This window comes from Nonomuraea sp. B12E4 (assembly GCF_039871825.1).
Taxonomy (GTDB): domain Bacteria; phylum Actinomycetota; class Actinomycetes; order Streptosporangiales; family Streptosporangiaceae; genus Nonomuraea.
The window spans coordinates 1-55,042 of record NZ_JBDPME010000035.1 but is presented as its reverse complement, the minus strand read 5'-3'; the positions used below and the strand labels follow the sequence as shown (position 1 = coordinate 55,042).

The following is a 55,042-nucleotide window of genomic DNA, read 5'->3' as shown; positions in this document are numbered from 1 at the left end:
TGACCAGGGCGTCCGCGTTGCTGGCGACGTGGGCGACGACGTGCCGGCGGCGCCAGCCCGGCAGCGCCGAGGGCGCGTCCAGGCCGGCGTCGTCGATCTTGCTCAGCGTCCGCTCGAACAGCGCTGTGCCCTCCTGGACCCAGGCCAGTGCGGGCACCGTCATGCCTTCTCCAACCGGCAGACGTTGCGGCACTCGCCGAGCCCCTCGATCTTGGTGGTGACCACCGTGCCCTCGGCCAGGTAGCGCGGGGGCTTGCGGGCGTGCCCGACGCCGCCGGGGGTGCCGGTGGCGATCACGTCGCCGGGTGCCAGCGTGATGATCTTCGAGATGTAGGAGACCAGCTCCACCGGGCCGAAGAGGATGTCGGACAGGTCGGTACGCTGCATCACCTCGCCGTCCACCTCACAGCTCATCTCGCCGCCGGTGGCCGGCACCTCGTCCGGCGTGACCAGCCAGGGGCCGAGCGGCGTGGTGGCCTCGAACGTCTTGCCCTGCAGCCACTGCAGGGTGCGGTACTGCCAGTCCCTGGCGGTCACGTCGTTGAGCACGGAGTAGCCGGCGATGGCGGCCCTGGCCTCGTCCTCGTCGGCGTTCCTGACCTCCGTGCCGATGACCAGGGCCAGCTCGGCCTCGTAGTCCATGGCCTCGGAGCCGGCGGGCAGCACGATCTCGTCGTACGCGCCGATCAGCGCGCGGCTGTACTTGGCGAAGAGCGTCGGGTAGGCGGGCGCCTCGCGGCCCATCTCCTCGATGTGCTTGCGGTAGTTGACCCCCACGCAGATGATCTTCTCGGGCGTGGTCACGAGGGGCGCGTAGTCCAGCCCGTCGAGCGGGTGGGCGGGGCCGTCGGCGGCGGCCGCGGTGGCCCGCCAGTCGGGCCGGCGCAGCACCTCCACCAGGTCGGCCGCGCCGAGCTCGACCGCGCGGTCGGCATCGACGCGCACCGCCCGGGTCTGGCCGGCGACGCGGATGGTGGCGAGTTTCATCGGTTCTCCTGCCTGCCGGTGGCCTGCCGCGCGAGGCGGGTGAAGCCGAGTGCGTCGTAAACGGGCTCGTCACTGAAGCGGAACAGGTCCACCTGCGTCTCCGCCGCCAGCGCGAACTCACACCAGGACGGTACGGCGAACAGGTCGCCCTTCCGCACCGAGAACCGCTCCTGGCCCAGCGAGACCGTGGCCTCGCCCTCGAAGACCTGCCACACCGCCGAGCCGACGATGCGGCTGGGCTCGGTACGGGCCCCGGCCCGCAGCCGGTGGAACTCGGTGCGGATGGTGACCAGCGCGTCCCCGCCGGTGGTCGGGTTGCTGTAGCGCACGCCGGCGTGGCCGGGGCCGAGCGCGGTCGGGTGTCCCTCATCGGCGAGTTCGAGCTGCGCCGTCAGCGCCGCGTCGGTGTGGGCCCAGCGGTAGGCCATCAGCGGCGAGCTGGGCTGGTCCGGCGCCCCGAGCGGGCGCAGCCCCGGGTGGCCCCACAGCCGCTCGTTGCGGGAGCGGTCCGGGGTCTCGGCGAGCGTGAGCTTGTCCGGGCCGAACTCGAAGAACCCGGCGTCGAGCTGGTGCACCAGCGGGATGTCCAGGCCGTCGATCCAGGCCATCGGGTTGTCGGTGACGTTCTGGTGCTCGTGGAAGGCCCAGCTCGGGGTGAGCAGCAGGTCGCCCCTGCGCATGGCCACCGGGTCGCCCTCGACGTTCGTCCAGACGCCCTCGCCGTCGATCACGAACCGGAACGCGGTCTGCGTGTGGTGGTGGGAGGGCGCGGTCTCGCGCGGGCCGAGGTACTGGATGGCGGCCCACAGGGTCGGGGTCGCGTACGGCAGGCCGGGCAGCCCCGGGTTGGCCAGCGCGATGGCCCGGCGCTCGCCGCCGCGGCCCACCGGCACCAGGTCGCCCGAGCGCCGCGCCAGCGGATAGAGGTCGGACCAGCGCCACACGTAGGGGACGGCGGCCGGCTGCGGTGTCAGCGGCATCAGGTCGTCCCTGGCGGTCCACAGAGGAATCAGATTGTGCTCGCCGAAGTCCTTGTAGAGCTGGTCGAGCGCGGCCTGATCCTGCTCGATCGTCGTCATGGAGTTCACTCCTTGCAGATGCGGAGCCGGTCGGGACCGGCATTCCGACCGTAATACAGGTGGTCGCTCTGCGGAACTTTGCCCTGCTAACATTCCAGAATGCAGAATCAGCCCACTTATCCGCTCAAGGCGGTGGAGAACGCGCTGGTTACGCTCAAGTTCCTTCAGGAGCGCGGGGACGTCAGGGTGGCCGACGTCGCCGAGCACCTCGGGGTGGCCCGCTCGACCGCGCACCGGGTGCTGGCGATGCTGGTCTTCCACGACTTCGCGATCCAGGACGCCCGGCGCGTCTACCGCCCCGGGCCCGCGTTGAGCCCGCTGCGCGAGACCGGCCTCGCCCCGCCCGACCTGGTCACCACGGCCCACCCGCACCTGCGCGAGCTCAACGTGGAGGTGGGGGAGACCGTCCACCTGATGGTGCTGCAGGGCAACGGTGTGCGGTTCGTGGACGGGGTCGAGGGGCCGCAGGCGCTGCACGTGGGCAGCCGGATCGGGATGCTGCTGCCCGCGCACGCCACGTCCGGCGGCAAGGCGCTGCTGGCCGAGCTGCGCGAGGAGGAGCTGCGCGCCCTCTACCCCAGGGGCATGTCCAGGGGCGCCGCCGCGATCGACGACCTGGCCGCGCTGCGCCGCGAGCTGGAGGGCGTGCGCCGCCGCGGTTACGCGGTCAACAGCGAGGAGAGCGAGCGCGGGGTGCGCGCGGTGGGTGCCTGCATACGTGACGGCGCGGGCCGGGCGGTCGCCGCGGCCGCCGTCGCGGTCCCCAGCGTCCGCTGCCCCAAGCGCCGCCTCGCCGAACTGGCCGTCCCCCTGGTCGCCGCGGTCACCCGGATCGGCGCGGCCCTGGCGAGCTAGCGGCTCCCACCCCGAGTCCGGCGGGCCGGCGGCCCTCGCCCCGAGCCAGGCGGGCTAGCGGCTCCCACCCCGAGTCCGGCGGCCTCGCCCGGCGGCCCGGGGGGCTAGCGGGAGGGTTCGGGCAGCCAGCGCACCCGGCCGCCGTGGAGCGCGGTGAACGCGACGGGCTCTCCATTGAGCGCCAGGACATAGCCGGCTTCGGCGGGCTCGTCCCGGAGCCGGGCGCTGACCTCGGGAAAGACGCCCGCCTCCTCCTGGGAGATCCACTGGCAGCCGAGCCGTCCGACCTGCTCCGCGAACGCGGCCCGGCCCTCCTCCGGCAGGTAGCCGAGCACGGCGGTGTGGTAGACCACGAGGGTGGCGCCGGGCGTGGCCTGGGCGGCCACCTCGCCGAGGCGGGCGTTGAGGTCGCCGCGCACGATGCGCGGCGGGTCCTGCCGGGCCAGCGCGATCGCGGCGTCGAGGCGCTCCAGCCGCTCCCGCTGCTCGGGCCAGACCAGCGTACGCAGCCAGCGCACATCGTCCGGATGGGTGACGTCGAGTGGGTTGAGGTCGATGCCGGCCCGCCAGACGACGCTGATCGCCCCCGGCCCGGCGAACCGCGAATCCCCCTCGGTGCGGCAGCGCAGTCGCAGCGGGCTGTCCACCGCCCCCGCCGGGGTGCCGTCGTAGTCGTAGCCGTAGCGATCGGGCAGCAGGCACAGCCCCGCGGACGCGCCGACCTCCAGCAGGGCCAGCGGCTGCGGCAGGGAGGCGAGCACGGGATACAGCGCGGCGCACCGGGCCGGCTCGTTGGTCTGCGTACGGTGGGACAGCATCGTGGCGGCCACCGCCTCGCGATGGTCGAGCACCGACCGCCGGAACTGCGGGTAGTCCGCCGGCGTCCCGGCGACCAGCCGGGTGGCGGCGAAGAGCAGGTTGGGCTGCCGCTTGGCCGGCGGCAGGCCGGACAGGAAGTCGATCAGCTCGCCGTCGCCGGCCACGCCCAGGGCCAGCCGCTCGTAGAGTGGCGACGAGCCGAGGGCCTCCCGGCCCGCCCAGCGCCGATACTCCTCTGCGGTCGTCAGCGGCATGACCTTGATCCTAGATCGGACCCCCGGCCCGTCGGGGACCGGGTGGCCATCGACGAACGCGTCTCCGCCCCTTGCGTGTGTTGTGGCGCCTATAGTCAGTCAGGTGACTGACTCGAAGGGGTCCAGGGCGGAGGCGGCCAGCGCCAAGCGGCAACGCCTGATGCTCGCCGCGGCCCAGGTGGTCCATCAGCAGGGCGTGGAACGCACCACCATCGCCGACATCGCGCGCGTCGCCGAGGTTCCGGTGGGCAACGTCTATTACTACTACAAGACCAAGGACGACCTGGTCGCCGCCGCGCTCACCGAGCACGCCCGCCAGTTGGGGCTGCTCACCGACCGGCTGGACCGCCTGCCCGATCCGCGGGAGCGGCTCAAGGGTCTGGTGGCGGCGTGGGTCGGTCAGCGCGACCTGGCCGCCAGGTACGGCTGCCCGACCGGCACCCTCACCGCCGAGCTGGACAAGCGCGCCGAGGGCGGGCTGGACGTGGTGGCGGCCAAGGTCATCCGGCTGCTCCTCGACTGGGTCGAACGCCAGTTCCGCGACCTCGGCCAGCCCGACCCCGACGGGCTCGCCCTGACCCTGGTGGGCGCGTACCAGGGCATGTCGCTGTTGACCAACGCCCTGCGCGACCCCACCGTCATGACGCGCCAGGGCGAGCGCCTGATGGCCTGGCTGGACTCGCTGCCCGCTCGCTGACGCCCGGAGGCGCTAGTCGAAGTCGCCGGGTCGGCCCACCTTCGCGCCCACGGTCGAGCTGTCCGGGCGGAGGCCGGGGACGCGCTCGGCGACGAGGTCGTCAAGGTTCATGAACGCGACCAGGTTGCTCACCGCGTGGGCGGGGTCGGCCTCGATCCGGTCGATCTCCTCCTGCCGCTGGGCGGGGGTCGCGTCCGGGCCCACGTGCCAGACGCCCCGCGTCCGGACGAGGTCGATCGCCGCGTCCCGCAGGGCGCGCGGGTCGGTCACGGACATGATCATCTTGATCTCGATGCGGACGTCCTGCGGCTCTTGTTGATCTGCCATGAGTGACAGCCTAGGAACCCGACGGCTTTGCCGGCTTCGGCCGGAGGGAGGGTGCCGGTCGTCCTTTCGGATGGTTCCAGGTCAGGGCTCTGTGAGTGATCCGCCCAAGATGTCCGGGAGGGTCGCCCCGCGCAGTTCCTTTCGCACCCGGTCGTGATACGCCCGGTGCCCGAGGCGTGGGCCGCCACCTTCGGCGCCCCCGGCAGCAGCGACTCCGGCGAGCAGATCGCCCTCGACCCCAAGGGCAAGCGGGTCTACACGCGCACGCGCCGGCCGTGGACTCGGCCTCGCGCCCCCGGCCTCCGCCTTTTCGGCGGGTGCCGGGGGCGTTCGTTTCCCCGCATTTCGGGCGTGGAACGTTCAACGGTCTCCGGTGCGGAACGCCCGGGTTTCAAGACCATTTCGGCGTCGGACGCCCGCGTTTCAAAGCCGGCCGGGCTGGGAAGGCCGACGTTAATTTTCTGAGCTACCTGATTTTCAGGAGCGCCAGATGTCCCTTATCACGCTGACGCCTGCCGCCCGTGCGGCCCTCCGTGACGAAGAAGTGATCTTCTTCGACTGGCATGTGACCGGCCTCTGCTGTGCGGACGCCGGGGAGTTCTCGATCAGGCCGCTGCGCCGCTCCCGGTTGCCCCGCCGGGCCCGTCGCCTGGGGACCGATCCGGTCTATGCCCATCCGGTCGCCTGGGTGCATCTCGTCGAGCTCCCCGTCACGATCGACTGCCGTCCGGTGTGGCGCTGGCGGCGCTTCACCACTGATCTGCCGCCGGACGCCGGACTGCGCTGCTGCCTGGGGCGCCCTGTATATGCCCGATATATGGGAGGTAACCGGTGAAGCTGCGTTCCATCATCATCTGGACGGCCGTCGCTGTCGTCGGTGCCGCCGGGTGGGCGGTGCTCGCCCTGTCCCGGGGGGAGAACGTCAACGCGGTCTGGCTGCTGGCCGCCGCGCTGGGCTCGTACGCCATCGCCTACCGGTTCTACGCCAGGTTCATCGTGCGCAAGGTGCTGCGGGCCGACGACCGCAGGGCGACCCCGGCCGAGCGGCTGGACAACGGGATCGACTACCAGCCGACCGACCGCCGCATCCTGTTCGGCCACCACTTCGCCGCCATCGCCGGGGCGGGGCCGCTGGTGGGCCCGGTGCTGGCGGCCCAGATGGGCTACCTGCCCGGCACCATCTGGATCATCGCCGGTGTGATCTTCGCGGGCGCCGTGCAGGACATGGTGATCCTGTTCTTCTCCATGCGCCGCAACGGCCGCAGCCTCGGGCAGATGGCGCGCGAGGAGATCGGCCCGATCGGCGGCGCAGCGGCGCTCATCGCGGTCTTCGCCATCATGATCATCCTGCTGGCCGTGCTGGCGCTGGTCGTGGTCAACGCCCTGGCGCAGTCCCCGTGGGGCGTCTTCTCCATCGCGATGACCATTCCCATCGCCCTGTTCATGGGCTTCTACCTGCGGGTGATCCGGCCCGGCAGAGTCGTCGAGACCACCGTCATCGGGGTCGCGCTGCTGATCCTGGCGATCGTGGCCGGTGGCTGGGTGCAGGAGTCGAGCTGGGCGCCGTTCTTCACGCTGAGCCCGTCGGCGCTGTCGCTGTGGCTCATCGCGTACGGGTTCGTGGCCGCCGTGCTGCCCGTGTGGATGCTGCTCGCGCCGCGCGACTACCTGTCGACCTTCATGAAGATCGGCACGATCGTGCTGATCGCGATCGGCATCGCCGTCACCGCGCCCCCGCTGCAGACCACGGCGTTCACCGACTTCGCCTTCAACGGCAAGGGGCCGGTCTTCGCGGGGTCGCTGTTCCCGTTCGTGTTCATCATCATCGCCTGCGGGGCGCTGTCGGGGTTCCACTCGTTGATCTCCTCCGGCACGACGCCCAAGATGATCCAGAAGGAGACCCAGGTCCGGATGATCGGCTACGGCTCCATGCTCATGGAGTCGTTCGTGGCCGTCATGGCCATCACCGCGGCCTGCGTGCTGACCCCCGGCCTCTACTTCGCCATGAACGCCCCGGCGGGCGTCGTCGGCGCCACCGTGCAGTCCGCCGCGGAGGCGGTCAGCAACATGGGCTTCGTGATCACGCCCGAGGAGTTGCAGGCCGCGGCCGCCGCCGTACAGGAGGAGACGCTGATCGCCCGGACGGGCGGCGCGCCCACGCTGGCGGTGGGCATCTCGCAGATCTTCTCCGGGTTCCTCGGGGGAGCGGGGCTGCAGGCGTTCTGGTACCACTTCGCGATCATGTTCGAGGCGCTGTTCATCCTCACCACCGTGGACGCGGGGACCCGGGTGGGGCGGTTCATGCTCCAGGACACGCTGGGCAACCTGTGGAAGCCGATCTCCCGGGTGAGCTGGTGGCCGGGGCTGGTGGTGACCAGCGGCGTCGTCGTGGCGGCCTGGGGCTACTTCCTCTACCAGGGCGTCAACGACCCGCTCGGCGGCATCAACCAGCTCTTCCCGCTCTTCGGCATCGCCAACCAACTGCTCGCCGCGGTGGCGCTCACCGTGGCCACGACGTTGCTGATCAAGAGCGGGCGGCTCAAGTGGGCCTGGGTGACGGGCGTGCCGCTGGCCTGGGACGCGGCGGTCACGCTGACGGCCAGCTACCAGAAGGTGTTCTCGCCTGATCCCACGCTGGGCTTCTTCGCCCAGCGTGACCGCTATCAGGCGGCGCTGGACCAGGGGCAGTTGCTCGCCCCCGCCAAGACACCCGCCGCGATGCGGCAGATCGTGGTCAACTCCACCGTGGACGGGATCCTGGCGGCGCTGTTCGCGGTGCTGATCATTGTGGTGATCCTTGACGCGGCCCGGGTGTGGATCAAGGCGATCAGAGCGCGGGAGCCGCTGCCGAGCACGGAGGAGCCGTTCCAGGAGTCGAGGATCGTGGCGCCCGCCGGGCTCATCGCCACGCGCGAGGAGCGCGAGCAGATGGCCAAGAGCCCCTGACCGGCGGGCGGCTCGGACGGGCGGCCCCGGGAGGTCCCGGGGCCGCCCGTTGAGCGGCGTGGCCGTTCGGCGTCGTGTTGCTGTGCCGCCGTAGCGGGTCAAAACGGGCGTTCCGTAATGGTTGACCTCGGGTGGGGGCCATGGGCATCGTAGGGCGGGTGGCCGGCGATGAGACGCGTGACGGGGTGGTGCTGACCAACCTCGACCAGCCGTTGTTCGACGGGGCCGGCGCGACCAAGCGCGACCTGGTCGACTATCTCGACGCGGTCGCCGACCGCATCATCCCGGCCCTGCGCGACCGCGCGCTCTCGGTCATCCGGGTACGCCCGGGACAAGAGCCCTTCATGCAGAAGAACCTGCCCAAATACGCCCCCGACTGGATACAGTCGGTGACCCACTGGGCGGAGGCGTCCAGCAGGCAGGTGACGTACGCGCTGTGCAACGACCGCCGCACCCTGCTGTGGTTCGCCAACCAGCGGGCCGTGGAATACCACCCGGGGCTGTTCGTCGGCGACCACGCCACCCACATGGTGCTCGACCTCGACCCGCCCGACGGCAGCGACGCCTTTCCGCTGGCCGTCCGGGGCGCCCTGCTCGTACGCCAGGCGCTCGCCGACGCCGGGCTGTCCGGCGCGGTCAAGACCAGTGGGGCCAAGGGCGTCCACGTGTTCGTGCCGGTCGCGGCGGGCACGGCGGTGGAGGACCTGGCGGCGGCCACCCGCGCCGTGGCCGCCCGCGCCGAGCGGCTGGACCCGGCGCTGGCCACCACGGCGTTCATCCGCGAGGACCGCGCCGGCAAGGTCTTCCTCGACTCCACCAGGGCGGGCGGCGCCACGGTGGTGGCCGCCTACAGCCCGCGCATCCGTCCCGGGGCGCCGGTCTCCTTCCCTGTGCCCTGGGCGGAGCTCGACAGCGTGGCGCCCGCCGACTTCACCATGCGTACCGCGCCCGGGCTGCTGAAGGGCGACCCGTGGGCCGAGCTCATGCCCGCGCCGCAGGAGCTGCCCGCCGACCTGGTCGAAGAGGGACACACGATTCCGGTCGCCCGCGTGCAGGCGATGCACGAGGGCAAGCGCCGGGCCCGCGCGCGGCGCGCCGCCGAATAACCGATGTCCGCATTTTGACGCCTTAGTGGGTCTTCTCAGCGGATCGGGCTCGGGTTAAGTTCCGTTCGCGGCACTCGGGGGATGGGCCGCGATTCTTCATGCCGAGCAGGGGGAACCCCGATGCGCAAGACCGTGATCGCACTGATCACCGCAATCTCCTTACCTTTGGCCCTGACGGTCGGAGCCACGCCCGCCCAGGCCAGGGGGCTGGCCGACGTCTTCGCCAAGCTGCTGGTCAAGCAGGTCAAGGGCACCGAGGTCAAGAAGCACCTGGACGCGCTGCAAGCCATCGCCAACGCGAACGGCGGCAACCGCGCGGCCGGCACCAGCGGTTACGACGCCTCCCGCGACTACGTGGCCAACAAGCTGCGCAGGGCCGGATACAAGGTCACGCTGCAGCCGATCAACTTCGTGGAGGGCTGGTCCGAGAACAGCCCGCCCGTGCTGGACGTGACCGCGCCCACCCCGAAGTCGTACGTGCCGAACGACGACTTCGTCTCCTTCCAGCCCTCGCCGGCGGGCGACGTGACCGCGCAGGTCCAGGCCGTGGACCTGACGCTGCCGCCGACCCCGACACCCAGCTCGACCAGCGGCTGCGAGATGGCGGACTTCGCCGGGTTCGTGCCCGGCCGGATCGCCCTCATCCAGCGCGGCACCTGCGCCTTCGTCGACAAGGTGAACAACGCGGCCGCCGCCGGGGCCTCCGGGCTCATCGTCTTCAACGAGGGCCAGCCGGGCAGGACCGACGCGTTCCCGTTGGACATCGGCGAGTGGCGGGCCGGCTTCCCGATGGTCTTCACCGACTTCGCCGTGGGCAACGAGCTGGCCGCCATGCCGGGCACGACCGTCCGGCTCAAGGTCGACTCCGATCTCGTGCTCGGCACCGACCACAACGTGATCGCGGAGTCCCTCTTCGGCGACTCGCGCGACGTCGTGATGGCCGGCGCCCACCTCGACAGCGTGACCGTCGGGCCCGGCATGAACGACAACGGCTCGGGCAGCGCCGCGATCCTCGAGGTCGCGGAGCAGATGGCGCTCTACCCGGTCAAGAACAAGGTGCGCTTCGCCTTCTGGGCAGCCGAGGAGATCGGGCTGCTCGGCTCCGACCAGTACGTCGATTCGCTGTCCCAGGCGCAGCGGGACCGCATCAGGGTCTACCTGAACTTCGACATGATCGCCTCGCCGAACCACGCCTACAAGCTCTACGACGGCGACAACTCCGACAACATCGGCTCGCCCGCCGGCCCGCCCGGATCCGCCGAGATCGAGGAGCAGTTCGAGGAGTTCTACGGCACGCGCGGGCTGCCCACCGTGGGCACCGACTTCGACGGCCGCTCCGACTACGGGCCGTTCATCGCGGTCGGCATCCCGGCGGGCGGCATCTTCACCGGCGCGGAGGGCATCAAGACGCCCGAGGAGGCGGCGTTGTTCGGTGGCACGGCCGGGGTCGCGTACGACATCTGCTACCACCAGGCGTGCGACACGATCGCCAACGTCAACGCGACGGCGCTGGACGTGGACTCGGACGCCATCGCCGACTCCGTCGCCAGGTTCGCCTTCAACCTGCGCGCCATCCCGGCGCGGTCGTCCGCCGCGCGGGCGGCGGCCGCCGTGACCACCGTGAGCTGACACCAGCAGATCCGGCCAGGTAGAGGGCCCGGTCGCACGGCACCGGGTGGGCGCGGCCCACCCGGTGCCGTGGTGTCTGGCCGCCGGGCACGGGGAAGCCGGCCGGGCCGCGTCGGCCCTGCCTGTCCACCGCGCCCCCGGACCGGAAGCCGGCGGACCGGGAAAGGTGGGCGGCCCGGTCCACGGACTGCTATCGGGTGATCCTGACGTCGTCCACGCCCGCCTCGACCAGGGAGGCTCCGGAGGCGTCGGCCGCGTCGACGAGAATGCGGACCGTCTGGCCGGCGAAGGCGTTCAGGCTCGCGCCGGCCGTGGCCCAGGCGCCGTTGCGGTTGGTGGCCGCGCCCGCCTGGTTGAGCACGGTGGTCGTGGTGTTGCCCACCACGCGGACCCGGAAGTAGTCGGCGCTGGAGGCGTTCGAGCCGTGCGCCAGGTACCACGAGAACGACAGGTTCAGCGTGCCCGTGGGCAGCGTGATCGGCGGCGACTGGATCGAGGTGACGCCGCCGTCGAGGTCGTGGTCACCGGCCGCCGTGCCCGCCAGCCTGCCCGTGACCAGGTCGTTCGTGCCGCTGACCGTGGTGCCGAGCTGTTTGGTCCCGGAGGAGGTGGTGGCCGCGGGGTCGCCGCGCTCCCACTGGCCGAGGGTGGCGGTGTCGGTGCCGCCCGGGTTGACCGTCCAGCCGGTGGCCGTCTCGAACGTGTCCTGCCAGACCGCGACGGGCGGCACGGCGGTGGCGATGGTCCACACCGCGTACGCGATGGCGTCGGCGTTCCTGTTCAGGGCGGTGTCGTTGATGTTGGCCGTGGTGTCGCAGGCGCGGTGGTAGCAGACGTCGAACGCCTGCCCGGCCGTGCCGCCCCACAAGGAGGCATGAGTGCTGGACTTGATGCCCTCGGCGCCGGTGAACGTGCCGCCCGCCGGAATGCCCACGGCGATGAACGGCCCGTAGTCGGAGCGGCCGTCGAAGTCGGTGCCCCTGGTGGCGACGCCGATCGAGGTGAAGTAGTCCTGGATGGTCCGCTCCAGTGCGGCGGATCCGGCCGGGCCGGGACCCGAGCCCGTTCCGTCGGAGTTGTCGCCGTCGTACACGAAATAGCCGGGGTTGGGGGAGCCGACCATGTCGAAGTTCAGATACCCCTTGATCCGCGCCCGTTCGGCGGCCGGCAGGTTGCTGACGTAGAACTGGGACCCGCGCAGCCCCAGCTCCTCCGCGCCCCACCAGGCGAACCGCAGGTGCTTGGCCGGCTGGAGCGCCTGGCGGGACACTTCGAGAGCGGTCTCCAGGATGGCCGCGCTGCCCGAGCCGTTGTCGTTGATGCCCGGCCCCGCGGTGACGCTGTCGAGGTGCGCCCCGATCATCAGGACGTCGTTGGGGTCCCCGCCCGGCCAGTCGGCTATGACGTTGTAGCCGGTGGCGCCGTTGTAGGTGAACGACTGCAGGGTTGTGGTGAATCCGGCGGTGTTGAGCAGGTTCCTGACGTAGTTCGCCGAGGCCAGGTAACCGGGGCGGCCGTGCGCCCGGTTGCCACCGTTGGCGGTGGCGATGGACTGGAACTGGGTGAGGTGCGCTTTGACGTTGGCCAGCGAGATGTCCGGTGCGGCGGCGGCCTGTGCGGGCCCGACCGGCAGGACGCCGGCCAAGGCTAACGCGAGGGTCGTGACGGCCGCGACGATGGGTGATCTCATGCCTTTTCTCCAGGTGAGCGGCATGGCGGCGCCTCCATCCGAGCTCGATGGGTGGAAGATCCCGAGATGGTGCTGTATGGAAGGTAACCCCCGGAATGGGGTTCGCCTAGGGACCCACCCTCACTCGTATGAGAGCTTTGTCGGACCCACGGGTTTCACGGGCGTACCGGGTCCTCGGAGCGCAGCTCGTTCAGCAGGATTTCGGGCCGGTCTGCGAAGAAGCGGATCGTGTGCGCCTCGGCGAGGGCGCCGAGAGGGCGCTCGAAGGTGATCGGCTCGGTGAGCTGGATCGTCACGTTGGCCGTGGAGGCGACCGCCACGGTCAGCCGTCCGTCCGTGACCGAGACCATGGCACTCTCGTGGTAGCTCCGGCTGGTGTGTACGGAGGCGATCCGGTGGCGGGGCACGCGCAGATCGAAATACGCCCCGTACCTGATGCGCAGCTCGTCGGCGGTGACCACGTGCGGCCGGGTGGCGCAGGCGGCGGCCAGCGCGACCCCGAACAGCAGCCCGTAGACGTCGAGGGCCAGCACCGCGAAGCGCACCCCCGCGGGCACGTCCATGGCGACCAGCAGCAGGTCCACGACCACCGTCTCGACCAGCATCGCGAACATCATCAGCGACATCGTGAAGGACTGCTCCTTCGCGTACGTCACGGCGGTCGCGCCGTCAGGCACGCCGTGACGGCGGCGTGCGAGCCACAACCCGACGGCTGCCAGGCCCTTCGCCTCGAACTCCAGGATCCGCAGCGCGGCTCTCCCCATCGGCGGTCCTCTCTTTCGCGATCGACACTTCCGATTGCACACGTTGACGTCGCGTCAAGGTCAAGCCCTGATGATCGGGTCTTCCTGACTGGTCAGCGGAGGTGCAGAAAGTCTTGTTGATCTTCGGGAGCCAAACGGGGAGCCAGTGCTCTACCCGGTCTTCGACTTGAAGTGAACCACACCGCCCAGGGCTGGCGAGGAGTACGAGATCAGCCGATCGGCCACGGCCGACGAACATCCAGACCGATCACCTCGGTCACGACCCGCCACGGCGGGGAGAAAGTGGCAGCCCTCGGGCTGAGGATTCCAACGCATGCGATGCCACACGTCTTTAGCGCGCGGCAGCCGCTCCTGGAGGATGGCATTGACCAGGATGCTCGACTGGCGAAAACATCACGCATTCCACTAATTCGGATTCTTTGTCTCAAGTGCCCAGCTATGGTGAGCCCGTGGGCGAGGATCTTCAGCGGATCTCGGCGGGGCGGTATCGCGTTCTCGGCCCCCTCGGCAAGGGCGGCATGGGCGCGGTGTGGCGGGCGCTGGACGTGGAGCTGGGGCGTCCGGTCGCGGTCAAGGAGTTGCGGCTTCCGGAGCACATCTCCGAACAGGACCGGCGCAATCTGTACGCACGGATGGAGCGCGAGGCCAGGGCCGCCGCCAGACTGAAGCACCCTGGGATCGTGACGGTGTACAACCGTCTCGTCGGTGGCGATGGACGCCCATGGATCGTCATGGAGCTGATCCAGGGGGGCTCGCTCGAAGACCTGCTCCAGCGCGAAGGACGGCTCCCTGTCGCCCAGGTCTCCGACATCGGCGTGAAGATCCTGGACGCTTTGATCGCGGCGCATGCCGCAGGCGTCGTGCATCGTGATCTCAAGCCCGCCAATATCCTCCTGGAGGGCGAGCGTGTCGTCGTCACCGATTTCGGCATCGCCGCGCTCGAGGGCGACACCAAGCTCACGATGTCCGGCGCCATCCTCGGCACTCCGACCTTCATGTCGCCCGAGCAGGTGTGCGGACTTCCCGCGACGCCCGCGTCCGACCTGTGGTCTCTCGGCGCCACCCTCTACATCGCCGTGGAGGGTCGTCCGCCGTTCTCGGGCCGTACCCTCAGTTCCCTCTTCGTCGCCATCGCGACTCAGGATCCTGCTCCGCAACAGCACTCCGGGCCGCTCACTGCGGTCCTGGACGGGCTGCTGCACAAGAACCCGGCCGAGCGCCTGACCGCCGAAGCCGCCCGTGACCGGCTCAGGCTGCTGGCCGCCACGTTCGAACCGCACAGATCAGCGCCTGTCTCGCCGGTGGATGCCCTCGAACCGGCTGTTCTCGTCGACACCTCCGGCCCCGCGTCCTCCAGCATCGCGCCCGTAGCGGGTCCATCGACGAACGTCGCCCCACCTCCCACGGTCGTCGAAAAGCCGATCACAGAGCGGCCGTATCCTCCGCCGCGTCACCTTGTCCGATCCCGAAAAGTGATCATCCCGCTGACTGTGGTTCTCGCGCTCGCTACCAGCGCGGCGGTATGGCTGATGAGAGGTCCCAGCGAATCCGAGCCTCCCGCGACGCAGACCTGGTTTCCCCGGGCGGTCAGGCTGCCGATCGAGAACTACGGTTACGGATTGGCGCTCAGTCCGGACGGGAAGACCGTTGCCCTGGGAGGCGACGACGGCATCGACTTCTGGGATCTCGCTTCACGTCAACGATCAGGGCCCCCCATCCAGCCCACCGGGGCGCTGAGAGCCGGCGGTACGATGGCCTTCAGCCCCGACGGGCGGCTCCTGGCTGCGACCGACGACGGACGTCAAGATGTGGACGTGCGCACCTTTGACCAGGTCAGGTTGTGGGACGTGCGGTCACACCAGCAGATCGGCAAGACCTTCGGCCGGCCGCTCGCCACCGTCGGCTCGCTGAGCTTCAGCCCGGACGGCCAGACGTTGGCGACCTCTCACCAAGATGAAACCCGGCTCTGGAATCTCACCACCCAGCGCCAGATAGGCGCCTCGTTCCCCAATAACGCCGCCGGCCCGGTCACCTTCCTCGACCAGGCCGGAAAACTTCTCGCAACCGACCACGACCTGACCGTCTGGAACATCAAGACACGACGGAAGTCCGGCCGGCCGTTCATGCCCCTGTCGGTGAACCTGTGCGATCTGGTCGTGGTCAGCCCCAACGGCAAGATCTTGGCCGCCGCCACGAATGATCACGAAATCAAGCTCTTCTCGGTCAACTCGCGGAAGAAGATCTCAAACCCCATCAAGATCACCGCTTCGCCCTCGTACGAGGACGTCATCGCATCCCTCAGCTTCAGCCCGGACGGCAGGCTCCTGATCAGCGCAGGCTCTACCGTACGGATCTGGGATGTGAAAACGGGCCGGCAGGTCGGCCCAACTCTTACCGGGAAGCCGGTGATTGCGGGCTTAGGCCCCTGGAGAAGCGCCGTTGTGTCCCCGGACGGCAGATCCCTCATCACCGTCGGCGACCATGCCCTTGAAGTCTGGGACATCCGCCGTGCTTATCAGTGAAAAGGAGTCTCGGTGAGCGTGGGGCCTGTGCACCTCCTGGCGGGCCGGTATCAGATCCAAGGAGCACTCGGCCGGGGCGGCATGGGAACGGTCTGGCAGGCATGGGATACCGAACTGGACCGGGCCGTCGCCATCAAGGAACTGCGGCTCTCCGACGACATCCCCGAAGAGGAACGCCGCAACTGGTACGCCCGGATGGAGCGCGAGGCCAGGGCCGCCGCCAGACTGAAGCACCCCGGGATCGTCACGATCTACGACCGCGTGGTCGAGGAGGACGGACGCCCATGGATCGTCATGGAGCTCATCCGCGGTTCTTCCCTCGACGATCTGCTCCGCCGGCACGGACGGCTGCCTGCCGAGAGGGTGGCCGCGATCGGCCTGCAGATGCTGGACGCGCTGATCGCCGCGCACGCCACAGGCATTGTGCATCGTGACGTCAAGCCGGCCAACGTCCTGTTGGAAGGTGATCGTGTCGTCCTCACCGACTTCGGGATCTCCACCCTGGAGGGCGACGCTCCTCTGACGAGGTCCGGCGCCCTCCTCGGAACCCCGTCCTTCATGTCCCCTGAGCAAGTGCATGGTGGTCCCGCCACAGCGCAGTCCGATCTGTGGTCTCTCGGCGCCACCCTCTACACCGCCGTGGAAGGCCATCCGCCCTTCTCCGGCGCAACCCCCGGATCCGTCTTCGTCGCCATCGCCACCGAGCAACCGGACCCCACGCATCATGCCGGACCACTTGTTGCCGTCCTGGACGGCCTGCTGCGCAAAGATCCCACCGTACGGCTGACCGCCCAGGGCACCCGCGACAAACTCACCCACCTCGCGGCCGCCCAAGGCAACAACCAACCCGGCATCGGCTGCTCCTCGGAAACCGATACGGGACCGCCGCCCAGCGGCGTGCCCCTCCGACGCGGACCGCGGACCCTGAGAACGCTTCCCGCCGTGGGGCTCGTCGTGGCTCTCGCCGGCATCTCCGCTGCCCTGGCCATCTGGCTCCAGTCCCCGCCCAGCCCAGTGCAGAACAGATTTCCCAGACTCGCCTGGCTGTCGGAGTCGGAAGCGGGCTGGGGGTCTGGGCTGGCGCTCAGCCCAGACGGGACCACCCTGGCGGTGGGAACCAGGACCGGCGTCGAGTTCTGGGACGTCGCCACGCGCCGGAAACTGGGTGACACGGTAGAAATTTCCGGAGCGCACCACGTGGACGAGCTCGTATACAGTCCCGACGGCAAGAAGCTGGCCGTGCTCAACTATGGCCTCGGCGGCCGGCAGCTCCATCTCTGGGACGCCGTCGGCCGCAAGCCAGATGGGCCGGCACTGATGAGCGGCGGAGAGATCCTGGGACTCGCCTTCAGCCCCGACAGCAGGACGATCTCGGTCACCAATACGGAGAGATCGTGGACCGAGCTGTGGGCGGTCGCGTCGCGGCGACCTGTGGGAACACCGGTCAAGACCGAGCCCCTGGCAGTCTCCATCACATTTCTGGACCCCGGCGGCAAGCTCTTCGTCTCGGACGGCCCTGAGGTATGGGATACCACCACGGGCCGCAAGCACCGTCGCCAGTTCCCCATCACTCCCTGTTCGAACAGCGGCTCCCCCTCAGCCCTCGCGCCGGACGGTCAGACCGTGGTCATGATGAGCCTTCAAGAAAGGCAGCTCTGCTTCTACTCGACCAAGACCTACACGCAGATCGGGCTCACCCGAGAAGTACCCGAAGAAGCGAAAATGGGCCCGGTCGCCTTCAGCCGGGACGGCGCCATCCTGGCCAGTGGCGGCAAGACTGTCCGGCTCTGGAACACCCGCACCTTCGAGCAGATCGGGCCGGACATGACCCCCGTCGAGACGGAGGTCGTGTCACGCGACGGCGACCGAGTCGCCATCACCCCTGACGGCAACGTCCTCATCAGCCTGACCAGTGCGGGCCTCGAGTTCTGGGACATCAGCTCCGCCCGTTGAGCGACTCCCGGCATCACGTGCGCCGGGCCGGTCAGCGATCCGCTCCGTGAGCATCCGGATCGGCCTTCTGGCCCGGCGCCCCGGGTGTTTTGATGGCCTGCAACTTGTGTGAACTTTTGATGGATAATGCCTTATGGCGGAACGCGATCTTCACACCGGCGACCTCGAACTCGACCGTCTCATGGCGGAGTTCCAGACGAACTCCAGAGAGTTCTCCGACGTCATCGGCAGGGTCGGTGAGGTGACCGGCGAGGCGGAGAGTCCGGACGGCAGGATCAAGGTGCGGGTTTCGTCGTCGGGGCAGTTGACCGCCCTGCGCATCGATCCCCGGGCGATGAGGCTGGGCTCGGAGGAACTGGCCGACGCGATCATGGACCTGTCGCGGCGCGCGACCGAGGACGCGGCGCGTCACCTGATGGAGGTGACGCGCCCCTACCTCGGGGACGACCGGCAGGGCGAGTCTCCGCGACGCCGGTAGCAGGTGTTCATCTGGCGCGCGGGATGAAGCTGCGCGTCCCGTGGATGATGAACTTCTGGTACATCTCCTCCGCCGTCAGCCCGTGCTCCGAGCCGGGCAGCGGATTGTCTCCGTGCTGGGCGTCCAGGGCCATCGAGTATGCGGTCGAGCCGGCCAGCCGGGGGACGAAGCTGCCGTTGTTCAGCGTCATCCCGTTCGGCAGGGGGATGTGCGTGCCGACGGTCCGCAACCCGGGCACCTTGGCCATCAGCGCCGCCCCGCCGTCGGCGACCCCGTCGAAGGCCATGTTCGCCACGAAGTTCTCCCGGAACGTGGTGAGGTTGTGGTCGACCGACCTGACGTCGTTGCCGGACAGGTCCGTCCTGATCCCGCCCAGGTAGTTGAGTCCCAGGGGCAGCAGCACCTCGCCCGAGGCGTACGCCACGCTGTCGGCGACCCAGTAGGAGAACGTGGGCAGCAACAGGATGACGAAACGGTTGGCGGTCAACCTGAGCAGTATGGCCTGCCTCTTCATGATCGCCTGAAAGAGCTTCCAGGTGAGGACCTGATATCCGATGGTGAACATCATGTCCACCGTCATGATCCAGCACAGCACCCTCAGCGCGTGATTGATCTTCTCGATGACGTCGGCGTAGGCCCGGCAGGCGTTGGCGGCGTTCCGGTGCTTGAGGGAGATCGCCAGGACCGCCTGGCCGTAGTCCTCGTTCCAGAACTTCCTGAACTCATCGACCGCCGGGCCGGAGCTTTTCCGCCAGACGACCTCGGCGGCCGTGTGCGCCTGCCGGAAGCGCAGATCGATCTCGTCGGCGATGGCGTCCAGGACGTCGGCCGCCTCCCGGATTTGGTCCGGGTCACCTTCGAGGTAGGAGACGCCGAACAGGACTTCTGGTGCCAGTGCTCCGGCCAGACCGGCACCGGCCATGCCGCCCAGGGCGACCTTGGTCCCGAGCCCGATGGGCATGGTGCGTTTCCTTCCGCTTCAGTCCCGTACCGGGGTCGTGGGCACGCTGATCTCGTCGTCCTCGCGCCGGGCCAGCTCGACCAGTTCCTTGACGAACTCGTTCTTGTCGACCATGCCGGCCCAGTCGGCCGCACGAACGTTCCTGCTCATCGCGACCACCGCGTCGCCGATGCCCTCGTAAGCCCTGCCGAGGTTGCCCAGGGCCGTGCTCAGGTCCTCGTGCGCGCTGTCGAAACCGGGGTGACTGTCGGCTCCCCTGCGGAAGACCCGGGCCGCCTCGTCGCTCCCCGGGTTGCCGAAATGGGGGATGAGTGCTTCCAGTTGCGCGCTGAGTTGCTGGACACGCCGGCTGAAATCACCGCCCTCGGCGCGAATCGCCCCACCGCTGCCCTCCATGCTGGAATGGTCGATCTTCAAGAGGTGTCCTCCGCATGCGTCGCCCAGATGATCAGTCTCTGTACTGTTTATTACCGGGAGGTGACTTTGTCGTTGCCATTGTGCACTGCGTGACTCCTGAGGCGCGGGATCGGTGCTCTGAAGACCCATCTCCTATGGCGTTGAACCCCTGGCGGGTGGCCGGCGTACCCCCTGACGGCACGCGCCGACCTGGTGGGGGATGCCATGGAATTTACGGGATGGGACGCCGGCCTGGCCCTGCGGCCGCGCGACTACCTGGGTAGCGGCGAGTCGCTCGCCGACATCGTCAAAGCGAGGGGACCGTTCCGCGGCGAGGCGCTGCACCGCCTCGCGCTGGACGTCGCGGCCACGCTGGCCAGGCTGCACATGGCGGGCATCGCGGGGCTGCGGCTCGATCCGGGGAACGTCATGATCGCGCACAACGGGCGGGCGTTCTTCACCGCGGGGCCGCGTACGAGTGACTTCCCGTCGCAGGACGTCCGGGACTGGGCCGACGTGATCGTGTTCGCGGCGACCGGGCGGTGGCAAGCCGCTGAGGCGCGACCCGACCTCGGCGGGCTGTCCCCGGGGCTGCGTACGGCCATCGACGGATGCCGCCGCCGGTACGCGTCGGCCCGCCCGACCGCGGTGGACCTGGTGCACAGGCTGCTCGGCCGCCCCGGGATCGCCCACCGGGACACCGTGCCGGAACTGCTCAGCGAGGCCGAGCTCAGAGCCGGAACGGACGACAGCGCGGGCGGGCGCGACAGGGCGAAGCCGGATGAGACCTTGGGCTGGGGTGACAGTGCGCGGCCGGAGGACGGCCCCGGGGCGGGCCACTGGTCGCCGCCCGGGGACACTCCGATCACGCTGGCGCCGTGGGCGAACGATGACGCGCCCGTCACGCTCGTCCCGATCTCGCACCCGAGCACTCCGGTCACGCGCAAGCCGCGGTCCAGCCCGAGCGCTCCCGTCACGCGCAAACCACGTTCGCACCCGAGCACTCGGATGACGCGCGGACCACGTTCGCGCGCGGAGGTCTCCGCCACACCCGCGCGCCTCCCTCACGGGCACCCTCTGGAAGCACTCGCTCCGCTGCCGGGCGAGGACACGACGGCCGCGCCGCCGCCCGAAGACGTCCTGATCGTCCCGGCGCCGCCGCCGGCCGCACCCGCGCCGGTGGAGTACGAGGAGACGCTGGTCGAGCCCGCACCCGCGTGGCGCAGGCCCTCGTACTTCGTGGGCGTCGCGGTCGGCGTGCTGATCGTCGCGGTGTCGGCGGGCGCGGTCACCGCGGTCTCCGCCCGGGCCGACACGCCCTCACAGGACGAGCACCTTTCCCAGACAAACGGCTTCCGGGCGAACCAGATAAACCCGGCGGCCGGCGAATCCATCGGGGGCGAGCGATGAAACCGTTCGGGCTCGGCATTCTCAGCGGCGTACTCGCCGGCACGATCGCGGCGTCCGTGGTGTTCGCGCTCACGGACGCCGATTCCCCGGCGACCACGTCCAGGTCGGCGCCCGCGAGCGCCGTCGTCGAGAACCCCGGCGATGGCTGACCGCCTATACCGAGAAAGGCGAATTTCCTGACCATGAGCCCAGCGGTGGTTAGAGTAACAACCCCCCAATCAGCGCGATATTTCCTGATATCCGCAGCGCGAGGAGCCGCGGGTGAATCACCGCGTAACCGACGAGGCCATGGTTCGAGCCCTCTACCGCGAATACGGCGCCCCCTTGATGGCCTTCGCCGTCAGGCTGACGGGCGGCGATCGGCGCTGGGCAGAGGACGTCGTTCAGGAGACCCTGGTACGCGCCTGGCGCAACCTGCACGACCTGCGTACCGAGTCCGGCTCGCTGATGCCCTGGCTGGCGACCGTGGCCCGCCGCGTCGTCATCGACGACCGCCGCCGCTCGGGCACCCGGCCCCTCGACACCGTCGAGGACGTCGCCGACCGTGCCCAGCCGGTGGCGGCGGAGGACGAGCGCCTGCTGCGCGAGATCATCGTGACGGACGCGATGCTCTCTCTGTCGCCCGCCCACCGCCAGGTGCTCACGGAGACGTTCCTGCTCGACCGCACGCTCCAGGAGGCCGCGGAGACGATCGGCGTGCCGGTCGGCACCGTTAAGTCGCGGGTGTACTACGCGATGCGCGCTTTGCGCATAGCGTTGGAGGAAAGGGGGGTGACTCCGCCATGACGGAGGTGCATCACGAGGACGTGGCAGCGTACGCGCTCGGCCTGCTCAGCGAGGACGAGCGGAGAGCGTTCGAGCGCCACCTGGACACCTGCGCGAGCTGTGCCGCCGAGGTCGGGACCTTCGTGGCCATGGGCGAGCTGATCAAAACCGTGCACCCGGACGACCTGCTGCCCAACGCGCCCGACTCCCAGGTCGAATCCCTCCTGGTACGCCGGGCCGCCGCCGAGCGCCGCCGCCGCAGGCTGCACCGCACGTTCATGTCCGCCGCCGCCAGTGTCGTGGTCGCGGCCGGCGTCTTCCTCGGCATCAACTCGATCACGGGCGACCCCAACCCCGACAGCATCCACAGCCCGGCCCGCGCACTCCTGCTCACCGGCCGCACCTACGCTCTCAGCGACACCACGACCGGCGTGTCCGGCGTCGTCGGCCTGGAGGACAAGGGCTGGGGCACCCACGTGGCGCTGGAGCTCAAGGGCGTCAAGGGCCCGCTGCAGTGCCGCCTGATGGCCTTCGGCGACGACGGCCGCTCCGAGGTCGTGGCGAGCTGGGGCGTGCCCGCCAAGGGGTACGGCGTGCCCGGCTCCCCCGACCCCCTCCTCCTGCACGGCGGCACCAGCCTGCCCCAGTCCGACCTCAACCACTTCACGATCCAGACCGTCGACGGCAGGAGCCTGGCCACCGTGGCGGTGTGACGGCCTACGATCGAGGCGATGCGCGTAGACCTGCACAGCCACAGCACCGCCTCCGACGGCACGCAACCCGCGGCCGACGTGATGCGCCGGGCCCGCGAGCGCGGACTCGACGTGCTCGCCCTGACCGACCACGACACCGTGTCGGGCCACCGGGCCGCGATCGACGCGCTGCCCGCCGGGCTGACGCTCGTGCCGGGCATGGAGCTGTCCTGCCGCCGGTCCGGCCGCAGCATCCACCTGCTCGCCTACCTCTTCGACCCCACCGAACCCGGCCTGATGGCCGAGTGCGCCCGCCTCAGGGAGGCCCGCGAGGTGCGCGGCCGCCTGACCGTCGAGCGGCTGGCCGAGCTGGGCGTGCCGGTCACCTGGGAGCAGGTGTCCGAGCTGGCCGCCGGGGGTCCGGTCGGGCGGCCGCACATCGCCCGCGCCATGGTGGCCGTGGGGGCGATCAGCGACCCGGCGCTCGCGTTCACCTCGGACTGGATCGGCACGGGCGGCCGCGCCTACGTCTCCCGCTACGCCCTCGACCCCGAACGCGCCGTACGCCTGATACGCGCGGCGGGCGGGGTGGCGGTGCTGGCCCACCCCAAAGCGCACAAACGCGGCTACACCCTGCCCGACGACTGGATCGCCGACCTGGCCCAGGCCGGGCTCTTCGGCGTGGAAACCGACCACCCCGACCACGACGCCGCCGCCCGCGAGCACCTGCGTGGCCTGGCCGGCGACCTCGGGCTGGACGTGACGGGCGCCAGCGACGACCACGGTGAGCTGACCGGGCACCGGCTGGGCTGCGAGACGACGGCCGCGGAGGTCTACGAACGCCTCACCGCCGCCGCGACAGGCGCCACCCCCATCACGTCACAGAGCGGCCGCTGAGCTCCCCGCCCGCGGGCCACGCCCGTCGGATCACAAGGTCAGTAAGCGTGCGCGCAGCTCACTGACCTGGCGCGGCTCCGCGATCCCGTCCCAGGGGGACAGGGCCGCCAGCCCGGCCTCCTGGTGCTCCTGGATCCGTTCCGGCCGCAGCCGCGCCAGATGGAGGTGGGCCAGCGCGGTGCTCACCCCCGCCGGCGGCAGCCGCGGCTCCGCCTCCTCCAGCAGCGCGATCACTTCCTCCGGCGCGTGCTCGGCATCCTCCAGCAGCACCCCGGCCCGCTGCACCAGGCAACGCGCCCGCCCGATCTCGTCGGTGCCGGCATAGAGGCGTTCGGCCTGGTCGAGGTGGGATCTCGCGTCGAAGGCCAGGCCCAGGTAGAGGTGGGCGAGTGCGAGCAGTTCGTGGGCGTGCGCGCGGGCGTTCACGTCACCGGCCGCCCGCGCCCTGTCGAGCGCCTCGAACAGCACGGCCCGCGCGTCGGCGTACAGGCGGTGGGCCTCGGGGCCGCGCCCGTCGTGGTCGAGCGTCTGCCCCTTGCGCAGCAGCAGCGCGGCCACGTTCGTCAGCCGGAGCGTGTGGCCCGCGACGTCGCCGCCGGACAGCGCCTGCCCGTAGCGGACGAGCGCCGACTCGACGGCGGTGAACTCGTCGCCGCTGGCCAGCAGGATCGCCGCGTGCTCCAGGTGCAGCTCCGCGGGCCAGGACTCCACCTTGACCCGCAGCTCAGCGGCCTGGTTGAAGTGCTGGCGGGCCCGGCGCGGGTCGCCCGCGGTGAGCAGGATCGCGCACTGGCGCAGCTCGGCCGTGGCCTGTACCTGCTCCTCGCGCAGCGCCTCGGCGGCCCTGGCGAGCTCCGCCGCCGCGCGCAGCCGGTCCTCGTGCCGCTGTTCGAGCCGGAACCACGTCTCCAGCCCGTCGGCGATCCGGGCGAGCGCGCCGCCGGTCTTGGGTCCGGGCGGGGTCCGGGCCAGCACCTGCAGCAGCACCCGGTCCTCCATGGCGAACCAGGTGCGGGCGTCCTCGTCGGGCAACCGCGCGCCGAACGTGTCGGCCTGCTCGGCGAAGTGCTCGACCAGCCGCCGCCAGGCCGCGGCCTTCCGTGGGGTGTCCGGCGTGCCCGTGGAGCGGAAGGCGCCGGTCACGCGTACGCGCGTCATCCGTACGTTCTCCACCAGGCCGAGGTCGCCCAGCTCCTTGATCGCGTCGTCCGCGGCGGGCACGCCGAGCAGGGCGGCGGCGGCCCGGTGGTCGAGCTCGGCGACCGGCAGGTCCGACAGCAGGCTGAGCAGTTGTTTGGCGGTCGGCCTGAGCTGCTTGACGCTGAGGTTGAGCACGAATTCGAGCTTGTCGGCGATGGGCAGCCGCTCCAGGTCGTCCACCAGGGAGCGCAGGGGGATGTTCGGGTTGCCGGCCAGCCAGCGGCCGATCCTGACGATCTCGGCGGGGCTGCCCAGGCAGGCGTCGGCCAGCCGTCCGAGCGCGGCGGAATCGCGCTCGGCCCGCTCGTCGCCGATGTGGCGGGCCAGCAGGTCCCGCCCGGCGGCGGTGCCGAGCGGGCCGAGCTGGACCGGCTCCGTGTGCGGCGGCAGGTCGTCCGTGAACGCCCCCGCGACGATGATGTGCGCGCCCGGCACGCGCGGCGGCAGCCAGGCGACCTGGCTCCATGTGCTGACGTTGTCCAGCAGCAGTACCCGGCCCGAGCCGGTGAGAGCGTCGATCACCTGCGGGGTGGCGTCGTCGGCCTCCTGGATGGCGCCGGGCGGCCGGTCGAGTGTGCGTAACACCCGCTGGGCCACGCTCAGCGGTGTCTCCGGACTGTCCCGGTCGGGGCCGCGCAGGTCGGCGTAGCGCTGCTTGCGGGTGTCCCCGGCCAGGTCCCAGGTGGCCTTGATGGCGACCGCGGACGTGCCCACCCCCACCGGGCCCTGGACCACGATGACGCCGCGTTCCCCCGCCCGGTCCAGGATCTGCCGCAGCTCGGCGTCCCGGCCCACGAGGGCGTCGATCACGTCGGGGAAGGGCAGGCGGCCGAAGGGCGGCGGGGGCGGGGCGGCGCCGCGGCGGCGGAAAAGGTGGGTGAGCCAGCCGGCCGCGAACGGCAGGGGCAGCGCCAGGACGGCGAGCAGCCAGACAGGGAGGCCGCCGGCGAGCTGCTTGATCAGCTCCTCCTGCAGCAGCAGGACCGTGCCACCCGCCGTCACCAGCCCGCCGAGCCCCAGCTCGGGCAGGTGGGCGCCGGCACGCCGGGCCAGCCGCGACACCCGGAAGCGCAGCCGGTCCTTTCGCGAGATGTCCGTCATCTCCCTACCCCCTGCGTCAGCCCCCGGTAAAGCCAGCGCCCGGTGACGGCCACCACCAGCAGCGGCACCGCGGTCGCCAGCACCGACTCCGCGGCCAGCGGCCCCGCCGAGGTCACGAAGTGGCGGGCCTGCTCCAGCAGGATCAGCGACAGGTGATCGCCCGAGGGCCAGTTGAGCAGCAGCCCGACGACCGTGTCGTTCCACACCAGTACGAACGCCAGCACCCCGGCCAGCACCAGTGCGGGCCGGGCCTCGCGTACCACATGGAACAGCTCCCAGCGGTGCCGGGCCAGCATCGGGGTCGAGACGCGCACGAACGCGTTGTGCAGCACCAGCACCGCCAGCGGGATCACCAGCGCCGCGTGCACGATGGCCAGCGCGCTCCCGGTGCCGACGACGGGGCTGAGCCAGCGCTGCAGCGGCACGGCGAACGCCTGCGGCGGCAGCGCCGCCAGCGCCACCGCGACCAGGAGCGCCGGCCGCCAGCCGCGGCGCGGCAGGAGGTGCTGGTGGGCCAGCACGTACGCGGCGGGCACGGCGGCCAGCAGCACCAGCCCGACGACCACGGCGGCCCGCAGGAAGGTGGTGCCGAGTGCGCCCACGAAACCGCCGTCGGACAGCGCGTCGGCGTACGAGCCGAGGGTCCAGGGCCCGCCGCTCCACCACCCGGACAGCGCCGCGGCGTCCGGCTCGCGCAGCGAGGTGAGCCCGAGCACCACGAACGGCAGCGCCCACAGCACCGACACCGCCCAGCACGCCACCCGCAGGCGCCGCCCGCCCGTGGGACGCGCCGGGGTGACCGGCTCGGCCCAGGTCATCCCCCCGCGCAGGCCGAACAGCGCGGGCAGCGCCATCACGGCCACCATGACGGACAGCCCCACGGACAGCCCGCCGGCCCGCGCGTCGCCCAGGTCGCCGTGGTGCCGCCACCAGAACAGCCCGGCCCCCTCGACCTCGGCCTGCATCGACCCGGGCGCGCCCATCAGCACGAGGTCGAACACGCGTGCCGCCGCCACCAGCGCGAGCAGGTACGCCAGCGCAGCCGGCCCGGCCAGCGCGGGCACCACGACGGACCAGATCCGGCGCCGCCGATCCACGCCGAACACCCTGGTCACGCGGAGCAGGTTGGTCGGCATCCGGGCCAGGGCTGCCCGGAAGACCAGGAACGCCACCCCGGCCCACTGCCAGACGAACGCGAGGCCGAGCACCAGCCAGAGCCAGACCGGCCCGAGGAAGGCAACGTTCACGCCGAGCAGGTCGAGCAGGGCGTTGACCAGGCCGCGCCGCGGGCTGGTGTCGAACAGCCAGCGGAAGATCGCGCCCGTGGTGAGCGGCGAGACCACGGCCGGCAGCACCAGCAGCACGCTCAGGACGCGCCCGAGCACCGGCCCCGCGTTCCGGGTCAGCCAGGCCAGGCCGAGCCCGACCGCGCACACGAGCACGGCCAGCACCAGCCACACGAACGAGTTGCCGAGCGACTGCAGCACCTGTCCGTCGCCCAGCTCCTCGTAGCCGGCCAGCCCGTCGGAGAAGCTGATGATCACCGTCACGAAGAGCGGGACCAGGATGATGCCCGCCGACAGCAGGACCGCGAGCAGCAGGTAGACGGACGCGCGCCAGCGGCCCAGGCCGCGCCTGACCACCGGGACCCCGGCGTCGTGGTGCGGCGCGACCTCGAACAGGAACGCGTTCCGCACGCTCACAAGGCGCCCTCCTTGCTGCCCCGGACGAGCTTGTCCTTGGCGGTGCCCGCCGCCGTGGCGGGATCGACCCCGGTCACGGTCACGTCGGAGAACAGCTCGGTGAGAATGCGCCACAACCCGCGCCCGTCCCCGCCTTCCAGCGCGCCTATGAGGCGGTCGGACAGGTCGTAGTGGGCGTTCACGGCGGCGTCGAGTCTCGCCGCGGGATCGGCGAGCAGCGGTTCGGTGGGCGTCGCGTACGGCCTCAGGAAGTCGCCGTCCTTGATCCAATCCGTCAGCGCGTCGCTCTTGCCCGCCTCGGGCGGCCTGGTCAGCCAGTCGACGAAGTCCTCGGCACCGACGTCCTCGGGGCCCGTTCGCAGGGCGACCGCCACGTCGCCGCCGACCACGAGCGGGAGCTGCCCGCCCGCCTGGCGCGGGAACGGGAAGTGCTGCGGGACGACGTGGCCGGGCTTGAATCGCTTGATGACCGGTAGGGCGAAGTCGGGCGCGGCCACCATCTTGGCGGTGCCGTAGGCGAAGACGTCGAGGATGGAGTCTTGGAACTGCATGGTGAGCGCGCGCCTGGCCTGCTCGGGCTCGAAGGCGGACTTCCAGAAGCTTCCCAGGACCGTGAGCGCGTGCTCGATCTGGGGCGAGCCCCACCACCAGGGATCGCCCGCCGGCCGGTCCGGGGTGACCGCCGCCTGGCCCGGGGGAAAGAGCCCGGCGTAGACCTCGGGCGCGGAGGCGAGCAGGACGTTCTCGAACCAGTCGCTGAGCACCCACCCGTCGGCGGCCCCGATGGACAGGGCGCCCTTTTCGAATTCCCACTGACCCAGGTTGTCGGGCCTCGCAACCTCGCCTTCGCGGTGCCAGACGAGCGACTTGTGCGCGATCTTGAACCAGGCGCCCAGTTCCCGGCCGTCCTCGGACATCACGAGCTGCCGCCAGAACTTCGGCGACCGCGGCTCGCCGTCCTGCCGCGGCTCCAGCGGCGTGATACGGCGCCGGATCACCGGGTCGAAGAGCAGGCCCAGCCGGGGGATGACGGCCACGTCGGGGATGACCTCCGTCGCGGGGCCGCGCAGCAGGGCGCCGATGTTGTCGCCCGCCGAGTAGACCTTGACCGGCCCGTTGGGATACTCCTTGACCACGTCGAGGAAGCGCCGCAACTCGTCGCCGCTCCAGACCACCGCCACCCGCAGCGGCCGATCCGCGCCGCAACCGGCCAGGGTCACCGCCGGGATCGCGGCCAGCAGCGCCCTACGGCTCAACGACATCGGCGGTCTCCCAGAAGTGGGCGGGGGAGGCGAGGCTGGCCACCCTGGTCCTGTCGTCGGTCACGACCAGCACGGCCAGGCTGGGGTCGGTCCGCAGCGCCGCGCTCACCGCCGCGTGGCAGGGCCCGCAGCCCGTACGGTCCTCGACCACCAGCACCCTGACCGGCAGCAGCCGGCACAGGGCGCGGGCCAGCGCGACGTTCAGGCGCTCGTCGTGGGCCAGCTCGTGCGGCCTGGACCGCAGGAAGCCCTGGATGTCCATCCGCCTGGCCATGAACGCGACCCTGCCGCGCATGAACGGGGCCAGGTCGTCGCGGGCGGCCAGCGCCAGGTTCTGCTCGACCGTCAGGTGCGGCAGCAGCCCCGCCCCCGCCGGGACGAGCCCGACCTCGCGCTCCGCCGGCAGCCGCATGGTGATCTCCTGGGCGCCGATCTTGACCCGGCCGCCGACCGGCATCTCCAGGCCGAGCAGCAGATCGGTGAACGCGTCGGCCTCCACCGGGTCACCGGCCACCACCACGGCGGTGTCGCCCGGTCCCACGGTCAGCGGGTCGCGGTCGAGCCCACGCCGGACCCCATGGATCTCCCAGGTGAGTCCGATGAGCTCGAGAAGTGGCACGTGCGCAACCGCCGTCGAATCCGGGTGTCGTCCGGGTTCGACGCTCGCACAAACTGTGGATCACGGCAACGTGATGGATCGATATCGCAACGTGCTCGTTCCGCGGCTGTTGCCCGGGGGCAGCCGTTCACCCGTGGGTCCCCGGGCCGGTGAAGTGGGTCGCGAACCAGTCCCGGGCATGCTCGGCCACGGATTCCAGCGCGCCGGGCTCCTCGAACAGGTGGGTGGCGCCGGGCACGATCGTGATCTTGTTCTCGGCGCGCAGGCGCCGCTGGGCGTCCTCGTTCAGCTTGACCACCACCGGGTCACGGCCGCCCACGACGAGCAGGGTCGGCGCGCGTACCGCCGCGAGCCGCCTCCCGGCCAGGTCGGGCCGCCCGCCACGGGAGACGATCGCGGCGACCGGGTTGCCCGGCTCGGCGGCCGCCCACAGCGCCGCCGCCGCGCCGGTGCTGGCCCCGAAGTAGCCGATCGGCAGGTCCACCTCCTCGCGCACCCGGCCGGTACGCTCCAGCAGCCGCTCGGCCAGCAGCCCGATGTCGAAGACGTTCGACCGGTCGGCCTCCTCGTCCGGCGTGAGCAGGTCGAACAGCAGCGTGCCCAGCCCGGCCCTGTTGAGCACCTCGGCCACGTACCGGTTGCGCGGGCTGAGCCGGCCGCTGCCGCTGCCGTGCGCGAACAGCACCACGCCCTGGGCGGCGTCAGGAATGATCAGATCGCCGGACACGTGCCCCACCTCTCTGCCGGCGACGGCCCGCCCCCGGACCCCCGCCACTGCCGTCCACCTGCCACTTCCCGCATACGCCGCTCTCTATCCGGCGGGTCGGCGTTCCGGCCGGCACCGTCGTGGCCCGGCTGGGCCGTGCTCGCGCTCATCCGTGGGTCAACCTGACCCCGGCTGGCATGGCAATATTTTCCGCATGTCAGATTTTGTGGAATTTCGCGCCAAGGGACGTGCCGCCCTGCTGTCCGGCCAGGCCACCCATGACCTCCCCATGGTCGAGGGCGCGCAGCGCTGGGGGCTCGCGGCGGTGCTCCGTCCCACGGGCGAGGTCCTCGACCGCCTGACCGGACTGTCGGCAACCATCGAGGCCCCCGGCCACTGGGTGCACGGCCGCCGTACGCTGCACCTCACCCTGAGGTCCCTGGAGCCCTACCGCCACGAGGTCCCCGCGCACGACCCGCTCCGCCGCGCCTACGCGTGCGCCCTGGCCGAGGCCGTCGCCGGCCTTCCCCCGGCCCGGGTGCGACTGGTGGGCGTGAGCCCGCACGCGGGCGGCGTGGTGGCCTGCGGCTATCCGCAGGACGACGCGCTGGGCACCATGTGGCGCCGCCTCGCCCGCGGCCTGGCCGCGCGCGGCGTCAAGGACCTGGAACACGACCGGGTCCGCGACCGCTGGTACATCAGCCTGGTCCACTTCGCCGCCCCGCTCGCCGACCCCCACAAGATCGTCGAGTGGTGCGACGCCCACGCCGGCACCGACTTCGGCGTGGCCGAGCTGACCAGGGCGGAGATCGTCCAGTACGTCCACACCGGCACGAGCATCCGCATCGAGTCCCTGGAGCGGGCGGAGGCCACGGGCCGGCACTGAGCCCCCGCCTCCGCCGCCCCCCGTCACCCCTGCACCAGCGCCGTGACGAACTGCAGCAGATGCCAGGCCGCGAAGGCGCCGACCGAGCGCAGCGCCCACGTCTTGCCCGCGCCCGCCTTGAGCGCCCTGCGCAGCCCCGTCCCCTGCCCCCCGTGCCCCTTGAGACTCCGGACGACGAGGTACGCCGCCACCAGCCAGGTGGCCGCCGACCCGGCGACCAGCCCGTACGAGATCCCCCGCAGGATCTCGGACCCGGCGGGCGCCACCGCCCAGGACGGGAACTGGCGGGCCCAGGCGGCGAGCGTCACGGCGAGCAGGCAGACGGCGATCCGTCGGTCCTTTCGCGCCTGTCGCTTGAGCCACTGAAGGTCTACACGCAGATGGTTCTTGAGCATCCGGATCACCTCCGCTTGTCGTAGCCGGCAGTACCAGCTAACGAGAAACGCGCCGGAAGATCTGCGACCTCAGGCGGCGGATTTCACGACTTTTGTCGGCCTTATCCGCCCAGGGCGCGAAGTTCTTCGGTGGCCCGCCGCGCCTCGAACGCGTCACCCACCTCCTCCAGCACCCGCCGGGCCTCGCCCAGCCGGTCGGCCGCCTCCTCCCGGTTCCCCAGCCGTGCCGCGACCAGCCCGAGCGCCCGCAACGCGCATCCCAGGTCCCGCCTGGTCCCGCATTCGAGGTGCACCTCCCTGGACTGCCGCGCGTAGACCAGCGCCTCCTCCGGACGATCCAGGTCGAGCAGCACCATGGCCAGCGTCGTGAGCGCCGCCGCCCACCGGTCCCTGGTGCCGGTCTCGTCCTGCAGCTCGACCGTCTCCCTGGCCGGCTCCAGCGCCTCCACCGGCCGGCCCGCCGTGTGCAGGGCCTGCGCGATCGACAGCAGCGCGCTGGCCCGGTTGTCCCGCAGCTCCTCCCTGATCGCCAGCGACGCCCTGGCCGCCTTCAGCGCCGGCTGGTGCTGCCCCAGTGACAGGTACGTGTACGCCAGCGTCTCCTGCACGTCCGCCTCCGCCCGCCGGTTGCCCATGCCCTGCACGATGTCCAGGGCTTCGAGCGCGTACACGAAGCCGACCTGCGGCAGCCCCTGCCGCCGCCGCACCCGGGCGAGCCGGTTGAGCATGCGGGCCTCCACCGGCCCGTCGCGGATCACCCGGCTGATCGTCAGCGCCTGGTTCAGGTAGTCGTCGGCCCGCAGGTAGTCCGACAGCCGCCAGTGCACCAGCCCGATGTCCCCGAGGGTCTCGGCCTTGCCCTGCTCGTGGTGCAGCTCGACCTGCACGGCCAGCGCCTGCTCGTAGTAGTCCAGCGCCTCGTCGTAGCGGGAGCCGTTGCGTGCGATGCGGCCGAGGGCGCACAACGCGCGGCCGCAACCGTACTGGTCGCCGGTCGCGGTGTATCCGGCTAGCGCCCGCTCGGCGTCGCGGCGCGCGTCGTGGTGCAGCCGCAGCAGGTCGTAGATCTCGGCCAGGCAGAGCAGCGTCTCGGCCTCGGCGTGCTCGTCGCCCAGCTCGTGGCAGATCGACAGGGCCTCCAGGCCCTCCGACAGCGCCGCGTTCGGCTCGCCCAGGCTCTGCTGCACCCTGGCCAGGATGATCAGGCTCTGCGCGGTGCCCCGGCGGTCGCCGAGCTCCTCGCGTACGTCCAGGGCGTGCCCGGCGTGCTGCAGCGCCAGCTCGTACCGCTCCTGGGACAGGTGCAGGCGCGACAGCGTGTGCAGGCAGCTCACCACCCCGGCCTGGTCGCCGATGCCCTTGTAGAGTTCGAGCGCCTCCTCGGCGCACTTCAGGGCGTCCTCGTTGTTGCCCGCGATGCCGTGCACCTCGGCCAGGTCGTTGAGCGCGCGTGCCCGCCCCACTCCGTCGCCGAGCGCGTCGAAGTCGGCCAGCGCCTCACCGATGAACCTGGCCGCCAGTGTCGAGGGCCCGATGTCGCGGTGGATCGAGCCCAGGTGGCTGCGCATGAGCGCGATGGCCCGCCGGTTGCCCACCTGCATCGCCGAGGCCAGCCCGGCCTGCTGGACCTCCAGGTTGTTGGCGTAGAAACGCAGCTTCCTGAACGGCACGAACACCGCCTCCGCCAGCCGCCACGCCGCCCCGTGCGCGCCGCTCTCCTCGGCCAGCCGTACGGCCGAGACCAGCGAACGCCGCTCCGCCTCGAACCACTCGCGCGTCGTGCCCGGATCGGTCGCCACGGTCAGGTAGTGGTCCAGCAGCCGCACCCTGGCCTCGCGCACGCCCGCCTCGGCGTGCCGGCCGAGCTCCCTGGCCAGCCGCTTGACCAGGTCGTGCACCCGGTATCGCGGCCCCGGCAGCGGCTCCACCAGGTAGGCCCGGTGCAGCCCCTCCACCGCCGCCACGGCCTCCGGCACCGGCACGCCGAGTGCGGCCGCCAGCACCTGCGGCGCGAAGTCCCGCCCCGGCAGCAGCCCCACGTGCCGGAACGCCCGCCGCTGCGCGGGGCTCAGCGACTCGTAAGCCAGGTCCAGCGCCGACCGGAACGCCTCCTCCGGATCGCTCATCAGCAGCCGTTCGGGTTTGCGCAGCTCCCGCACCCGCGCCTGCACGCTCAGCCCGGGGTTCTCGGCCAGCTTGGCCGCCGAGATCCGCAGCGCGAAGGGATGGTACGAGCACACCCGGGCCAGCTCGGCCAGCCCATCCCGGTCGGCGGCCCGCGGCGAGTCCTCTCCGAGCACCGACACGAGCAGCGCCACCGCGTTGCCAGGGTCGAGCACCGGCAGGTCCATGAGGTCGGCGTGCCCGGTGGTGTGCAGCGGCGCCATCCGGGTCCGGCTGGTCACCAGCACCACGCAGTCACCGCTGCCCGGCAGCAGCGTCCTGACCTGGGCCGGGTCGGCGGCGTTGTCGAGGATGAGCAGCAGCCTGCGCCCGGCGATCCTGCTGCGGTAGAGCAGCATCAGCTCGGCCTCGTCGGAGGCGGGCATGTGCTCGCTGACGCCGAGCGAGCGCAGGATCTGCCCGAGCGCCTCCGCGGGGGTCATCGGCGGCTGGCTCGGCGACTGGCCCCGCAGGTCGATCACGATCTGCCCGTCGGGGAACCGGTCGGCGTGCAGGTAACCCCAGTACGTCGCCAGCGCCGTCTTGCCCACCCCCGGTAAGCCCTGCACGACCATGGTGTTCGTCCGCCTGGGCCGCTCCAGCCAGGCGGTGAGCAGGTCCAGGCTCTGCTGCCGCCCGGTGAAGTCGGGCACGGCGGCCGGGAGCTGGCGCGGTTTGGGCACCTCGCGGACCGGCAGCGGTCCGGGCACGGCGCCCGGCCGGGTCAGGAACGGCGTCACCCGGCCCGTCCAGGGCGCCGACAGGTGCTCCCAGCTCCCGGCGGCGTCGCGCAGCGCGGACGGGTCGGCGATCCGCAGCCGCCGGTAGCCGGGCCGTACCAGCCAGCCCCGCTGGACCCACTGCGTGAGCCGGCGCTGCACCACGTCGGGGGAGCTGCCCACCAGGTCTGCCAGCGTCTCCATGGACAGCGGCGGCGCGGACTCGGAGGCCAGCCGGTAGCGCTCGTCCAGGTGCAGCAGCCACACGGCCAGCCGGGCGGCCACCGGGGCCCGGGCCAGGGCCTCGTGCCTGCGGGCGGCCATGCTCCTGGCGAACAGCTCCTGCACCAGTGCGGTCGCCACGGCCGGGCTGTCCGCGGCGTGCTCGCGCAGCCGCCGGATGTCGATCGGCCAGGCGCGTACCTCCGTCAGCGCGTCCACCTTGACCTGCTCGGCCGGGCTCCAGAAGGCCAGCTCGCCCACGAGGTCGCCGTCGCCGCGCAGGTCGTGCAGGGCCTCGCGCTCGCCGGGCGGGGTGTATTCGCGGGCGTAGCCGTACTCGATCACGTGGACGCGGTCGGACGGCCGCAACGACGAGCAGATGGTCTCGTTACGCCGGTAGACCCGTGGCCGCGCGCCCTCGTCCACCAATGACCTGAACAGACCCACCCCGACACCACCCAATCCCGGGACGGCGGTGTCCGCGACATAACAGGCCAGAAACAGCTCTGACCACAACTTGTCACAACAGTGGATGCCAGCGGACGCCCCCCTGTCAATCGGACAGGGGTGGCGTCAGTCGATCAAACCCGGCGGATCAGACGTTGGCCGTGTCCGCGCGGTCGGGGACGAAACGGTAGCCGACGTTGCGGACCGTGCCGATCAAGGACTCGTACTCGTTGCCGAGCTTCGCCCGCAGCCGCCGCACGTGCACGTCCACCGTCCTGGTGCCGCCGAAGTAGTCGTAGCCCCAGACCTCCTGGAGGAGCTGGGCGCGGGTGAACACCCTGCCGGGGTGCTGGGCGAGGTATTTCAGCAGCTCGAACTCCTTGAAGGTGAGGTCGAGCACCCGCCCGCGCAGCCGGGCGGTGTAGGTGGCCTCGTCGATGGACAGGTCGCCGCTGCGGATCTCGTCGGGCACGTCTTCGGCGGCGGACTGCGAGATGCGGCCCGTGGCCATGCGCAGGCGGGCCTCCACCTCGGCCGGGCCGGCGCTGTCGAGCAGCACGTCGTCGACCCCCCACTCGGCGGTCATCGCGGCCAGCCCGCCCTCGGTCACGATCACGAGCAGCGGGCAGTCGATGCCCGTCGTACGGATCAACCGGCACAGGCTCTTGGCATGGACCAGCTCCTTGCGCGCGTCGACGAGCACGGCGTCGGCCGGCGGGGTGTCGATGAGCGCCGACGCCTCGGCGGGCGAGACCCGGATCGAGTGGAGCAGCAACCCCAGCGCCGGCAGCACCTCGGCGGACGGCTCGAGGGCGTTGGTCAGCAGCAGCAGGTTGCTCATTACGGCCTCCTCAAACACGAAAGGACCCGGGGGGGCTACCTTGCCCAGGTCCTTGAGCCGAGGATATCTCACGAGTAAGTCGAGTCCATTGCCCGTCCAGCAGGTGAACAGTGCGTCTCCCGAAACATCCGGGTTTCGGACGCCGCACAATGGAGGGTGAACCGATTGTGAGGTGTGCATGGCCACCGGGAAAATACGCTATTGGGCTGCGGCCAAGGAAGCCGCGGGGGTTGCCGAGGAGCCGTACGAAGCGGTCACAACTCTTGGCGAACTCATGACCAAAATCACAGCGAATCGCGCCGAACTCGCGCGGGTGATTCAGCGCTGCTCGTTCCTCGTGGACGGCTCCCCGGTCGGCAAACGCCATCATGACCAGGTGACACTCGGGGACGGTGCGACAGTGGAGGTGCTGCCGCCCTTCGCCGGTGGGTGATCGGGCACTTTGCCGGGGAATGAGTGATACCAGTCGGTAGGCTCGTGACCCCCGCCTGAGACAGGGAGCCCCATGCGCAAGCTGATCCTTTTCCTGATCGTGCTGGCCGTTCTCCTGATAGCGGTCGACCGGGTGGCCGTGGCCGGGGTGGAGCGCGATCTGGCGAACCGGATCGCGGCCGCGACCGACATTGACGGCACGCCCACGGTGACAATCGAGGGCATCCCATTTCTTACCCAGGCCGTCTCCGGGCACTATCCGGAGGTACGGTTCAATCTCGGCACGTTCACCATGGCGTCCGTGCCGATCAAGAACCTGCGGGGCGCCGCCTACGACGTGACGGCCCCCCTGGCCGACGTCCTGCAGAACAGGGCCAACGTCCAGGCCGGTCGGGTGACCGTCAGCGGCACGCTGACCAGGGCGACGATCGACAGGTTCGCCCCGCAGGGTGTCAAGATCGGCGGCAACGGGCGGCGGCTGGTGGCCTCGGGTGAGGTGATGGTGGGAGTGCAGAAGGTGAAGTTCGACGCCGAGATGCGGGTCGTCGTGGCCGACGGGAGCATCAGGCTCCAGGCGGAGAAGATCGAGGGCGTGCCCGCGCAGCTCGCGCAGTTCGTCAACTACACGATCCCGTTCCGGGGGAAGCTTCCCTTCGACGTGCGGGTGACCGGGGTCGAGAGCGTCGCCGACGGCTTGGAGTTCACGGCCGAAGCTTCTGACGTGCCGATTCGTGGATGAGCTTGAACCGGTCCGGTCGTTCCTACGTGATGAGGGTGTGAGCGCAGCCGGTACCGCCGACGAGGAACTTGTGAGAACCCTCTTCGACGAGCATGCCGGTCCACTGTACGGCTACGTTCTGAGACTGACCGGTGACTCGGGCCGGGCCGAGGACGTCGTCCAGGAGACCCTGCTGAGGGCCTGGCGACATCCCGAGGCTCTGTCCGGCCGGCCCGTCCGCGCGTGGCTGTTCACGGTGGCCCGCAATCTCGTCGTCGACCAGCACCGGGCCAAGAAGGCCAGGCCGCCGGAGACCGGCGACGAGGCGCTGGCCGTGCTGCCGGCCGACGACGAGCTGGAACGCGCGGTCGAGTCGTGGGCGGTGGCGGGCGCGCTGGCCGCGCTCCGGCCGGAGCACCGTGAGGTGCTGATGGAGGTCTACTATCGGGGGCGATCGGTGAAGGAGGCGTCGGCGACGCTGGGCATTCCGCCGGGCACGGTCAAGTCGCGCACCTATTACGCGTTGCGGGCACTCAAGCTCGCCCTCGAAGAACGGGGGCTGGCGCCATGATGACCTGTGAAGAGGTGCGGCTCTCCCTGGGCGCGCACGCCCTGGGGGCGCTCGACCCGGAAGAGGCGCTGGAGATCGACAACCACCTGGCGACCTGCGAGAGCTGCGGCCCCGAGCTGACCGAGCTCGAAGGGGTGGCCGCGTTCCTGGGCAAGGTGTCCGAGCGGGACATAGAGCTGGTGGCGAGCCCGCCACGCCAGGTGCTCGACCGGCTGCTGAACGACCGCGCCAGGCGGTCCCGGCGGGGCCGCCTGCTGCTGGTCGCCGCCGCGTCCGTCGCGGTGCTGGCCGTGGGCGGCACGGTGTGGACGGCCATCCAGAGCAACGGGTCTGGCGGGGCCGCCACCGCGGCCCCGGCGGCGGCCCCGGCGCAGGAGTCCAGAGCGGACAGTCAGGGCAGTTTCTCGCCGTACAACCAGGTCCAGCCCCGGCTCGCGGAGTCGGACGGCCAGACCAAGCAGGCGGTCGAGGGCCGCGAGTTCACCGGCGTGAACCGGGCGAAGGGCTATCGCGCCACCGTGTCGGCCTGGCCCGGCGACGGCGGCACGGAGCTCGGCATCCGCATCACCAACGTGCCCGTCGGCACCACGTGCAGCCTGGTCGTCATCGACGTGGACGGCCATCGCGACGCCACGGAGAGCTGGGTCATCAGCCGCGAGCGCTATCAGGACAAGGCCGTGTTCAAGCGGACGACGCCGGTGCTCATGGGGGAGATCGCCAGGTTCGAGATCGTCGAACCGTCGGGCGGGCTGCTCGTCAGCGTGCCGGTACGGAAGTGACCGGCGGGGCGGAAGTGAACCCGAGCAGGGGCAGAATGATCACGGCAGGGAAACAGCGCAACGTGGAAGTAATCGCGGCCGCCCGCGGTTGCAGGGAGTAAATGACAGGTTTCTGGGTGGCGCTGGCGACTCTGGCGCTCGGGGTGCTGATCGGGGTGGTTCGCCTGCGCCGCGACGGACGGCTGCGTGATCGCGGCGAGGGTCGGCTGACCGCTGCTGACCTGGGGGAGGAGCTGGGGGAGCGGGCGACGCTGGTGCAGTTCTCGACGGCGTTCTGCCAGCCGTGCCGGGCCACCAGACGGATCCTGGCCGACGTGAGTGAGATGGTGCGGGGGGTGCGCCACGTGGAGGTCGACGCCGAGTCCCGGCTGGACCTCGTACGGCGGCTGGACGTCACGCGCACTCCGACGGTCCTCGTGCTCGACCCGGCGGGCAACATCGTCCGGCGGGCCGCTGGCCAGCCACGAAAGGCCGAAGTGCTGGCGGCGCTCGCCGCGGCCGTAACGGATTCGTGACGGAGAGTTGTCTCATGGCGTGTCTCATCAACCGGACGAGATGTGACAGATGACGAGACGCCGAGTACTGTCGATTTCGTGAACCCATCGACAGAGCTGCTGACTAAGCGGCGCGCGGTTGATTTCTGCCGCGTGTCCACCGCGCTCTGTCGCGCTGCCTGAGGACGATCTCGCGGATTCCCGATCCGCTCCAGTCGACCCCTTCAGGAGCATCCAACGATGCGTGCCGACCCTAGAGCGCTGCGCTTCGGCGCGGCCGTCACCACACTGGTCCTCGCCTCCGCCCTGATGACGGAGAGCGCCTGGCTGCTCGCCGCCCAGGCGGTGGTCTTCGCGCTCGGCGTCGTGCGCCGCTCTCCGTATTCGATGCTCTTCACGGCGTTCGTCAAGAGCGCTCCGAAGGAGACCGAGGACGCCCGCCCGCCGCGTTTCGCGCAGGGGGTGGGGCTGGCCTTCGCGGTCGCGGGGCTGGCCGGATACCTCACCGGGATCATGCCGCTGGCCCTGGTGGCCACGGCCGCGGCTCTCCTCGCCGCATTCCTCAACGCAGCCTTCGGATTCTGCCTTGGCTGCGAAACGTACCTGCTCATCCGCCGTCTACTGCCCGCCGCCAAAATGGAGGTTTCCTAATGAGCCGCTCCGCCGCCCTGGTGGACGCCGACTGGGTCGAGGCCAACCTCGACACCCCCGGAGTAGTCCTCGTCGAGGTGGACGAGGACGTGAGCGCCTACGACAAGGGCCACATCCGTGGCGCCGTCAAGGTCGACTGGCGGCAGGACCTGCAGGATCCGGTGCGCCGCGACTTCGTGGACAAGACCGGCTTCGAGGCCCTGCTGTCCGACCGTGGCATTTCCAACGACGACACCGTCGTGCTCTACGGCGGTAACAACAACTGGTTCGCCGCCTACGCGTACTGGTACTTCAAGCTCTACGGCCACGACAACGTCAAGCTGCTCGACGGCGGGCGCAAGAAGTGGGAGCTCGACTCGCGTGAGCTCGTGCGCGACGTGCCCCAGCGCGACAAGACGCAGTACTCCGCGCAGGAGCAGGACCAGGCGATCCGCGCCTTCCGCGACGACGTGGTGGCCGCGATCGGCAAGCTCAACCTGGTGGACGTGCGCTCGCCCGACGAGTTCACCGGCAAGCTGCTGGCTCCCGCGCACCTTCCGCAGGAGCAGGCGCAGCGCGCCGGCCACGTGCCCACCGCGCGCAACATCCCGTGGTCCAAGGCGGCCAACGACGACGGCACCTTCAAGTCCGACGACGACCTGCGCACTCTCTACGGAGAGGCCGGAGTCGACTTCGACAAGGACACCATCGCCTACTGCCGCATCGGTGAGCGCTCCGCGCACACCTGGTTCGTGCTGCACGAGCTGCTGGGGCAGTCCAACGTGAAGAACTACGACGGTTCATGGACCGAATACGGCTCGCTCGTGGGCGTGCCGATCGAGCTGGGGGAGGCCCGCTGATGACCACTGCAGACGGATGCGGAGCGCCGGAGCAGACGACCGCGCTGCCGGCTGGGATCGACCTGTCCACCCAGGCTGTGATCCAGGGTGTGGTGACAGGCACGGGCACCGCCTACGCGCGGCTGCTCGACGGCTCGGGCGAGTTCACCGGTGAGGTGGTGGTGTCCGAGGAGGGCGTCTTCCGCTTCTTCGCCGCGCCCGGCGACTGGACCGTCCGCATCATCGCGGGCGGCGGCGTCACCAGGGACGTCCAGGTGGAGGCCAAGCTGGGCGAGGTGTCCCAGCTCGCGGTCGCCGTCTGACCTGATTCGCGGTCGAGGCCCGCGTCCTGCTGCCAAGGACGCGGGCCTCGGCCTTTTCCCGGGGCGACCGGTGCAACCGGACCGGGCGCCGCGGTGTTGCAGGGTGCGTGAGGGAAATCGACTGTCTCGACCCGGTGCGCAAGGCGCTGCTGGAAGACCTCGACGAGGGGTTCGCCGAGCTCTACGGCGCCTACCGCGGCATGGTCTTCTCGACCGCGCTGCGGCTGAGCGGGCGCTGGGCCGACGCCGAGGATCTCACCGCGGAGGCGTTCCTGCGGGCGTACCGGGGACTGGCCGGATATGAGCGCGACCGCCTCGCCGAGCTCCAGCCGCGGGCCTGGCTGATGACCATCCTGATGAACGTCTGGCGGAACCTGGCCAGGACCAGGGCCCGCAAGCCGCCACCGGAGCTGCACGACCAGCCGGTCGACGGGATCGATCCCGGCGAGGATGTCGAGGAGGCGGCGGCGCGCCGTGAGACCGGCGACGAGCTGGCCGTGCTGCTCGGCCTGCTGCCCCCCGAGCAGCGGGCCGCGGTGGTGCTCCGGCACGTCGTGGACCTGCCGGTCAGCGAGATCGCCGCCGTGCTGAAGATCCCGCAGGGCACGGTCAAGTCGCACGTGTCGCGCGGGCTGCGTCGGCTGCGCGAACTAGGAGGTGCCCGATGACCCCTGATCCCTTGCTCACCGGACTCGCGGCGCTGGCCGTGGACGCCCCCGAGGGGCTGCTCGACCGGATCGCGGCGCGCTGGGTGAGCGTGCCGGGACCGATCGGCGAGCTGGGGGTGGCGTTCACCGACCAGGGCGTGGCCTACGTGCACGCCGGGGAGGGGTTCGCCGAGGCCTTCAGGGAACGCTTCGGCCGCCCGCTGCTGCCCGCCGCCCGGCCGCCCGCCGGGCTGCTGCCGGCGCTGCGCACGGGCCGCCCCTCCGGGGTGCGGCTGGACCTGCGCGGGCTGAGTCCGTTCCAGCGGGACGTGCTGGAGGTGGTCCGGACGATCCCGCGCGGCGAGGTCCGCCCCTACGCGTGGGTGGCCGCCCAGGCCGGCCGGCCTGGGGCCGTGCGCGCGGTGGGCACGGCCCTCGGCCGCAACCCGGTGCCGCTGCTGGTGCCCTGCCACCGGGTGACCCGGTCGGACGGCGTGGCGGGCGACTACGTGTTCGGCCCGGCGGCCAAGGAACGGCTGCTGCTGGCCGAGGGCGCGGACCTGGCGCGGGTGCGGGAGCTGGCCGGGGAACGGGTGTTCTACCTGGCCAGCGACACCACAGGCGTCGTGTGCTTCCCGACGTGCCACAACGCCAGGCGCATCACGCCCCGGCACCGGCACGGGTTCCGCACCCTCGCCCAGGCCGGCGCCGCCGGTTACCGCCCGTGCCGGACATGCCGGCCCGGTCAGGACTTGACGGGGTAGCGCATGAGGAGCGTGGCGCGCATGATGTCGGAACCGTGCGCGCGGTAGCCGTGCGGCACGTCGGAGCGCCACGAGATGTGGTCGCCGGGGCCGGCCGTGAGCGGCTCGCGGATGGGGCCCGCGCTGAGCGTGCCGGTGAAGACCGTGACGTGCTCGGTCACGCCCTCGTGGTGGGCGGGGGAGGTCTGGGTGAGGCCGGGCAGGAGGCGCACCCTGTAGAGCTCGTAGGTGACGTAGGCGTCCTCGAACGCTTCGAGCAGCTCGGCCTCCATCGCCGTGCCACGCATGATCTGCGGCTGGGGCGGCGTGTCGAGGATCGCCCCGATCGGCACCCCGAGCTGTGCGGTGATGGCCCAGAGGGTCTCCAGCGTCGGGTTGGTGCCGCCGGTCTCGACGTCCGACAGCGTGGACCTGTCGATGCCGGCGCGCTTGGCGAGCTCGGTGAGCGAGACGCCCCGTGCCTGTCTCAGTTGCCGCAGCCGATCTCCCACCAGGCGGGGATCGGTGTCGATGGCGGGCGGCGGCTCCATACCGTCATGTTGCCGCAAGCGTTGCCCGGCCGGGACGGCTTCGCGGGCCCGATGTTTCTTCTGTCACCGCTCGGCTCCGCCCGTGGGCACGTCGCCGCGAGTCCATGATCGATCTGCGGAGAGTAGCGCTTTTCCGGTGTTGCTGCTGCGTCAGATGGGACATAACGCTACGATTCTCCAGGTGTCCGGTTCGACAGGAGTGATGGCGCCCCCGGGATCTGGGCCTGCGCCGGCTCAGCGGATGCCGTCGCCGTACTCGCTGCCCTTGCACACTCTGCGGCTCGCGGGCAAGTGCGCCCTTCCCCTGGCTCTCTGGTTCTCCGCCGGCGAGCTGGTCCGCTTCGTGCTGATGTACGGCGCCACCGAGATCGCCTACGGGGACTTCCGCCAGCTACGCCTGGTGGGCACCATGGCCCTGCTCACGTTCGTCGTCATGGCGGCGATGACGGTCACCACCGGCATGCTGCACAGCCTGCGCGGCGCGCTGTGGGAGATGCGTGCCAGGGCCGGCGAGGGCGTGGTGGGGGAGAGCTTCTTCCGCACGCTGGACCGGGTGGCCCCGGCCTTCGCGGTGCTCTACCTGGCGTGGGGGTTCCAGGTGGAGGACGCTCGGGACATCTACCAGCTTGACCTGTTCCATCACTTCTACGACATGACCGAGGCCGCGTTTTTCGGCGAAGAGTCGCACGTCGGCCGTGGACTCACCGACCTCGACTGGCGGGTGTCGCTCGGCGCGATGGTCGTCACGTTCGTGCTGAAGATGCTGTTCGCGAAGCTCGTGGCGAAGGGGAAGGGCAAGTTCTACGGCTTCCTCGCGGCCTTCTCCGAGTTCGCCTTCGTCTTCTACGGGCTGAACGCCACCGTGGCGGTCGCCGACCTGCGTTCCGAATGGGTGGAGCAGCGCAACGTCGTCGCGAACACCGAGCACTTCTGGACCGAGGCGCAGAAGAGCCTGCCGTTGTGGGACTCCGTCGCCGGCGCGTTCGGGGACGTCTGGCCGCTGTTCATCGACGCCGTCGCCACCCCGCTCACCTGGCTCACCGTGGCGATGCTGGTCTTCGGTGCCTACTCCGACCAGACCCGCACCCTGGTCAAGGGCACCCGGCTGGAACGCGGCGTGGACCGGCTCGAATCCAGCCACGACCTCACGCAGAGGTCGTTCGACCAGGTCACCGGGGGATTCCGGGACCGCTGGCTGCCGCTGGCCAACTCCCTGCGGATGGTCTTCAGGAGCGGCGCGCCGCTGTTCGGCATGATGTGCCTGTGCGACGTGAGCATCTCGGTGGGCTCGGAATACGCCGAGCGCGCGCTGGTGAAGCTCATCGGCGTGGGGGAGGAATGGGTCTGGATCTTCCAGGGCCCGCCGGTGTCGTTCATCCGGGGGATGATCTCGATGGCGCTCAGCATGGCCCTGCTGGCGGCCACGTACGACATCGCCGCCACCCGGGCCCGCCTCAGCGGCGAGCCCCTGGAAGACGTCTGAGGCCCCCTCAGCGCCGCTTGAAGGACAGGACGTCGGTGTCCTGCTCCAGCTTGGACAGCTTCCCCCGGTCGAAGAAGTCGTCCGTGGGGGTGTCCGAGCGGTAGGTGCTCGGCCGGAAGGAGAGCTCGACCTCGTTCGCCACCGGGGTCGGCACGATGGCCATCCCCGTGATCTTGTACTCCTTGCCCACCTGCAGCCGGTCCGTCGGCCTGTCGCCGTCCGGCTGGAGCTCCACCGTCCAGGTGCGGCCCGCGCGGTCCGTCAGCTTGCTCTCGCTGGGCTCGGCGACCATCGTGGCGTTGGCCGGATCCAGCACCTTCTTCGTGATGTCCACCTTCAGCCAGGTCACCTCCGAGCCGTGCTTGCTGTTCTCCGGGGGCTTCATGGGGGCGATGGAGGCCCGGTACTCGATGTTGTAGACCTTCCCCGCCTGGCCGGCGGCGACGGGGACGATCCTGGTCTCGCGGGGCGTGGTGACCTTCTCGTAGAAGAGGTAGCCGTCGTACGACTGGGCGCCCATGGTGGCCAGCGACACCACGACGGCCGCCGCGGCGACGAGCAGCGTACGGCGCTTCCGCGGCCGCCGCCCTCCCGCCGCGGGCTGCTGCCGCTCCTGCGGGGGTGCCTGCTCCGGCGCCGGCGTCCGCTGCCCCTCCGCCGCGGGCTGTGTCGCCGCCTGCGGCGTCGGCATGTGCGGCCTGGGCAGGGGGTTCCGCACGATCGGCATGGGCTGGGTGACGCCGCCGGTGGGGTCGCGGTCGATGGGGGTGCGGTCGGCGGGGGGCCAGACCTGCTGGTCGGGGTGGGTAGGCCTGGAACCGCGCCCCTGCGGCGCCCTGGGACGCGGCCGCGGGCTCGGACGGGGCGGCAGGCCCATCGCCTGCGTGATGTCACTGCCGGGCGGCGTGCCCTGAGCGGGTGGTACGCCCTGCGCCCGCGTCACGTCGTAGCCCGGCCGCGTCCGCTGCGCCTGGGTGGTGTTGTCACCGGGCGTGCCCTGCGCCGGGGGCGTGTTGTCGCCCTGCGGCTGGGGCGTGCCGGGGCCCGGCGGCGGGGTGCGGCGGCTGCGGCGCCCGCTCCTTTGTGGTGGGGGCGCCTGGCCGGGACGCCGGGGCTCGGCGGGCGGCAGGTCGGGGCCGGGCGGCGGGCCGTGGCCGGGGGGCGGGACAGGGGCGCCCTGGGGCGGCGGGGGCGCCGGGCGGGCCGGGGGTGTTCGGCGGGCGGGGGGCTCGGGGCTGGACGGCGGCTCCTGGTCGTCGCGCCGCCGGTCCTTCCTGGGGGTGAACCAGTCGTTCTCGTCGTTCATGCTCATCCTGCGTTCACTTCCTGACGGCCGAGAAGACGTCCTTGGCCGAGGCGGCGAGCTTGCGCGCCCCTTCTTCGTCCAGCCCCAGATCCACCTCGACCTCCGGCTGGTACGGCTCCACCGGCCCCGCCACCGGCGGCAACCCGAACACCACCTCGGCCCCCGGCAGCGCCGACACCGGGACCTCGAAGTAGAACGGGCCGCTGACCCAGATGTCCGGCTGCACCCATGCGTTCCCCAGCGTCAGCGAGTTGTCGATCCGGTCCGTGGCGTGGAACCGCTTGCCGTCGGCGGTCTCCAGCACCGGCTGGCCCAGGTGGTAGGGCTTACGGCTGGACTTGGCCGAGGCGTTCACGATGAGGAAGAGGTTGTCGGTCGAGATGGTCTCGGTGGTCGTCTCAACCGACTTGGCGGCGCCGAAGGAGTCCAGTCGCAGGGTGAACCGCCGCGTGTCCACGTTCTGGCCCTGCTCGCCGGAGTAGGCGATCGGATCGCCGAGCTCCCCCTCCGACATCTTCAGGGACTGCATCCCCATGGCCCCGGCCAGCAGCACCATGCCGATCACGACGCCGAGGATCCGGGCCCCGGCGCCGGGCCGCCGGGCGGTTCGCCTGTTGCGCCGCGGCGGCGCGACCGCGGATCGAGGCTCGGTGGCGGTCACGCGGTGCCGCCCTTCTTGACGGTCAGCGTCACCCGCGCCTCGATCTTGGGCAGGAACGTGTCGAACGACTGGCTGGTGATCATCTGCCAGCGGGGGGTGTCGGTGTTGAATTCCGGGGCGAACTCGAAGCCCGCCACCTCGAATGAGATCTTCTCCGGCGGCGGCTCGTTCTCCTTGAGCTGGTAACGGACGATGACCCGGGCGGGCACCCCCGGCTGGAGCTGGCGGGTCTCGCCCCCCTTGGCCTGGGCGAAGACGAACGGCCCCGCGTCCTCGTCGAAAACCGGGGTGATCTTGAGCAGTGAGGCGGCGAAGCTGCTGGACACATAGGCCTGGTTCAGCTTCGGGCTGGGCACCCCCACGTCGGCGGTCTCGTCGCCCTTGTTGGTGACGTCGAAGACCAGTTCCACGAACCGCTTGTCCTCCAGGAACTCCGACTCCGCGGGCACCACCGTGACGCGCGACTCGACGATCTTGGTGGCGTACTGGCCCTGGTCCAGCACCGCCCCGGCGCCCAGCGCCGGAGGCTCGTCAGGGGCCTCGCCGAGGCCGCCCAGCAGGGCGGTGACCCCGATGGCGGTGAGAGCCGTCATGGTGATCACGGGCACCACCACCGGGCGTCTGGGCTTTTCGCTGCTGTCGCCGGAGGGTTCCGTCATGGGTAAGGATGGTAATAGGTCTCGCTTATCCCATCTGCCCCAATGCTCCCATCGGGCTGGTCGAATTGCCGAGAAACCCTGCCGCTGCGGGGGGCGAAGCTCATACGCTGTCACGGAGTGGAAAGGGCCGTGCCCTTACTGCCTTAAGACATATCGCGTACTCCATTAAGAAATACCGCGGCCGGAGGGTCACGTGGCGGACGTGCATCCCGAGCATGCGCAGCTCCAGGCGGACCGCATCTACCTGGGCTGGCAGTACATCCTGTTGCACCCCGACCCCGGCCCGCCGCCCAAGCGTCCCTCGCCCGTCCGCGAGCCGTCATCCGCCGCCGAGCCCGATCCCGCCGAGGCGGAGCTGCTGCGCCGCGAGCGGCTCCAGGAGGACATGCTCAACCGGCCGGTCCGGCTCTTCCGGCTGTTCATGCTGGTGGTGAGCGTGCTCATCCTGGCCGCGGCCGTCGCCGGATACATCGGCTGGTCCTTCGCGCTACTCGGGCTGGTGGCCGCCGGGGGTGTGGCGGCCATCTGCAGCTTCGCGCTGGTCCAGGGCGACCGGGCGGTCAAGTACCGAGTGCTGGAGCAGCAGGCCCGGGACGAGCGCCAGCGCCGGGAACGTGACAAGGAGTTGTTCCGCGCGCAGGAGGAGCACGCCCAGCGCTACCGCGAGTGGCAGGGCTCCAAGGAGCGGCACGACAAGCAGCTCACCTGGTACGCGGTCGCCGTGCCCGACGACATCGACCGCATCGACGTGGCGGGCGGCACGTTGCCCGGCTGGTCGGCACTGATCACGCTGCTCGGGGCGACCCGCCTCTACAGCGGCGGCCACCTGACCGTGCTCGACCTGTCCGAGGGCGCGATCGCGAAGGACCTGATCGAGCTGGCCCGTAAGGGCGGCGACGACCCGCTGGTCTGGGTGCTGCCGGTGGACCTGCCCAAACTCGACCTCGGCGCCACGCTCCGGCCCGAGGCGTTCGCCGACGTGCTGGCGCACGTGGTGAGCGTGAGCGAGGAGCGCACCACGCGCGACCTCAGCTTCGACAACGCGATCCTGGAGCGGGTGCTGGAGGTGCTCGGCGAGAACGCCACGATCAGCCAGGTCACCGCCGCGCTGCGGGCCCTGGCGCAGGTCGGGGACCCACGCGACGACCTGCGGTTCGGGCTGATCACCGCGACGCAGCTTGAGCGCATCGGCACGTTGTTCGGGCGCGGGGTGAGCGACCGGGTGGTGATCGAGCGGGCCTGGGCGCTGGAGTCGCAGCTACGCAAGCTGGAGACGCTGGGCACGGAGGCCGTGCGGCTGCCGCCGGCCCGGCTGCGGGTGGTGAGCATGGACCGGCAGGCCGGGGTGTTCGGCAACCGGGTGCTCGGTACGTACGTGGCCACCGCCCTGACCCACATCCTGCGCCAGTCCCCCGCCTCCGACCGGCCCTGGTACCACACGATCATCGTGGCGGGCGCGGACAAGCTCCGGGGCGACGTGCTCGACCGGCTGATGGACGCCTGTGAGACCTCGCGTACCGGACTTGTGTTGACTTATCGGTCTTTGACGCCGACGGTGCGGGAGCGGCTCGGCCGCGGGCACGCGGCGGTGGCGTTCATGCGGCTGGGCAACGCCGAGGACGCGCGGGTCGCCAGCGAGCACGTCGGCACCGAGCACCGGCTGGAGCTGGCCCAGCTCACCGAGACGATCAGCGACTCGCTGCCGGGGGTGAACGGCGGCTACACCTCCACGATCAAGCAGGTGGAGGACGCCTGGCAGGAGCACGAGGAGACTCGTGTCGACCTGGCCGGGGACATCACCGAGTCCACCGAGTGGGGCAGGACCGCCGAGAAGATCGCGGAGAAGGAGCGGGTGCTGCAGCGCTCGCGGGAGTTCCTGGTCGAGCCGCACGAGCTCCAGCAACTCCCCACCACGTCGGTGATCGTCACGGACGCCACGGCCCAGGGCAGGCGCGTCCGCCTCGCCGACGCCAACCCGGCCATCCTGACCTTCCCCAAGACCACCCTCGGCGAGCTGGAGGAGCTGCGCGAGGCGATGCTCGCGATCGATCCCGAGCAGCGGGACGAGGGCGACGGAGAGCCGCCGCCGAACCTCGGGCCACCACCGCCACGCCTGGACTGGCGCAAGGGCAGGCAATGACCTGGTCAAGGCCGAGGTGAAGGGCGGACGGTTGGCGGACTTTACTAAAGAACCGTCTGTGGGGGAATGAAATGCAGCCGAGTGTCTCGCTGAGTGGGCCCTGGTATCGAATCCAGTCGATCGCGGCACCTTCGCGTAGCTCGTCGGCGGAGTGGGATTTCGTCACCGTGCTGCCCGCGGTGCTGTCGGCGGCCCAGCGTGACCGGCCGTTCGTCATCGGGTGGCTGTCGCGAGGTTCCGGGGCGCCGCTCGAGCTCATCACCAACGCGGGGCCGTTGTCGCCGCCGCGCCAGCCACGCAGGTCCACCGACGCGCCCGACCAGCCGAGCGGCCCGCAGCCGCTGCTGTTCCCCGGAGGGGCGCGCGGGGTCCCGCTCGACGAGGAGTATCTCGCCGACCTGGCCGACCTGGTCTGGACGCCGTGCCCCGGCCGCCAGGCGCCGCCGCTGGGCAGCAGGGGGCGCGAGCCGGACGAGCTGCGGCGGCCGACGCTGTTCGAGTCGACGCTGGTCACGCTCATGTCCCGGCCGTTCGCCTGGCTGGTGGTGGCCGAGCCGACCGACCTGCTCGACGCCGAGGTGGCGCACCTGCGTACGCAGCTCAACGTGCTGCGGCAGTACGGCGACGCCTCCGAGCGCTCCCGCTTCGACGCCGAGCGGGCCGAGCGCCGCATGCAGGAGCTCGACGCGTTCCGCGAGGCCGGGCTCTGGAACGTCCGGGTGCTGGCCGGCGGCGCCACGGCCGAGGAGTTGCGGCAGATCGCGCCCGTCCTGGTCGGGTCGGTCGAGATGAGCCACCACCCCTACCGGCTGCGCAGCGCGCACGGCGCCGTCTACGCACTGTCGGAGGCGCTGGCGATCACCATGCAGGACCCGGCCGACGGTGCCGCGGCCCCGTTCGCCGCCACGGCCGGCGCCCTGGCCGCGCTGGCCGGGCTGCCCCGGCGCGAGGTCCCCGGCGTACGCGTGCTCGACTCCGGCTTCTTCGACGTGACCTCCGAGGCCGAGGGCGGCGAGCTGGAGCTGGGCGAGATCCTCGACGGGCAGGATCGCGGCGTCGGCTCCTTCCGGGTGCCGCTGGCCACGCTCAACAGGCACGCGTTCATCACCGGGGCCACCGGCTCCGGCAAGTCGCAGACCGTCCGGCACCTGCTGGAGCAGCTCAACCGGGCCGGCATCCCGTGGCTGGCCATCGAGCCCGCCAAGTCCGAGTACGCCGCCATGGCCGGCCGCATCGACGATCCGCTCACGGTCATCAACCCCTCGGCCCCCGACGGCGTGCCGTTCAGCATCAACCCGCTCGAACCCGAGCCCGGCTATCCCGTGCAGGCCCACATCGACATGGTGCGAGCCCTGTTCATGGCGGCGTTCGACGCCGAGGAGCCGTTCCCGCAGATCATGTCGCTGGCCCTGCAGCGCGTCTACGAGGCCACCGGCTGGGACGTCGTCACCGGCGGCGCCGTCCCCGGCGCCAACGTGCCGCCCAGCGTGCCCACCCTCGAACAGCTCCAGCACCACGCCATGGACGTCATCAAGGAGATCGGCTATGGCCGCGAGGTGCAGGCCGACGTCGAGGGCTTCATCTCGCTCCGGCTGCGCTCGCTGCGCGTCGGCTCGGCCGGCCGCTTCTTCGAGGGCGGCCACCCCGCCGACATAGGCGGCCTGCTGGAGCGGAACGTGGTGCTGGCGATCGAGGACGTGGCCAACGACGAGGACAAGGCGTTCCTCATGGGAACGCTGATCATCAGGATCGTGGAGCACCTGCGCATGCGGGCCAGGAAGGAGAAGTCCACCGACCTGCGCCACGTCATCGTCATCGAGGAGGCGCACCGGCTGCTGCGCGACCGCGGCCACGGCCGGGCCTCCACCCACGCCGTCGAGCTGCTGGCCGGCCTGCTCGCCGAGATCAGGGCGTACGGCGAGGGCATCGTGGTGGCCGAGCAGATCCCTACCAAGCTCGTCACCGACGTGGTCAAGAACACCGCGCTGAAGGTCGTGCACCGGCTCCCCGCCGAGGACGACAGGAACCTCGTCGGCGCCGCCATGAACCTCAGCGACGAGCAGTCCCGCCACGTCGTGTCCCTGCAGCCCGGCTCGGCCGCGGTCTTCGCCGACGGCATGGACCGGCCGCTGCGGGTCCGCGTACCGCTCGGGGAGTCCAGGGAGAAGCCGCTCCCCGGCCCGCCGCCGCCCATCCGCGGGCGCCGGTCGGCGGCGTGCGGCGCGCAGTGCCGTACGGGCCAGGCGTGCACCCTCGTGGAGCTGCGCGAGGCCGACGTGCTGGCCGGCGCGCCGGACTGGGCGTGGCTGCGCATCTGGTGCGACACGGTCGTGCTCTCCTTCGTCAGCAACCGGCCGCTGCCCGGGGTGCCGCGCGCCCTGACGGCCGCCTGGTCCGACCTGCCGGCGCGGCGCCGGGAGTGCCTGCTGGCGACGCTGGTCGAGCGCTCTGTGCAGCGGCGCGCCTGGTCGCTGCGGAGCTGGTTCGACCCGGCGCTGCTCACGGAGAAGGCGGCGGAGACGGCCACGCGGCTGCTGTCTGGGACCTCCGGCGGCGGCGAGCGGCCCGGGGCGTCGTGGGTCATCCCGCAGGTGCGCTGGCTGCACGAGGTGGACCGGCTCTTCCCCTACGGCCGGCCGGCCCCCGACCTGCGCAGCCCGGCGCCGCCCATGGAATATGCCCTCTTCCGCCAGCCGAACGGCGTCGCCTCCCACGACCTCGTACACGCCGAACTGCTCGGCCACCGGGCCAAGGCGTTGCGGCACCATCCGCTGTCGATGGAGGTCGACCACAACCGGGCGCTGGCGTGGCGAGTGATCCTCGGGGACGACGAGAACGAGGGGGTGCAGCGCGACATCACGACGGTCGCGATCGGGATCGAGTCCTCGGCCCGGGTCCGGCACGTGGGGCAGACGATGGGGGCCGGGTGGCTGGAGGCGGTGCTGTCCTGGCCGCGCCGCTTCGTCCTGCCCTTCGACCACGGCGGCGCCCCGGAAATAGCCTTCGCCGACTCCCCACCGCTCTCCTGAACCCTCGCCGGGTGGGCGGGCCGTCCCGCTCACCCGGCGACGGCGGGTTGCCCGGGCTACCGGCCGAGCCGCGTTTTCGTGTGCGTCTCCAGACCAAGGGCCAAGGCCGACTAGGATCCTTGGGCATGACCCAGCTTCCTTTGCGGGCGCAGCTCGCCAGCGCTCTGGGCCGCAGCGCCGCCACGCTGTCCAGGATGACCGGGCGCGGTGACGGCTCCGTCATCGGCGGGCGGGTCGGCCTGCTCCTGGAGCCCGACCTCCTGCGCCAACTGGCCCGCGACCGCAAGCTGGCTCTGGTCAGCGCTACCAACGGCAAGACGACGACCACCAGGCTCATCACCTCGGCACTGCTCGACCTGGGCGAGGTGGCCACCAACGCGTTCGGCGCCAACATGCCCGCCGGGCACGTCTCCGCGCTGTCCCAGCACAAGGGCGCTCCCTACGGCGTGCTCGAAGTGGACGAGAAATACCTGCCCGAGGTGCTCAACACGACCGGCGCGAGCGTCGTGTGCCTGATGAATCTGAGCCGCGACCAGATGGACCGCGCCGCCGAGATCTGGCTGCTCGCGCAGAAGTGGCGCAGGGCGCTGTCCGGCAAGCCCACCCATGTCATCGCCAACTGCGACGATCCGCTCGTGACGTGGGGCGCCTCGACGGCCGCCAAGGTCACCTGGGTGGCCGGGGGGCAGCGGTGGAAGGAGGACTCCTGGTGCTGCCCGGAGTGTGGCGGGCCGCTCGACCGTAAGGACGCCGACTGGGCGTGCCGGGAGTGCACGTTCCACCGGCCGGAGCCGCAGTGGGCGCTCGACGGCGACTCGGCGATCGACCCGCGCGGGCAGCGGTGGCCGCTCGACATCCAGCTTCCCGGCCAGGCCAACCGCTCCAACGCGGTGATGGCGCTGGCGGTCGCGGAGGCGTTCGGGCTGCCGGTGGAGCGGGCCCTGCCCCGGCTCCGCGAGGTCACCTCGGTGGCGGGCCGCTACACCACCGTCGAGCGTGACGGCCGGCACGCGCGGCTGCTGCTGGCCAAGAATCCGGCGGGCTGGCTGGAGGCGTTCGACGTCGCCGATCCGCAACTGCCGATCATCCTGTCGGTCAACGCGCAGGGCCCCGACGGCCGCGACACCTCGTGGCTGTGGGACGTCGACTACCGCATCCTGCGCGGCCGCCCGGTCTTCGTCACCGGTGAGCGCCGCCTCGACCTCGCGCTGCGGCTTGAGGTGGCCGAGGTGCCTTTCACACTGTGCCGTACGTTCAGGGAGGCACTGGCGACGCAGCCGCCCGGCCGGGTGGACGTGATCGCCAACTACACCGCCTTCCAGCAGATCCGATCGGAGTTCGGTCGTGCCGTCTGACAGCGCCCTCAGCATCGTCTGGATCTACCCCGACCTGCTGAGCACCTACGGAGACCAGGGCAACGTGCTCGTCCTGGAGCAGCGGGCCCGCCACCGGGGCATCGAGACGGAGACGATCCACGTACGCTCGGCGGACCCCGTGCCGGAGACCGGCGACATCTATCTCATCGGCGGCGGCGAGGACCGCCCGCAGATCCTGGCCGCCGCGCGCCTGCGCAAGGACGGCGGCCTGCACCGCGCCATCGCCAGGGGTGCCGCGATGCTGGCGGTGTGCGCCGGATACCAGATCATGGGCACCACGTTCGGCGGCGAGGAGGGCCAGCCGGTCGACGGCATCGGCCTGCTGGACATCGCCAGCACCCGCGGCCCCGCCCGCGCCGTGGGCGAGCTGGTGGCGGAGGTGGACGCCGCGCTCAACCTGCCCACCCTGACCGGCTTCGAGAACCACATGGGCGTCACCCGGCTCGGCCCCGGCGTCAAGCCCCTGTCGAGGACGCTGGTGGGCACGGGCAACGGTGACGGCTTCGAGGGCTGCTACGCCGGGCATGTGGTGGGCACCTACCTGCACGGTCCGGCCCTGGCCCGCAACCCCGCGCTGGCGGACCTGCTGCTGTCGTGGCGGGCCGGCCCGCTGGCCCCGCTCGACGACTCCGCCTACGAGGCCCTCCGCCAGGAGCGCCTGGCCGCGGTCCGGCCCTCCTGACCGGCCGCTTCCGCAGTCCGCTCGCGGGAGCTCCGGGCCCGCGTCAGTAGACCAGGGCCTGGACTCCCTCGCCCGTGATCTCCTCGACGAACGCGGGCGCGCCCGCGATGCGGACCCCCTCGATGAGGTCGTCAACGGTGATGTTCCTGCGCGCCGCGCACTGGGTGCAGAGCGTCACCCGGCCCGCCGCCAGCACGGCGTCGAGCAGGTCGGGCAGCGGCGCGGCGTGCGGCAGGGCGAACTCCTTGGCCCGGCCGGGCAACGCGAACCACGACGACTCGCCGGTCAGCCACAAGGAGACGGGCACGCCGCTCGCCAGCGCCGCGGCCGCGACCGTGAACGCCTGGTTGCATCGCTCGGGGGAGTCCGCTCCCGCGGTCACCTTGATCACCAATGATCGTGCCATGCCCGTCACCGTCCGCCGCATACTCGTGTGCTTCAGCGAGCCGCCCATCACCGGGCGAAAGCCCCGTAGGTCCAGGCCGACAATACCGCTACCGCCGCCGTCCGCGGTGGGCAGGCCTCGCGCACGCGCGGGGACGCGGCCGTACGCGCCCACCGCCACTACCCTTGGGAACCATGGAAGAACCTGAAGTGCACCCCGACCTGGAGCCGATCGCGTTCCTGCTCGGCCGCTGGGAAGGCGCCGGCGTGGGCGGCTATCCGACGATCGAGAGCTTCAACTTCGGGCAGGAGATCGAGTTCGGGCACAACGGCAAGCCGTTCCTGACCTACGTGAGCCGCACCTGGCTGCTCGACGAGGCGGGCAACCGGGTCAGGCCGCTGGCCACCGAGTCGGGATACTGGCGGCCGCAGCCGGACCGGCAGGTCGAGGTGGTGCTGTCGCACCCGACCGGGATCGTCGAGATCTACATCGGCGAGGTGGTCTTCCACAAGATCGAGCTCCGTACGGACGTGGTCGCCCGCACCGCCTCGGCCAAGGAATACACCGCGGGCCACCGCCTGTACGGCCTGGTCAACGGCAACCTCATGTGGGCCTACGAGATGGCGGCCGTCGGCCACCCGCTCACAGACCACATGTCGGCGGAGCTGAAGAAGGTGGCGTGAATGAGCGGCCCCTTCACCCCTGACGTCGTCGCGGCGATCAAGCGGCACATGAACGACGACCACGCCGAGGACTCGCTGATCATCGTGCGCGCGCTCGGCGGGCGGCCGGCGGCCACCTCGGCGGTGACGAGCGACGTCGATGCCGAGGCGATCGAGTTCACGGTGGACGACGGGGAGCGGGTGCGGGTGCCCTGGGGCGAGCGGCTGACCGAGCGGGCCCAGGTGCGCGGGGCCGTGGTGCGGCTCTACCGGGAAGCCTGCGACAGCCTCGGCATCACCGCCAGAGGAGAGCACTAGTACTACTCCGCTAGATCTGTAGGACCTGGAGGCGCAGGCGCTGGATGAAGTGGTGCCTGCGCGCTCGGGATTGCTTCCTGCGGCGCTGCTCCGACCAGTAAAGGCCCAGCTCAACGACGTGAT

At 71.0% G+C, this 55,042-nt stretch carries 54 protein-coding genes (1 of these 54 cut by a window edge); 32 read left to right on the top strand and 22 right to left on the bottom strand.

Features of this window, described 5'->3' with window-relative positions; all coding sequences use genetic code 11:
• The 3 genes in view from ABGB18_RS43400 to ABGB18_RS43390 are tightly spaced (each overlapping or abutting the next) and all read right to left on the bottom strand, a layout consistent with a single transcriptional unit that may run on beyond the window.
• Window positions 1-163 carry the start of a maleylpyruvate isomerase family mycothiol-dependent enzyme gene (locus ABGB18_RS43400; RefSeq protein WP_347701542.1) on the bottom strand. Its footprint begins 536 nt before the window's first position, so 163 of the gene's 699 nt are visible here — the first part of the coding sequence; its start codon is at window positions 161-163; the stop codon falls past the left edge of the window.
• Entirely contained in the window at window positions 160-987 is an 828-nt protein-coding gene (locus ABGB18_RS43395) for a fumarylacetoacetate hydrolase family protein (RefSeq protein ID WP_347701541.1), read from the bottom strand. Before ABGB18_RS43395 ends, ABGB18_RS43400 begins: the two co-directional genes overlap by 4 nt.
• Window positions 984-2,066 carry a cupin domain-containing protein gene (locus ABGB18_RS43390; RefSeq protein WP_347701540.1) on the bottom strand — a complete coding sequence of 361 codons (1,083 nt, stop codon included), beginning with the start codon at window positions 2,064-2,066 and terminating at the stop codon, window positions 984-986. The genes ABGB18_RS43395 and ABGB18_RS43390 overlap by 4 nt, the downstream gene beginning before the upstream one ends.
• A gap of 99 nt (window positions 2,067-2,165) precedes the next feature.
• Between ABGB18_RS43390 and ABGB18_RS43385 the strand changes: the two genes are divergently transcribed.
• Window positions 2,166-2,921: an IclR family transcriptional regulator gene (locus tag ABGB18_RS43385; RefSeq protein ID WP_347701539.1), complete on the top strand. Its 756-nt coding sequence runs from the start codon at window positions 2,166-2,168 to the stop codon at window positions 2,919-2,921.
• A 104-nt stretch (window positions 2,922-3,025) separates the two neighbouring features.
• Here ABGB18_RS43385 and ABGB18_RS43380 read toward each other — a convergent pair whose 3' ends face one another.
• Entirely contained in the window at window positions 3,026-3,994 is a 969-nt protein-coding gene (locus ABGB18_RS43380; protein ID WP_347701538.1) for a DUF2332 domain-containing protein, read from the bottom strand.
• Window positions 3,995-4,097: 103 nt separating this feature from the next.
• On the opposite strand from ABGB18_RS43380, the gene ABGB18_RS43375 reads away from it, so the two are divergent.
• A complete protein-coding gene (locus tag ABGB18_RS43375; protein ID WP_347701537.1) occupies window positions 4,098-4,691 on the top strand; it encodes a TetR/AcrR family transcriptional regulator in 594 nt (197 codons plus the stop codon).
• A gap of 12 nt (window positions 4,692-4,703) precedes the next feature.
• Here ABGB18_RS43375 and ABGB18_RS43370 read toward each other — a convergent pair whose 3' ends face one another.
• Window positions 4,704-5,018, bottom strand: a complete 315-nt coding sequence (locus ABGB18_RS43370) for a hypothetical protein (protein ID WP_347701536.1) — start codon at window positions 5,016-5,018, stop codon at window positions 4,704-4,706.
• A 490-nt stretch (window positions 5,019-5,508) separates the two neighbouring features.
• Between ABGB18_RS43370 and ABGB18_RS43365 the strand changes: the two genes are divergently transcribed.
• The 4 genes from ABGB18_RS43365 (at window position 5,509) to ABGB18_RS43350 (ending at window position 10,699) form a co-directional block, all read left to right on the top strand.
• Window positions 5,509-5,853, top strand: coding sequence for a hypothetical protein (locus ABGB18_RS43365; RefSeq protein WP_347701535.1), 345 nt, complete (start codon window positions 5,509-5,511; stop codon window positions 5,851-5,853).
• A complete protein-coding gene (locus ABGB18_RS43360) occupies window positions 5,850-7,964 on the top strand; it encodes a carbon starvation CstA family protein (RefSeq protein ID WP_347701534.1) in 2,115 nt (704 codons plus the stop codon). Before ABGB18_RS43365 ends, ABGB18_RS43360 begins: the two co-directional genes overlap by 4 nt.
• A gap of 140 nt (window positions 7,965-8,104) precedes the next feature.
• On the top strand, window positions 8,105-9,070 hold the full coding sequence (locus ABGB18_RS43355; RefSeq protein ID WP_347701533.1) for an ATP-dependent DNA ligase: 966 nt from the start codon (window positions 8,105-8,107) through the stop codon (window positions 9,068-9,070).
• Between the two features lie 120 nt (window positions 9,071-9,190).
• On the top strand, window positions 9,191-10,699 hold the full coding sequence (locus ABGB18_RS43350) for a M28 family metallopeptidase (RefSeq protein WP_347701532.1): 1,509 nt from the start codon (window positions 9,191-9,193) through the stop codon (window positions 10,697-10,699).
• 190 nt (window positions 10,700-10,889) lie between these two features.
• On the opposite strand, the gene ABGB18_RS43345 is transcribed toward ABGB18_RS43350, so the two are convergent.
• Complete coding sequence (locus ABGB18_RS43345) at window positions 10,890-12,389, bottom strand: M28 family peptidase (protein WP_347701531.1); 1,500 nt, start codon at window positions 12,387-12,389, stop codon at window positions 10,890-10,892.
• Between the two features lie 155 nt (window positions 12,390-12,544).
• Window positions 12,545-13,153: a hypothetical protein gene (locus ABGB18_RS43340; protein WP_347701530.1), complete on the bottom strand. Its 609-nt coding sequence runs from the start codon at window positions 13,151-13,153 to the stop codon at window positions 12,545-12,547.
• 449 nt (window positions 13,154-13,602) lie between these two features.
• Here ABGB18_RS43340 and ABGB18_RS43335 point away from each other — a divergent pair, with 449 nt between their 5' ends.
• The 3 genes from ABGB18_RS43335 (at window position 13,603) to ABGB18_RS43325 (ending at window position 18,106) form a co-directional block, all read left to right on the top strand.
• Window positions 13,603-15,675 carry a protein kinase gene (locus ABGB18_RS43335; RefSeq protein ID WP_347701529.1) on the top strand — a complete coding sequence of 691 codons (2,073 nt, stop codon included), beginning with the start codon at window positions 13,603-13,605 and terminating at the stop codon, window positions 15,673-15,675.
• 12 nt (window positions 15,676-15,687) lie between these two features.
• Window positions 15,688-17,628, top strand: a complete 1,941-nt coding sequence (locus ABGB18_RS43330; RefSeq protein WP_347701528.1) for a WD40 repeat domain-containing serine/threonine protein kinase — start codon at window positions 15,688-15,690, stop codon at window positions 17,626-17,628.
• Window positions 17,629-17,761: 133 nt separating this feature from the next.
• Window positions 17,762-18,106 carry a YbaB/EbfC family nucleoid-associated protein gene (locus ABGB18_RS43325; protein ID WP_347701527.1) on the top strand — a complete coding sequence of 115 codons (345 nt, stop codon included), beginning with the start codon at window positions 17,762-17,764 and terminating at the stop codon, window positions 18,104-18,106.
• 7 nt (window positions 18,107-18,113) lie between these two features.
• On the opposite strand, the gene ABGB18_RS43320 is transcribed toward ABGB18_RS43325, so the two are convergent.
• Both ABGB18_RS43320 and ABGB18_RS43315 read right to left on the bottom strand, forming a co-directional pair.
• Window positions 18,114-19,067 carry a hypothetical protein gene (locus ABGB18_RS43320; RefSeq protein WP_347701526.1) on the bottom strand — a complete coding sequence of 318 codons (954 nt, stop codon included), beginning with the start codon at window positions 19,065-19,067 and terminating at the stop codon, window positions 18,114-18,116.
• Window positions 19,068-19,085: 18 nt separating this feature from the next.
• A complete protein-coding gene (locus ABGB18_RS43315; RefSeq protein ID WP_347701525.1) occupies window positions 19,086-19,484 on the bottom strand; it encodes a hypothetical protein in 399 nt (132 codons plus the stop codon).
• A gap of 204 nt (window positions 19,485-19,688) precedes the next feature.
• On the opposite strand from ABGB18_RS43315, the gene ABGB18_RS43310 reads away from it, so the two are divergent.
• The 5 genes from ABGB18_RS43310 to ABGB18_RS43290 all read left to right on the top strand — a co-directional run bounded on the left by ABGB18_RS43310 (window position 19,689) and on the right by ABGB18_RS43290 (window position 23,227).
• Window positions 19,689-20,873, top strand: coding sequence for a hypothetical protein (locus tag ABGB18_RS43310; protein ID WP_347701524.1), 1,185 nt, complete (start codon window positions 19,689-19,691; stop codon window positions 20,871-20,873).
• Window positions 20,870-21,022 (top strand): hypothetical protein, encoded by a 153-nt coding sequence (locus ABGB18_RS43305; protein ID WP_347701523.1) that lies wholly within the window; start codon window positions 20,870-20,872, stop codon window positions 21,020-21,022. Before ABGB18_RS43310 ends, ABGB18_RS43305 begins: the two co-directional genes overlap by 4 nt.
• Window positions 21,023-21,161: 139 nt before the next feature.
• The gene (locus ABGB18_RS43300; RefSeq protein WP_347701566.1) at window positions 21,162-21,659 is read left to right on the top strand and encodes a sigma-70 family RNA polymerase sigma factor; all 498 of its coding nucleotides are present in this window, start codon (window positions 21,162-21,164) and stop codon (window positions 21,657-21,659) included.
• Window positions 21,656-22,351: an anti-sigma factor gene (locus ABGB18_RS43295; RefSeq protein WP_347701522.1), complete on the top strand. Its 696-nt coding sequence runs from the start codon at window positions 21,656-21,658 to the stop codon at window positions 22,349-22,351. Before ABGB18_RS43300 ends, ABGB18_RS43295 begins: the two co-directional genes overlap by 4 nt.
• 18 nt (window positions 22,352-22,369) lie before the next feature.
• Window positions 22,370-23,227, top strand: coding sequence for a PHP domain-containing protein (locus tag ABGB18_RS43290; RefSeq protein ID WP_347701521.1), 858 nt, complete (start codon window positions 22,370-22,372; stop codon window positions 23,225-23,227).
• 30 nt (window positions 23,228-23,257) lie between these two features.
• Here the strand turns inward: ABGB18_RS43290 and ABGB18_RS43285 are convergent, their stop codons facing one another.
• The 5 genes from ABGB18_RS43285 to ABGB18_RS43265 all read right to left on the bottom strand — a co-directional run bounded on the left by ABGB18_RS43285 (window position 23,258) and on the right by ABGB18_RS43265 (window position 29,839).
• Complete coding sequence (locus ABGB18_RS43285; RefSeq protein ID WP_347701520.1) at window positions 23,258-25,528, bottom strand: hypothetical protein; 2,271 nt, start codon at window positions 25,526-25,528, stop codon at window positions 23,258-23,260.
• Window positions 25,525-27,231 (bottom strand): ABC transporter permease subunit, encoded by a 1,707-nt coding sequence (locus ABGB18_RS43280; RefSeq protein WP_347701519.1) that lies wholly within the window; start codon window positions 27,229-27,231, stop codon window positions 25,525-25,527. Before ABGB18_RS43280 ends, ABGB18_RS43285 begins: the two co-directional genes overlap by 4 nt.
• Complete coding sequence (locus tag ABGB18_RS43275) at window positions 27,228-28,493, bottom strand: hypothetical protein (protein WP_347701518.1); 1,266 nt, start codon at window positions 28,491-28,493, stop codon at window positions 27,228-27,230. Before ABGB18_RS43275 ends, ABGB18_RS43280 begins: the two co-directional genes overlap by 4 nt.
• Window positions 28,477-29,112, bottom strand: a complete 636-nt coding sequence (locus tag ABGB18_RS43270) for an ATP-binding cassette domain-containing protein (protein WP_347701517.1) — start codon at window positions 29,110-29,112, stop codon at window positions 28,477-28,479. The genes ABGB18_RS43275 and ABGB18_RS43270 overlap by 17 nt, the downstream gene beginning before the upstream one ends.
• A 127-nt stretch (window positions 29,113-29,239) precedes the next feature.
• Window positions 29,240-29,839: an alpha/beta family hydrolase gene (locus tag ABGB18_RS43265; RefSeq protein ID WP_347701516.1), complete on the bottom strand. Its 600-nt coding sequence runs from the start codon at window positions 29,837-29,839 to the stop codon at window positions 29,240-29,242.
• 193 nt (window positions 29,840-30,032) lie between these two features.
• On the opposite strand from ABGB18_RS43265, the gene ABGB18_RS43260 reads away from it, so the two are divergent.
• Window positions 30,033-30,704: a hypothetical protein gene (locus ABGB18_RS43260; RefSeq protein ID WP_347701515.1), complete on the top strand. Its 672-nt coding sequence runs from the start codon at window positions 30,033-30,035 to the stop codon at window positions 30,702-30,704.
• A gap of 23 nt (window positions 30,705-30,727) precedes the next feature.
• On the opposite strand, the gene ABGB18_RS43255 is transcribed toward ABGB18_RS43260, so the two are convergent.
• The 3 genes from ABGB18_RS43255 to ABGB18_RS43245 all read right to left on the bottom strand — a co-directional run bounded on the left by ABGB18_RS43255 (window position 30,728) and on the right by ABGB18_RS43245 (window position 35,491).
• Window positions 30,728-31,099, bottom strand: a complete 372-nt coding sequence (locus ABGB18_RS43255) for a hypothetical protein (RefSeq protein ID WP_347701514.1) — start codon at window positions 31,097-31,099, stop codon at window positions 30,728-30,730.
• Between the two features lie 101 nt (window positions 31,100-31,200).
• The gene (locus ABGB18_RS43250; RefSeq protein ID WP_347701513.1) at window positions 31,201-34,650 is read right to left on the bottom strand and encodes a tetratricopeptide repeat protein; all 3,450 of its coding nucleotides are present in this window, start codon (window positions 34,648-34,650) and stop codon (window positions 31,201-31,203) included.
• Window positions 34,651-34,798: 148 nt separating this feature from the next.
• Window positions 34,799-35,491, bottom strand: a complete 693-nt coding sequence (locus ABGB18_RS43245; RefSeq protein ID WP_347701512.1) for a response regulator transcription factor — start codon at window positions 35,489-35,491, stop codon at window positions 34,799-34,801.
• Window positions 35,492-35,669: 178 nt separating this feature from the next.
• Here ABGB18_RS43245 and ABGB18_RS43240 point away from each other — a divergent pair, with 178 nt between their 5' ends.
• The 10 genes from ABGB18_RS43240 (at window position 35,670) to ABGB18_RS43195 (ending at window position 41,688) form a co-directional block, all read left to right on the top strand.
• Window positions 35,670-35,924: a MoaD/ThiS family protein gene (locus ABGB18_RS43240; protein WP_347701511.1), complete on the top strand. Its 255-nt coding sequence runs from the start codon at window positions 35,670-35,672 to the stop codon at window positions 35,922-35,924.
• A 72-nt stretch (window positions 35,925-35,996) separates the two neighbouring features.
• Window positions 35,997-36,662, top strand: a complete 666-nt coding sequence (locus ABGB18_RS43235; RefSeq protein WP_347701510.1) for a DUF2993 domain-containing protein — start codon at window positions 35,997-35,999, stop codon at window positions 36,660-36,662.
• A 37-nt stretch (window positions 36,663-36,699) separates the two neighbouring features.
• The gene (locus ABGB18_RS43230; protein ID WP_347701509.1) at window positions 36,700-37,212 is read left to right on the top strand and encodes a sigma-70 family RNA polymerase sigma factor; all 513 of its coding nucleotides are present in this window, start codon (window positions 36,700-36,702) and stop codon (window positions 37,210-37,212) included.
• The gene (locus tag ABGB18_RS43225; RefSeq protein WP_347701508.1) at window positions 37,209-37,991 is read left to right on the top strand and encodes a zf-HC2 domain-containing protein; all 783 of its coding nucleotides are present in this window, start codon (window positions 37,209-37,211) and stop codon (window positions 37,989-37,991) included. The genes ABGB18_RS43230 and ABGB18_RS43225 overlap by 4 nt, the downstream gene beginning before the upstream one ends.
• Before the next feature lie 101 nt (window positions 37,992-38,092).
• Complete coding sequence (locus ABGB18_RS43220; protein WP_347701507.1) at window positions 38,093-38,506, top strand: thioredoxin family protein; 414 nt, start codon at window positions 38,093-38,095, stop codon at window positions 38,504-38,506.
• A 219-nt stretch (window positions 38,507-38,725) separates the two neighbouring features.
• The gene (locus ABGB18_RS43215; RefSeq protein ID WP_347701506.1) at window positions 38,726-39,136 is read left to right on the top strand and encodes a DUF4395 domain-containing protein; all 411 of its coding nucleotides are present in this window, start codon (window positions 38,726-38,728) and stop codon (window positions 39,134-39,136) included.
• Window positions 39,136-39,975: a sulfurtransferase gene (locus ABGB18_RS43210; RefSeq protein ID WP_347701505.1), complete on the top strand. Its 840-nt coding sequence runs from the start codon at window positions 39,136-39,138 to the stop codon at window positions 39,973-39,975. Before ABGB18_RS43215 ends, ABGB18_RS43210 begins: the two co-directional genes overlap by 1 nt.
• Entirely contained in the window at window positions 39,975-40,277 is a 303-nt protein-coding gene (locus ABGB18_RS43205) for a DUF1416 domain-containing protein (protein WP_347701504.1), read from the top strand. The genes ABGB18_RS43210 and ABGB18_RS43205 overlap by 1 nt, the downstream gene beginning before the upstream one ends.
• A gap of 107 nt (window positions 40,278-40,384) precedes the next feature.
• Complete coding sequence (locus ABGB18_RS43200) at window positions 40,385-40,945, top strand: RNA polymerase sigma factor (RefSeq protein ID WP_347701503.1); 561 nt, start codon at window positions 40,385-40,387, stop codon at window positions 40,943-40,945.
• Window positions 40,942-41,688 carry a methylated-DNA--[protein]-cysteine S-methyltransferase gene (locus tag ABGB18_RS43195; RefSeq protein ID WP_347701502.1) on the top strand — a complete coding sequence of 249 codons (747 nt, stop codon included), beginning with the start codon at window positions 40,942-40,944 and terminating at the stop codon, window positions 41,686-41,688. Before ABGB18_RS43200 ends, ABGB18_RS43195 begins: the two co-directional genes overlap by 4 nt.
• Here the strand turns inward: ABGB18_RS43195 and ABGB18_RS43190 are convergent.
• The gene (locus tag ABGB18_RS43190) at window positions 41,670-42,218 is read right to left on the bottom strand and encodes an XRE family transcriptional regulator (protein ID WP_347701501.1); all 549 of its coding nucleotides are present in this window, start codon (window positions 42,216-42,218) and stop codon (window positions 41,670-41,672) included. The two genes, ABGB18_RS43195 and ABGB18_RS43190, sit on opposite strands and share 19 nt — an antisense overlap.
• A gap of 241 nt (window positions 42,219-42,459) precedes the next feature.
• Here ABGB18_RS43190 and ABGB18_RS43185 point away from each other — a divergent pair, with 241 nt between their 5' ends.
• The gene (locus tag ABGB18_RS43185) at window positions 42,460-43,701 is read left to right on the top strand and encodes a hypothetical protein (RefSeq protein ID WP_347701500.1); all 1,242 of its coding nucleotides are present in this window, start codon (window positions 42,460-42,462) and stop codon (window positions 43,699-43,701) included.
• A gap of 7 nt (window positions 43,702-43,708) precedes the next feature.
• Here the strand turns inward: ABGB18_RS43185 and ABGB18_RS43180 are convergent, their stop codons facing one another.
• The 3 genes from ABGB18_RS43180 to ABGB18_RS43170 are packed head-to-tail and all read right to left on the bottom strand — an operon-like array spanning window position 43,709 to window position 46,327.
• On the bottom strand, window positions 43,709-45,007 hold the full coding sequence (locus ABGB18_RS43180) for a hypothetical protein (protein ID WP_347701499.1): 1,299 nt from the start codon (window positions 45,005-45,007) through the stop codon (window positions 43,709-43,711).
• 13 nt (window positions 45,008-45,020) lie between these two features.
• On the bottom strand, window positions 45,021-45,668 hold the full coding sequence (locus ABGB18_RS43175) for a hypothetical protein (RefSeq protein WP_347701498.1): 648 nt from the start codon (window positions 45,666-45,668) through the stop codon (window positions 45,021-45,023).
• On the bottom strand, window positions 45,665-46,327 hold the full coding sequence (locus ABGB18_RS43170) for a hypothetical protein (protein ID WP_347701497.1): 663 nt from the start codon (window positions 46,325-46,327) through the stop codon (window positions 45,665-45,667). Before ABGB18_RS43170 ends, ABGB18_RS43175 begins: the two co-directional genes overlap by 4 nt.
• Window positions 46,328-46,520: 193 nt before the next feature.
• Between ABGB18_RS43170 and ABGB18_RS43165 the strand changes: the two genes are divergently transcribed.
• The 4 genes from ABGB18_RS43165 (at window position 46,521) to ABGB18_RS43150 (ending at window position 53,554) form a co-directional block, all read left to right on the top strand.
• Entirely contained in the window at window positions 46,521-48,467 is a 1,947-nt protein-coding gene (locus ABGB18_RS43165) for a hypothetical protein (RefSeq protein WP_347701496.1), read from the top strand.
• A 71-nt stretch (window positions 48,468-48,538) separates the two neighbouring features.
• The gene (locus ABGB18_RS43160; protein ID WP_347701495.1) at window positions 48,539-51,496 is read left to right on the top strand and encodes an ATP-binding protein; all 2,958 of its coding nucleotides are present in this window, start codon (window positions 48,539-48,541) and stop codon (window positions 51,494-51,496) included.
• 125 nt (window positions 51,497-51,621) lie between these two features.
• A complete protein-coding gene (locus tag ABGB18_RS43155; protein WP_347701494.1) occupies window positions 51,622-52,851 on the top strand; it encodes a MurT ligase domain-containing protein in 1,230 nt (409 codons plus the stop codon).
• Window positions 52,841-53,554: a glutamine amidotransferase gene (locus ABGB18_RS43150; protein ID WP_347701493.1), complete on the top strand. Its 714-nt coding sequence runs from the start codon at window positions 52,841-52,843 to the stop codon at window positions 53,552-53,554. Before ABGB18_RS43155 ends, ABGB18_RS43150 begins: the two co-directional genes overlap by 11 nt.
• A 43-nt stretch (window positions 53,555-53,597) precedes the next feature.
• Here the strand turns inward: ABGB18_RS43150 and ABGB18_RS43145 are convergent, their stop codons facing one another.
• Window positions 53,598-53,960, bottom strand: coding sequence for a DsrE family protein (locus ABGB18_RS43145; RefSeq protein WP_347701492.1), 363 nt, complete (start codon window positions 53,958-53,960; stop codon window positions 53,598-53,600).
• Window positions 53,961-54,133: 173 nt separating this feature from the next.
• Here ABGB18_RS43145 and ABGB18_RS43140 point away from each other — a divergent pair, with 173 nt between their 5' ends.
• On the top strand, window positions 54,134-54,622 hold the full coding sequence (locus ABGB18_RS43140; protein WP_347701491.1) for an FABP family protein: 489 nt from the start codon (window positions 54,134-54,136) through the stop codon (window positions 54,620-54,622).
• Window positions 54,623-54,919: a DUF2470 domain-containing protein gene (locus ABGB18_RS43135; protein WP_347701490.1), complete on the top strand. Its 297-nt coding sequence runs from the start codon at window positions 54,623-54,625 to the stop codon at window positions 54,917-54,919.
• The last annotated feature ends 123 nt before the right edge of the window (window positions 54,920-55,042 follow it).

Coding starts and splice junctions, on each gene's coding strand:
- ABGB18_RS43395 (WP_347701541.1), bottom strand. CDS start 987: ATGAAACTCGCCACCATCCGCGTCGCCGGCCAGACCCGGGCGGTGCGC.
- ABGB18_RS43390 (WP_347701540.1), bottom strand. CDS start 2,066: ATGACGACGATCGAGCAGGATCAGGCCGCGCTCGACCAGCTCTACAAG.
- ABGB18_RS43385 (WP_347701539.1), top strand. CDS start 2,166: ATGCAGAATCAGCCCACTTATCCGCTCAAGGCGGTGGAGAACGCGCTG.
- ABGB18_RS43380 (WP_347701538.1), bottom strand. CDS start 3,994: ATGCCGCTGACGACCGCAGAGGAGTATCGGCGCTGGGCGGGCCGGGAG.
- ABGB18_RS43370 (WP_347701536.1), bottom strand. CDS start 5,018: ATGGCAGATCAACAAGAGCCGCAGGACGTCCGCATCGAGATCAAGATG.
- ABGB18_RS43365 (WP_347701535.1), top strand. CDS start 5,509: ATGTCCCTTATCACGCTGACGCCTGCCGCCCGTGCGGCCCTCCGTGAC.
- ABGB18_RS43355 (WP_347701533.1), top strand. CDS start 8,105: ATGGGCATCGTAGGGCGGGTGGCCGGCGATGAGACGCGTGACGGGGTG.
- ABGB18_RS43350 (WP_347701532.1), top strand. CDS start 9,191: ATGCGCAAGACCGTGATCGCACTGATCACCGCAATCTCCTTACCTTTG.
- ABGB18_RS43345 (WP_347701531.1), bottom strand. CDS start 12,389: ATGAGATCACCCATCGTCGCGGCCGTCACGACCCTCGCGTTAGCCTTG.
- ABGB18_RS43340 (WP_347701530.1), bottom strand. CDS start 13,153: ATGGGGAGAGCCGCGCTGCGGATCCTGGAGTTCGAGGCGAAGGGCCTG.
- ABGB18_RS43325 (WP_347701527.1), top strand. CDS start 17,762: ATGGCGGAACGCGATCTTCACACCGGCGACCTCGAACTCGACCGTCTC.
- ABGB18_RS43320 (WP_347701526.1), bottom strand. CDS start 19,067: ATGCCCATCGGGCTCGGGACCAAGGTCGCCCTGGGCGGCATGGCCGGT.
- ABGB18_RS43310 (WP_347701524.1), top strand. CDS start 19,689: ATGGAATTTACGGGATGGGACGCCGGCCTGGCCCTGCGGCCGCGCGAC.
- ABGB18_RS43305 (WP_347701523.1), top strand. CDS start 20,870: ATGAAACCGTTCGGGCTCGGCATTCTCAGCGGCGTACTCGCCGGCACG.
- ABGB18_RS43300 (WP_347701566.1), top strand. CDS start 21,162: ATGGTTCGAGCCCTCTACCGCGAATACGGCGCCCCCTTGATGGCCTTC.
- ABGB18_RS43295 (WP_347701522.1), top strand. CDS start 21,656: ATGACGGAGGTGCATCACGAGGACGTGGCAGCGTACGCGCTCGGCCTG.
- ABGB18_RS43290 (WP_347701521.1), top strand. CDS start 22,370: ATGCGCGTAGACCTGCACAGCCACAGCACCGCCTCCGACGGCACGCAA.
- ABGB18_RS43285 (WP_347701520.1), bottom strand. CDS start 25,528: ATGACGGACATCTCGCGAAAGGACCGGCTGCGCTTCCGGGTGTCGCGG.
- ABGB18_RS43275 (WP_347701518.1), bottom strand. CDS start 28,493: ATGTCGTTGAGCCGTAGGGCGCTGCTGGCCGCGATCCCGGCGGTGACC.
- ABGB18_RS43260 (WP_347701515.1), top strand. CDS start 30,033: ATGTCAGATTTTGTGGAATTTCGCGCCAAGGGACGTGCCGCCCTGCTG.
- ABGB18_RS43255 (WP_347701514.1), bottom strand. CDS start 31,099: ATGCTCAAGAACCATCTGCGTGTAGACCTTCAGTGGCTCAAGCGACAG.
- ABGB18_RS43245 (WP_347701512.1), bottom strand. CDS start 35,491: ATGAGCAACCTGCTGCTGCTGACCAACGCCCTCGAGCCGTCCGCCGAG.
- ABGB18_RS43240 (WP_347701511.1), top strand. CDS start 35,670: ATGGCCACCGGGAAAATACGCTATTGGGCTGCGGCCAAGGAAGCCGCG.
- ABGB18_RS43235 (WP_347701510.1), top strand. CDS start 35,997: ATGCGCAAGCTGATCCTTTTCCTGATCGTGCTGGCCGTTCTCCTGATA.
- ABGB18_RS43225 (WP_347701508.1), top strand. CDS start 37,209: ATGATGACCTGTGAAGAGGTGCGGCTCTCCCTGGGCGCGCACGCCCTG.
- ABGB18_RS43220 (WP_347701507.1), top strand. CDS start 38,093: ATGACAGGTTTCTGGGTGGCGCTGGCGACTCTGGCGCTCGGGGTGCTG.
- ABGB18_RS43215 (WP_347701506.1), top strand. CDS start 38,726: ATGCGTGCCGACCCTAGAGCGCTGCGCTTCGGCGCGGCCGTCACCACA.
- ABGB18_RS43210 (WP_347701505.1), top strand. CDS start 39,136: ATGAGCCGCTCCGCCGCCCTGGTGGACGCCGACTGGGTCGAGGCCAAC.
- ABGB18_RS43205 (WP_347701504.1), top strand. CDS start 39,975: ATGACCACTGCAGACGGATGCGGAGCGCCGGAGCAGACGACCGCGCTG.
- ABGB18_RS43195 (WP_347701502.1), top strand. CDS start 40,942: ATGACCCCTGATCCCTTGCTCACCGGACTCGCGGCGCTGGCCGTGGAC.
- ABGB18_RS43190 (WP_347701501.1), bottom strand. CDS start 42,218: ATGGAGCCGCCGCCCGCCATCGACACCGATCCCCGCCTGGTGGGAGAT.
- ABGB18_RS43185 (WP_347701500.1), top strand. CDS start 42,460: ATGCCGTCGCCGTACTCGCTGCCCTTGCACACTCTGCGGCTCGCGGGC.
- ABGB18_RS43180 (WP_347701499.1), bottom strand. CDS start 45,007: ATGAACGACGAGAACGACTGGTTCACCCCCAGGAAGGACCGGCGGCGC.
- ABGB18_RS43170 (WP_347701497.1), bottom strand. CDS start 46,327: ATGACGGAACCCTCCGGCGACAGCAGCGAAAAGCCCAGACGCCCGGTG.
- ABGB18_RS43160 (WP_347701495.1), top strand. CDS start 48,539: ATGCAGCCGAGTGTCTCGCTGAGTGGGCCCTGGTATCGAATCCAGTCG.
- ABGB18_RS43155 (WP_347701494.1), top strand. CDS start 51,622: ATGACCCAGCTTCCTTTGCGGGCGCAGCTCGCCAGCGCTCTGGGCCGC.
- ABGB18_RS43145 (WP_347701492.1), bottom strand. CDS start 53,960: ATGGCACGATCATTGGTGATCAAGGTGACCGCGGGAGCGGACTCCCCC.
- ABGB18_RS43140 (WP_347701491.1), top strand. CDS start 54,134: ATGGAAGAACCTGAAGTGCACCCCGACCTGGAGCCGATCGCGTTCCTG.
- ABGB18_RS43135 (WP_347701490.1), top strand. CDS start 54,623: ATGAGCGGCCCCTTCACCCCTGACGTCGTCGCGGCGATCAAGCGGCAC.